The organism is Streptomyces shenzhenensis, from assembly GCF_021462265.1.
GTDB lineage: Bacteria > Actinomycetota > Actinomycetes > Streptomycetales > Streptomycetaceae > Streptomyces > Streptomyces shenzhenensis.
This window is the reverse complement of record NZ_JAJONF010000002.1, coordinates 171,266-227,454: the sequence shown is the minus strand read 5'-3', so window position 1 is coordinate 227,454 and position 56,189 is coordinate 171,266. Positions and strand designations below refer to the sequence as shown.

Here is a 56,189-nt window from a genome sequence, read left to right as displayed (position 1 = left end):
CCTGACCGGCGAGGTAGATACCCTGCCTGCCGCCGGAGTCGAGCTTCCCGGTGTCGGCCAGCCACTGGGCGCGGGTCTTCGGCGGGGTGCTGATCCCGGCCTTCCTGAACAGGTCCTTGCGGTAGATGACGACCCTGTTGGCGGCATACCAGGGGATGCCGTACTGGCGGGAGTCGTCCCGGCCGGGCTCGGCGAGGCCGGGCAGCCAGTGCTCCTTGCCCCAGTCGCGCATCGACTCCAGGGTGAGATCGGTGAGCCGGCCGTCCTCGACGTACTGCGGTACCTGGGTGTTGCCGACCTCGATGACGTCGGGCGCGTCGCCGGCGTCGCTCTTCAGCGCCGCCCGCACCTTGTCCACGATGCCGGTCCAGTCCTGGATGCGGATGTCCAGCCGGATGTCCTCGTGGGTGCGCTCGAAGTCCGCGGTGAACCGGCGCAGGAAGTCCGCCGAGGCGCTGTTCCGCATCAGCCACACCGTGACCGTGTGCCGCCCGCCGCCCTGACCCGGCAGCACTCCACAGGCGCTCAGCAGGGCGGCGGACACACAGACGAGAGCGAGCGGTCGGCGAAGTCTCACGGCGGTTCCTGTTCTGTCTGGCGGACAGGCGAAGGGGCCCGGCGTGGGGGAACGAACACGGCGGCTCGTACGGGTGTACGGGATTTTGGTATGGACCAATGCGAGGGTCAAGGGCTGCGGGCCGTCCGGAACCGACGCCTCGCGCTCCGCTTGAGGATGCGGCACGGTGGGGTGACGACGAGAGGAGCTTCCCGATGACGAACCACACCTACCGGGTCACCGAGATCGTCGGCACCTCGCACGAGGGCATCGACCAGGCCATCCGCAACGGTGTCGCACGCGCCGCCCAGACCCTGCGCAACCTCGACTGGTTCGAGGTGACCCAGGTCAGGGGGCAGATCGAGAACGGGCAGATCGAGCACTACCAAGTAGGCCTGAAGGTGGGATTCCGCATCGAGGACGAGGGCTGAGGGCTCTGCCGTCAGGACCGCCCCTCCCCCTCCTGGGCCTGCTCCAGCACCGCCGAGCGGTCGGCCCAGCGGGCCCGTACGACGGTGAATCCGGCCCGTTCGGCGGCGTCGCACACCATGTCGTCGTCATCGACCAGGACACGGACCTCGCGCCGCTCGGCGAGCCGGCCGAGGACCTCCAGCTTGGTGTGCCGGGCGGGCCTGCGGTCGGCGTTGCGCCGCATGTGCAGGCGTCCCTCGGGCAGCCCATGGGCGGCGAGCCAGTCCAGGGTGTCGCGCCGGCAGCGCTCGGGCCGCCCGGTGAGGTAGACGACCTCGCTCTCCTCGGCGGCCGCGACGGCCAGCGCGATCCCCTCGGCGATCGGCGGATCGTGCGGCGCGGCCGCGAAGAACGCGTCCCAGTCCCTCGGAGCGCGCTCCAGGAACCGCTGCCGGTGCGCGGTGCCGGCGAGGGTGTTGTCGATGTCGAACACGGCGATCGGCCGTCTGCTGCGCTCTGTCACCCGGACACCCTAGAACGGCGCCCCCGGGCCGGCCGTGCGGACGTCGGCGCCTTCGCGACGCGTACGGCGACCGCCCCGGCGGGAATCCTGTGGCCGCGGGGCTGTTGAACTCTCTGTGAACGCACTGATCGCCCGGACCCGGTTCTCCGTCCTCGACCGCTCCCGCACCCGGGAGGAGCACGCGCCCGCTGAGGCGCTGCGGGACACCGTGGCGCTGGCGCGGGAGGTGGAGGCGCTCGGCTACCACCGCTTCTGGGTGTCGGAGCACCACGGGGTGCCGGGGGTGGCCGGTTCGGCACCGACCGTGCTGGCCGCCGCCGTGGCCGGCGCGACCAGGACCATCCGGGTGGGCACCGGCGGCGTGATGCTGCCGAACCACCAGCCCCTGGTCGTGGCCGAACAGTTCGGCGTTCTGGAGTCGCTGTACCCGGGGCGGATCGACATGGGCCTCGGCCGGTCGGTGGGCTTCACCGACGGCGTGCGCCGGGCGCTGGGCCGCGACAAGGGCGACGCCGACGACTTCGCGGCGCAGCTCGGCGAGCTGCTCGGCTGGTTCGAGGGGACCTCGCCGACCGGGGTGCGGGCCCGCCCCGCGGACGGGCTGCGGGTGCCGCCGTTCGTACTGGCCATGGGTGAGGGCGCGGACATCGCGGCCCGGGCCGGGCTGCCCCTGGTCATCGGCGATCTGCGCGGCCGCGAGAAGATGCGGCGCGGGATCGAGCGCTACCGCGACCGCTTCCGCCCCTCCCCCTGGGCCGCCGAGCCCTACGTCGTGATCTCCGGGACGATCGCCGTCGCCGGCACCCCCGAGGCGGCGCGCCGGCTGCTCGTCCCGGAGGCCTGGTCGATGGCTTGCTCCCGCACCCGCGGCACGTTCCCGCCGCTGCCCCCGGCCGAGGCCGTCGAGGGCCGGACGATGACCCCGAAGGAGCGCGGCTTCTACGAGTCCGGGCTCACCGGGCACATCGCGGGCACCGAGGACCAGGTCGCGCACGAACTGGAGACGGTCCTCAAGGAGACCGGCGCCGACGAGGTGCTGGTCACCACGAGCACCTACGACCGCACGGCGCTGCTGGAGTCGTACCGGCGGCTGGCCGCCCTCGTGAACGGCGTCTGATCAGCTCACCTCGGCCGGCTTGTCGGACCTGATCACGATCTCGCCGTCCGCGGCGTCCGCCACCGCGCGGTCGCCGGCCACGAGCTGGCCGGACAGCAGCAGGTCGGCGAGGCGGTCGTCGACCTCGCGCTGGATGGTGCGGCGCAGCGGGCGGGCGCCGAAGTCGGGCTCGTGGCCGAGGTTGGCGAGCAGTTCGGCGGCCGCGTCGGTGACTTCGAGAGTGACCTCCTGGGCGTGCAGCCGGCGCCGGGTGTGTTCCAGCAACAGGTCGACGATCTGACGCAGTTGGGACCGGTCCAGGCCGCGGAAGACGATGATCTCGTCGATGCGGTTGAGGAACTCGGGCCGGAAGTGCTGCTGGAGGGCCGACATGACCGCCTCGCGGACCTTGGCGTAGTCCTCGGTGCCGGCGGCCAGGATGCGGTCGGCGCCGATGTTCGACGTCATGATGACGACGGTGTTCTTGAAGTCGACGGTACGGCCCTGGGAGTCGGTGAGGCGGCCGTCGTCCAGCAGCTGGAGCAGGGTGTTGAAGACGTCCGGGTGCGCCTTCTCCACCTCGTCCAGGAGCAGCACGGCGTACGGCTGCCTGCGCACCGCCTCGGTGAGCTGCCCGGCCTCCTCGTGGCCGACGTATCCGGGCGGGGCGCCGACCAGCCGGGAGACCGTGTGGCGTTCCTGGAACTCGCTCATGTCGAGGCGGATCATGCGGGTCTCGTCGCCGAACAGGGCGGCGGCCAGGGCGCGGGCCAGTTCGGTCTTGCCGACGCCCGTCGGGCCGAGGAAGAGGAAGCTGCCGACCGGGCGGTTCGGGTCGCTCATGCCGGCCCGGGCACGGCGGACCGCGCGGGCGACGGCGGTGATCGCCTCGTCCTGGCCGACGACCCGCTCGTGCAGGTGCTCCTCCAGCTTCATCAGCCGTTCCCGTTCCTCCTCGGTGAGCTGGGCGACCGGGATGCCGGTGGTGCGGGAGACGACCTCGGCGATGTCCTCGGCGGTGACCCTGGGCGCGTGTTCCTCCGCGGTGCCGGCCTGCTCCAGTTCGGCCTCGGTCGCCCTGATCCGGTCGCGGAGTTCCCTGGCTCGCTCGTACTCCTCGTCGGCGACCGCCTGGTCCTTCTCCCGGTTCAGGGCGGCGATCCGGTGCTCGATGTCCCGGGTGTCGGTGGGCGGGGTCTTCGAACGCAGCCGGACCCGGGCCGCCGCCTGGTCCATCAGGTCGATCGCCTTGTCGGGCAGGAACCGGGAGGTGATGTACCGGTCGGACAGTTCGGCCGCGGCGACCACCGCCTCGTCGGTGATGCGGACCTGGTGGTGGGCCTCGTAGCGGTCGCGCAGGCCGCGCAGGATCTCGATGGTGTCGTCGACGGTCGGCTCGCCGACCAGGATGGGCGCGAACCGCCGTTCCAGGGCCGCGTCCTTCTCGACGTGCCTGCGGTACTCGTCCACCGTGGTCGCGCCGATCAGGTGCAACTCCCCGCGGGCCAGGGCGGGTTTGAGGATGTTGCCCGCGTCGAGGGCGCCTTCGCCGCCGCCCCCGGCTCCCACCACGGTGTGCAACTCGTCCAGGAACAGGACGAGTTCGTCGCCGTGCTCACGGACCTCGTCGAGCAGCTTCTTCAGCCGTTCCTCGAACTCGCCCCGGTACTTGGTGCCGGCCACCATCCCGGCCAGGTCGAGGGAGACCAGCCGCTTGCCCTCCAGGGTCTTGGGCACGTCGCCGGCGACGATCCGCTGTGCGATGCCCTCCACGATGGCGGTCTTGCCGACACCGGGGTCACCGATCAGCACCGGGTTGTTCTTGCTGCGCCGGGAGAGCACCTCGATGGTCTGCTCGACCTCGTCGTCCCGCCCGATCACCGGGTCCAGGCGCCCGGCCCGGGCGTCCTCGGTGAGATCACGGCCGTACTCGTCGACGGTTGGCGTGGTGCTGGGCTTCCTGCGCTCCGCCGAGCCCTCGGCCGGCATCCGGGTCGGCTCCCAGCCGCTGTCGCCGAGCGCCCGACCGGCCATGGACTCCGGGTTCGCGGCGAGTGCCCGCACCAGGTGCTGGGGGCCGATGTAGGAGGCGCCCTCGGCGCGCGAGATCTGGTAGGCGTCCAGCAGTGCGCGTTTGGCGGCCGGGGTGAGGATGGTGGGCTCGGTCTTCTGACCGCCGCCGTGCCCGGCGGTGAGCCGTTCGCGGAGGCGGTCGGGGTCGGCGCCCGCCTCGGTGAGCAGCCGCCGGGTGGAGTCGTGTGTGGTGGCGGCGGCCAGCAGATGCCGGGCGTCCAGTTCCTCGCTGCCCTCGACGGCGGCGAGTTCACGGGCCTCGGCGACCAGCTCCCGGGCCCGCTCGGACAGCAGACTGCCGATGTCGACGCGCTGCGGACGGTGGGCCGGTGCGCCGGGTCCGGATCCGCCGAAGAAGCGGGACATCAGCTCGTCGAACTCCTCGAAGGGACTGCGTCCGAATCCGAAACCGGAAGTGCTCATGGGGCCGGGCCTTTCTGCGGACGGCTGTGCGGGGGGGCTGGGGGCGGCTGCGCGGAAGCCGGTACGGGGGCTGCGGGCGGCCTGCGCGGACGGCGGAAATCCGCGTCTCCAAGCTCGCACAGGCGCGCCGGGCCCGCACGGGGACGCCGCCGAGATGCGGACGGCGCCGCGGCCGGTGAGGCTGGAGGTGGAAGCCGCAACCGGCGAGGAGGGCTGCCATGTCCATGCTGGACAAGCTCAAGGGGATGCTCAAGGGCCACGAGGACCAGGCCAGACAGGGCGTCCAAAAGGGCGGCGACATGATCGACCAGCGGACCGGAGACAAGTACCGGTCCCAGGTCGACATGGCCCAGAAGCAGGCCGACGACTACATCGAGCGGGAGCGGAGGCAGGGCAACCCTCCGCAGTAGCGAGCCGCCCCGGGCAAGGGCCTGTTCCTCGGATCGGCCCGGCCTGGACGCCCGGCGCCTTGCCGGCCGACCCGAGCGGGGCGCCGGGGGTGTCCCCGCGCGAGCGTGCGGGTGCGGGGCGGAGGTGGGGCACCTGGGGGACGCCGACGGCCGACGACCCGACGTCGGCGTGATCCAGACGGCGGGCCCCACGCCCAGGCCCAGGGCTCGCGGGGTGTGTCCCTGCCCCGCGAGCCGCTGTCACGCCCTACGGGGTGGACTTGGTCAGGCGCCACGTGGAGACCGGCCACTGAGCGGCCCGCCCGGGGCCCACCAGGGCCGCGTGCGTCCAGGCCGGCTCATGGGTCACCGGCTGCGCGGCGCGGGCGAGGGTGCGACGGTCCGGGTGACTGCCGGCCGGTATCAGCGGACGTATGTCCACCTCGGCCACCAGGCCGCGGGTCGTCACCACGCGCCAGAGGGAGGCCAGCAGCGTGTCCTCGCCGACGTAGGCGGGCACGGTGCTGGCCGCTCCCGCCGCCAGCCGGTAGCGCAGCCGCACCGGCTGCACGGGCGCACCGGCGTCCAGCGCGGCCTGGAACACGGCCCGCCGGAACCGCCCCTGGGCCCGGCCGCACCAGGTGCTGCCCTCCGGGAAGGCGACCACCGCGGCCCCCTCCCGAAGCGCTCCGGCGATCCGGCCGACCGTGTCCGGCAGTGCGCGCAGCCGGTCCCGGTCGATGAACAGCGCCCCGGCCCCGGCCACCAGCGCGCCGGCCACCGGCCACTCGCGGATCTCCTTCTTGGCGAGCATCCGCGCCGGCCGTACGGCGGCCAGCAGCGGGATGTCCAGCCAGGAGATGTGGTTGGCGACCAGCAGCACCCCACCGCTGCCCGGGGCACTGCCGGTGATCCGGATCCGGACCCCGGCGGCCCGGACGAGCGTGCGGGAGAACCGCCGCACCCATGCGGCGGGGATCCTGCCGCCGAGCGGCAGCAGCGCGACGGCGACGAGCATCAGGGCCACGACCGCGGCGAACCGCAGCACGGCCCGGGGCAGGGCCGTCAGCGACCCCGCGCGCTCCACACACGCGCCCGGAGTGCAGGGCGCGCTGGGCAGCCAGACGCTCATCAGGCCGGGACGAGCGAGAGGAAGTGCCGCAGATAGCGCGCGTTGACCCGGCTCATCGACAGCAGCACGTACATGTCGGCGACCCCGAAGTCCGGGTCGTGCGCGGGCTCCCCGCACACCCAGGCGCCGAGGCGGAGGTAGCCGCGCAGCAGGGCGGGCAGCTCGGTGCGGGCCGCCTCGGGGGCCGGACCGGTGGGCACCCAGGGCCGCAGCGGCCGTACCCGGAACTCCTCCGGTGCGAGGTGCTTGGCCTGGACCCGGTCCCAGGTGGCGGCGGCGAGGGCACCGCCGTCGGCGAGCGGGACGGAGCAGCAGCCGGCCAGCCACTCGTGGCCGCGGTCCACCATGTACCGGGCTATGCCGGCCCAGATCAGACCGATGACGGCGCCGTCGCGGTGGGCGGGGTGCACACAGGAGCGGCCGACCTCGACGAGGCCGGACCGGATGCCGGCCAGCGGGCCCAGGTCGAACTCGCCCTCGGAGTACAGGCGGCCGGCGACCGCGGCACGCTCCGGCGGCAGCAGCCGGTAGGTGCCGACGACCTCGCCGGTGAGGGCCTCGCGGATGAGGAGGTGGTCGCAGTACGCGTCGAAGGCGTCCACGTCCAGACCCGGCTCCGGCCCGTCGAGCCGGGCGCCCATCTCTCCGGCGAACACCTGGTGGCGCAGCCGCTGCGCGGCCCGGACGTCGTCCTCGTCACGGGCGAGCTGGACCAGGTAGCCGGAGTCCCCGGGCGGGGCGGCGAGGGCGGGGGGTGAGGCGGGCATGGCGGTCATAGGGAGGTCTCCTGCGCCGAGCGGAAGCTGAGGAAAACTGCACCTGCTTTCTTCCGTGGCAGGCTGGACTCGGCGTGACGTACGCGGGACCCGTGGATGTGGGACTGCTGAATGCCGGGGGTCGGGGCCCGTCCGGTCACTCACGGAGGCGCCGGGGTGACGCTATCGTGCCCCCACGGCCACCCGGAAACGCGAGACGGGGCCGGAGAGCACCAGCCCCGGCCCCGCCCGTCCGCACCTTTCGGCGAACGTCACTCACTTTTCAGCGCCCCGCACAGCGGCGCCCCGTCACCGGCGCCGGGCCTCGCGACGGCGCTACCGCTTGCCCGCCTTCCGCGTGGCTCGCAGCCACTCCCTGTTCATGCTCGTGATGGACATCAGGGGAATCCCCTTCGGACAGGCCGTCGCGCACTCCCCCGTCAGCGTGCACCCCCCGAAGCCCTCCTCGTCCATCTGCGCCACCATGTCCAGCACCCGCGTCTCCCGCTCGGGCGCCCCCTGCGGCAGCACGTTCAGGTGGTTCACCTTGGCGGACGTGAACAGCATCGCCGCGCCGTTCGGGCAGGCGGCGACACACGCCCCGCACCCGATGCACTCGGCGTGCTCGAACGCGAAGTCGGCGTCGGCCTTCGGCACCGCCGTGGCGTGGGCCTCCGGCGCGGCCCCGGTCGGCGCGGTGACGTACCCGCCGGCCTGGATGATCCGGTCGAACGCCGACCGGTCCACCACCAGGTCCTTGATCACCGGGAACGCGGACGCCCGCCACGGCTCGATGTCGATCGTGTCGCCGTCCTTGAAGGACCGCATGTGCAGCTGGCAGGTGGTGGTGCGCTCCGGCCCGTGCGCGTCCCCGTTGATCACCAGGGAACACGCGCCGCAGATTCCCTCGCGGCAGTCGTGATCGAAGGCGACCGGGTCCTCGCCGCGCAGGATGAGCTCCTCGTTGAGGGTGTCGAGCATTTCGAGGAACGACATGTCCGACGAGATGCCGTCCACCTCGTACGTGGACATCGCGCCGTCGGCGTCGGCGTTGCGCTGCCGCCAGACGCGCAGGGTGAGCTTCATGCGTAGCTCCGCTGGGTGGGGTGGACGTACTCGAAGACCAGGTCTTCCTTGTGCAGGACCGGGGCGTCCCCGGTGCCGGTGAACTCCCAGGCGGCCGCGTACGCGAACTCGTCGTCCCGGCGGGCGGCCTCGCCGTCCGGCGTCTGGGACTCCTCCCGGAAGTGGCCGCCGCAGGACTCGGCGCGGTGCAGCGCGTCGAGGCACATCAGCTCGGCGAGCTCCAGGTAGTCGACGACGCGGTTGGCCTTCTCCAGGGACTGGTTGAACTCCTCGCCGGTCCCGGGCACCTTGATCCGCCGCCAGAACTCCTCGCGGATCTGCGGGATGCGCTCAAGTGCCTTGCGCAGCCCGGCGTCCGTGCGGGCCATGCCGCAGAACTCCCACATCAGTTCGCCGAGTTCCCGGTGGAAGGAGTCGGGGGTGCGGTCGCCGTCGACGGACAGCAGCAGGTTCAGCCGGTCCTCCGTCTCGGTCAGCACCTCCTGGACCACGGGGTGTCCGGCCGTCACCGCCTCCTGGTGGGGGTTGCGGGCCAGGTAGTCGTTGATGGTGGCCGGGAGGACGAAGTACCCGTCGGCCAGGCCCTGCATCAGCGCCGAGGCGCCGAGCCGGTTGGCCCCGTGGTCGGAGAAGTTGGCCTCGCCGATCGCGAACAGGCCGGGGACGGTGGTCTGGAGGTCGTAGTCGACCCACAGGCCGCCCATCGTGTAGTGCACGGCGGGATAGATCCGCATCGGCACCTCGTACGGGTCCTCGTCCGTGATCCGCTGGTACATGTCGAAGAGGTTGCCGTACTTGGCCTCGACGGCCTTGCGCCCCATCCGCTTGACGGCGTCGGCGAAGTCCAGATAGACGCCCTGCCCGCCGGGGCCGACACCCCGCCCCTCGTCGCAGACGTTCTTGGCGGCGCGGGAGGCGATGTCGCGCGGGACCAGGTTGCCGAAGGACGGGTAGATGCGCTCCAGGTAGTAGTCGCGCTCGTCCTCGGGGATCCGGTCGGCGGGCCGGGTGTCGCCCTTGGCCTTGGGCACCCAGATCCGGCCGTCGTTGCGCAGCGACTCGCTCATCAGCGTGAGCTTGGACTGGTGGTCGCCGGTGCGCGGGATGCACGTGGGGTGGATCTGCGTGAAGCAGGGGTTGGCGAAGTAGGCACCGCGCCGGTGGGCCCGCCACACGGCGGTGGCGTTGGAGTTCATGGCGTTCGTCGACAGGTAGAAGACGTTGCCGTAGCCGCCGCTCGCGAGGACGACGGCGTCCGCGAAGTACGTGTCGACGCGACCGGTGATCAGGTCCCGGGCGACGATCCCCCGCGCCCGCCCGTCGATCACGATCAGGTCGAGCATCTCGGTGCGCGGATGCATGTCCACGTTCCCGGCGGCGATCTGCCGGCTCAGTGCCTGGTACGCGCCGAGCAGCAGCTGCTGGCCCGTCTGCCCGCGGGCGTAGAAGGTCCGGGACACCTGCACGCCGCCGAACGACCGGGTGTCGAGCAGACCGCCGTATTCCCGGGCGAACGGCACGCCCTGTGCCACGCACTGGTCGATGATCTCCACGGAGATCTGGGCGAGGCGGTGGACGTTGGACTCGCGGGCCCGGAAGTCGCCGCCCTTGACGGTGTCGTAGAAGAGCCGGTGGACGGAGTCGCCGTCGTTGCGGTAGTTCTTCGCCGCGTTGATACCGCCCTGCGCGGCGATCGAGTGAGCGCGGCGCGGGGAGTCCTGGTAGCAGAACTGGACGACGTGGTAGCCCTGTTCGGCGAGGGTGGCCCCGGCGGAGCCGCCGGCGAGGCCGGTGCCGACGACGATCACGGTGTGCTTGCGCCGGTTGGCGGGGTTGACCAGCTTGGCCTCGAAACGGCGCTTGTCCCAGCGCTCGTTGATCGGGCCGTCGGGGGCCTTTACGTCGGTGACCGGCGCGCCGGTCGAGTAGTTCACGTAGTCGGTCATGTCAGCTCACCACTCCGGTCATGACGCCCACGGGTACGGCGATGAAACCGGCCGTGAGCAGCAGCGCGAGAACGTTGGCGACGATCTTGAGACCGCGGTCGCGGGTGCGGCTGCCGGCGCCGAGGGTCTGGGCGGCGCTCCAGAAGCCGTGCCGGATGTGCAGGCCGAGCGCGAGCATCGCGACGATGTAGATCACGTCGCCGTACCAGGTGGAGAAGGTGTCCACGACGTTCTGGTACGGGTGGCCCTCCTGGAAGCCGCCGGAGTGCACGGTGCCGGTGGTCAGGTCGAGGATGTGCCAGACGATGAACAGGCCGAGGATGATCCCGCCCCAGCGCATGGTGCGGGTCGCGTAGCTGGCCCGGGGCCTGCCGTGCACGTACTTGGTGGGGCGCGCCCTGATGTCCCGGCGGCTGAGCTGGTAGGCGGACGTGGCGTGGGCGACCACGGCGACGACCAGGACGATCCTGATGAGCCACAGCGTCCACTCGTAGTGCATGAACGGTTCGCCTACGGTGCGCAGCCAGTGGGCGTAGTGGTTGAACTCGCCCGCCCCGAAGTAGATCTTCAGGTTCCCGATCATGTGCGCGACCAGGTAGAGCAGCATGATCAGGCCGCTGACGGCCATCACGGTCTTCTTGCCGACGGAGCTGTCCCACATCGTGCGTGTCATGGACGGCCGTCGATCCGTCCGCGTTGCCAGAGCCATGTTCAGGACGGTAGGGCCGAACGGCCCCATCGGTCCAAGACATGGTCCAGCTTGATTCGATAGCCAGAAGCTATCGTGTACCCATGCAGTTCCAGCAGCTTCAGTACTTCGTCGCCGTGGCCGAGACCCGGCACTTCACGCGCGCCGCCGAGCTGGTCCATGTCGCCCAGCCGTCGCTGTCCCAGCAGATCAAGGCGCTGGAACGGGAGCTGGGGGCGGATCTGTTCCTGCGGGCCCGGGGCAACATCACCCTCACCGACGCGGGCGAGGCGCTGCTGCCGCTGGCCCGGCGGATCCTCGCGGACGCCGACACCGCGCGGCACGAGGTGCAGGAGCTGGTGCAGCTGCGCAGCGGGCGGGTGCGGCTCGGGGCGACGCCGAGCCTGTGCACCGGGCTGCTGCCGGACGTGCTGCGGGCGTACCACGACCGGTATCCGGGGATCCAGCTGCTCATCGAGGAGAGCGGGTCCCATGACCTGGTACGGGAGCTGGCGCGCGGGGCGCTGGACCTGGCGCTGATCGTGCTGCCCCTGCCGCCGGCGTCGCCCGCGCTGACCGCCGTGGAGCTGCTGCGGGAGGACCTGGTGGTGGTGTCCTCCCCCGAGGCGCCGGCGCCCGGGCGGGCGCCGGGCGGGGTGCGGATCGCGGATCTGGAGGGGGAGCGGCTGGTCATGTTCCGGCACGGGTACGACCTGCGGGAGCTGACGGTCGCCGCGTGCCGCTCCGCGGGGTTCGAGCCGGGGTTCGCCGTCGAGGGAGGTGAGATGGACGCGGTGCTGGGGTTCGTACGGGCGGGGCTCGGGGTGGCGGTGGTTCCCCGGATGGTCGCCACCCGTTCGGGGCGGGGGTTGCGGGTCACTCCGCTGGCCCGGCCGGGGTTGCACCGGACGATCGCGCTGGCGCACCGCAGTGATGTGGCGCCGCCTCGGGCCGCCCGGGAGCTGCAGAGGATGCTGCTGGAGCGCTGAGCGGCCGCACTCGTCCCCTGCGCGGGTCGCACCGACGGCCCGGCCCGAACCGTCCTGGTACCGACATCGCCACCTCCCGATTCGATGGCCATCGATCGGACACGGAGCGGGAGGTACCGCCGCGGTCGCCGCCCTGTACCGGCGCTGCGTCCCGAAGCGGCACGGCGGGTGTACACGCCCGCTTCGAAGCCTCCCGAACCGGCGCGGCCCGAGCCGAGGACGGCGGAGTGGCCTTGTCCGGTGTGCGGACCAGGGGCCGGCGGAGCCGGGCACCACGCACCGTGCGACGCCTCGGAGTGCCCGGTGCGGCAGGCCCCCGGCGTGGGCGCGGCCGGCCTCCGTCCCGGCTGGGCGCCCCGGTGTGCCCGCTTCGACGCGCCGGGCGCTCAGCCCGTCGCGTCCACCAGTGCCAGGTCGTGGAGACGCTCGGGTGGGCCCGGACGGGCGTAGTACCAGCCCTGGGCGGTGTCGCAGCCGAGTATGCGCAGTTGTTCGGCCTGAGCTCCGGTCTCCACTCCCTCCACCGTGACGGCGAGGTCCAGGCCGTGGGCCAGGGCCACGATGCCCTCCACGATCTTGAGGTCGACCGGGTCCGCCGGGAACTGCTGCATGCTCTGGGTGAAGGAGCGGTCCAGTTTGAGGATGCTCACCGGGAGACGGCGGAGGTTGGCGAGGTTCGAGTAGCCGGTGCCGAAGTCGTCCAGGGCGATGTCCACACCCATCTCGGCGAGGCGCCGCAGGGGTTTGAGGAGGTCGTCGTCGGCGCCGATGAGCGCGGACTCGGTGACCTCCAGGCAGAGGGCGTCCGGGGCCACTCCGGTCCGCTCCAGGATGTCCACCGTGTCCTGGACCAGGCCGGGGTGGCTGAGCTGGCACGGGGAGAGGTTGACGTTGATCCGCAGGGGGCCCACGCCGTCGTGCTCGCCGTAGCGCTCCCGCCATTCGCGGGCCTGGCGGATCGACTCCTCCAGCACCCAGCGGCCCAACGGCACGATGAGACCCGTGTGTTCGGCGAGCGGGATGAACCGGTCGGGGCCGAGGACGCCGTGCTGCGGGTGCAGCCAGCGGACCAGGGCCTCGGCGCCGCGCACACTCCCGTCACCGAGGTGGACCAGCGGCTGGTACTCGATGAAGAACTCGCCCCGGTCCAGGGCGGCGGGCAGCGCGGTGGTCAGGCCGTGCCGGGTGATCGCGCGGGCGTCCGCCTCCGGGTCGGCCAGCTCGAAGCGGTTGCCGCCCGCGGACTTGGCCCGGTACATCGTGATGTCGGCGCTGCGCAGCACCTCGGCCGGGGTGCGCTCGCCCGCCGGGCCCTCGACGATGCCGATGGATCCGCGGACCATGAGTTCGCGGCCGTCGATGCTGATCGGGGTGATCAGGGCGTTCATGATGCGGTCGGCCAGGTCGTCGACCTCGCGCTGGGTGGCCGGGCCGGTGGTCAGCGCCACGAACTCGTCGCCGCCGAGCCGGGCGACCATCTCGCCGGGCGCGGTCGCGCAGGACTGCAGCCGGTCGGCGACCTCCACGAGGAGCCGGTCGCCGGCCGAGTGGCCGAGGCTGTCGTTGATGGTCTTGAAGCCGTCCAGGTCGAGGTAGCACAGGCCGAAGCGCTGGTCCTCGCCGGCCGACAGGGCCTTCTCCAGGCGCTCGAAGAACAGCGTGCGGTTGGGCAGGCCGGTGAGCGCGTCGTGGGTGGCCTCGTAGCGCAGCCGGAGGTTGAGCAGGCGGCGCTCGGTGGTGTCCTCCATGAGGGCCAGCTGGTACTGCGGCTCCCCGTCCGCGTCCCGGAGCAGGGAGACGGTCAGGTTGGTCCACAGGACCGTCCCGTCCGAGCGGTTGAACGCCTTCTCGACGTGGTAGTGCTCGCGTTCGCCGCGCACCAGCTCCTCGTAGAGCCGCCAGGTCTGCGGCGCGTCCTCGGGATGCGCCCACTCCATGACCTTGCGGCCGCGCAGGATCTGCTCGGACCCGCCGAACATGCGCAACAGGGCGCCGTTGACCTGGAGGACGTTGCCTTCGAGGTCGGCGATGCCGATTCCTATCGCCGCGCCCTCGAAGACGGCGCGGAAGCGGGCCTCGCTCGCGTGCAGCGCCTGGGCGACCACGCCCTGGGCGCGCAACGCGGCCTGGGCGATGGCCTCCTGTTCGGCCAGCGTGCGCTCACGCAGCGCCTGGGCGAACCCGGCCGCCATCGCGTGCTGGATCCGCGAGGAACGCATCCGCAGCTCGTCCTGGGGGCCGTCCTCGCCGCAGTACAGGACCAGGTACGCGTCGACGCAGTCGAGGGAGCGGGTCAGCGCCTCGGGGTCGGTGCAGTGCGCGTCGATCAGCGCGGCGCCCACCTGCCGGGCCTCGTCGGCGTCGAAGCCGTGCGCCAGCAGGATCTCGCTCAGCCGGCGGGCCAGCGGCAGCAGTTGTTCCTCGAACTCGGGGCGGGTCATGGACGTGGAGGTGACCGGGAACACCGCCCGGCTCCAGATCGTCGCGTACCTGCGCAGTCTGTCCTCCGGGCCGCCCGGCTCCGCGGTCACGCCGCGATCCCCACGCCGGCGAATCCGGCGAAGGCATAAGGATCCTCGTCCTCCGGCGCCGACTCCGGCCGCCAGTGCGGCATCGGCACCAGTCCGGGCTCCACCATGTCGTACCCCTCGAAGAACCGCGCGATCTCGTCGCGCGAGCGCATGATCAGCGGGTTGCGAATGTCCTTGTATACGTCCACCGCGCCCTCGGCCCGCTCGGGCGGCAACGGGATTCCCTCGTACGAGGCATGCGTGAGAACAAGCAGGCTGCCGGGCGCGAGTGCGTCGCGCAGCTGTGCCACTGCCCCGTACGGGTCGTCCGTGTCTTCCACGAAGTGCAGTATGGCAACGAGGAGCAGGGCCACTGGCCGATTCAGGTCGATGAGGCGCTCCACCTGGGGGCTCGACAGGATCTCCTGGGGCTTGCGGAGGTCCGCGGCGAGCACGTCGGCGTCCTCGGCGCCCTCAAGGACCGCGACGCTGTGCGCCACGGCGACCGGGTCGTGGTCGACGTACACCACGCGGGAGCCGGGGTGCGCCGCCTGCGCGACCTCGTGGACGTTTCCGAAGGTGGGGATGCCCGAGCCGATGTCCAGGAACTGGTCGATGCCGGTGCCCACGGCGTAGCGGACGGCGCGGCGCATGAAGGCGCGGTTGGCCTGCATGATCTTCGGCAGGCCGGGCAGGTGCGTCATCGCCTTGCGGGCCGCTTCCCGGTCGACCTCGAAATTGTGCGAACCGCCCAGGTAGTAGTCGTAGATACGCGAAACGCTCGGCACCGAGATGTCGATGCTCCGTGGGGCCCAGGCGGGACGCTCCATGTATCTCTCCAAGGCTGAGGCGATCCGGTGTTCGAGCTGAGGCTACTGATCGCCTGCGAACAGGGGTAGCCGAACCGGAAATTGACCGTCCGTTCCTGGTCACTGCCTGGGAATTCGGTGAGCGCTTTGGGGGTGTTCGGGTACTCCGTCGGGTGCGGGTGCGTTGCGGCTGCCCGCGCCCGCGCGGCAAAGCCGCATATCGGCACGGACCCGCGCCCCTGAAGGGGCGCTCCATCGGGGGCGCGTCAAGAGGCACCGCCGGGACGCCAAGAAGCCCGCCCCCTCCGTGCGGTGCGGAGGGGGCGGGCGGGCGTGCGCCAAGCGTTCAGCCCTGGGGACGTGGTCCCTAGTTGCTCGGCGCGCCGACCAGTTTCCCTTCGGGCGAGACGGCGAACCACGTGCCGCCGACGCCCTGGCCGTTGGTGTCCCCGGCCTTCGCGTCACCGGAGAAGGTGTAGATCGGCCAGCAGTTGACCGTCTGCTGCTTCTGGCCGTTGTCGGGCCGGGTGAAGCCCATCAGGCCCTTCTTCACGATGCCCTTGGTGTCGCTCGACGCGACCTCCGCGACGGCCGGCCACTTGGCCAGGCAGTCACCGGTGCAGTTCGAGACGACCTTGGGCCACGCCTTGTCCTTGATGAAGCGGTAGACCGTCATGCCGTTCTTGTCGACGATGATGTCGCCGAGCTTGGCGTCCTTGCGGACGGACAGGCCGGGCAGGTCGGCCAGCGTCGCCTTCTTGCCGTTGGGGGCCGCCGCGAACCACTTGCCGCCCACGCCCTGGCCGTTGACGTCACCGGCGTTGACGTCCTTGGCGTAGCGGTACACCGGCCAGCCGGCGACGGTCAGCTGCTTGGTGCCGTCGGAGCGGGTGACCTCGCCGAGCAGCGACTTTTCGATGCCCGCACCGGCGGTGGCGTCGTCGGCGGGCACCGGCGGCCAGGTGGTGGCGCAGGCGCCGTCACAGGTCGACTTGGGGGGATTGGCGGTGTCGGCGTCGAAACGGTAGAGGGTGAGGCCGCTGCCGTCGGTCAGCACCTTGCCCAGATCCGGGTTGCTGGCAACGCTCAGCTGGCCGGCGGGCGCGACCGCGGCCGGGGAGCTGGAGGCCTGGTTGCCGTCGGCGCCGTAGCCGTTGCCCGCGCCGGTGGAGGCGGAGGGGTTGGTGATGCTGCCGATGCCGGCCGGTGCCGTGGCACCGACGTTCTGGGCCGCCGAGGACGGAGTGGTCGTGTTGTCCTGACCGCACGCCGTCGCGAACACCATCACCCCCGCGGCCGTGGCCACCAGCGAGGCGCTCCTCCACGAGGTCTTCATCGTCAACTCCCCATAATCGCCTGTTTATTGCAGCGCCTCTGCGCCGCCGCACGACATCAGGTACGGATGCCGGGGGCCGAAGTGTTCAACGGGCGCACGAATTTCTTTCCGGACGCTGTGGCCGCGGACCGCGTCCCGCACGGCCGTACGCTTCGAGCCATTCGCGAGGCGGTGTGATTCAAACCGGTTTACGCCACATGTCCCCCGTTCGGATCAATCACCCGGCACTCCGGCGTGCGACGGCCCCCGACGCCCCATGATCTTCGTCGTGCATGCACCCGAAGCGACCAGACTCGCGCCCGTCCCAAGGGCGTTGGCCCTGCTGACGCTGACGTGGGCCCTGGTGGGCTGTCCGGTCGGCGCGGCGTCGGCCGACGCCTGCGCCTACGCCTCGACGGGCCCCGACGGCATCCACGCGGTGGCCGTCGCCGGCGGCTCCTGGCCCACTCCCCCGCCGTGCCCGGCCCCCACCCCGCCGCCCTGCCCCACACCCACTCCGACGCCCACGCCCACCCCGACACCCACGCCCACCCCGACGCCCGAACCGCCGCGCACCACCCCGCCGGCGCCGCGCCCGGCCCCACCGCCGCCACCCCGGCCGGTCCGCAGGCCCACGCCGGCCCCGACCCCGCCACCGGCTCCCCGGCCCAGGCCGAGGCCGACCCCCACCCCGACGCCCAGCCCGACCCCGACCCCGAAGCCCACCCCGGTGACCTACCCGCCGTACCGCGTCCAGTCGACCGGCGCGCCGGCCCCGAAGCGCACCTCCCCGGTCACCTACGTCCTGCTCATCGCCGTACCCGCGATCATCGCCGTCGCCGCGTTCCGCGCGCGCTGACGGCCGGCCCACCGATTCCTGGAGGCTTCCGTTGCCGGATTGGCTTGTTCTCGTCCTCGCGATGCTCGCGGCCGTCGCCGTGGTCGTCGTCATCACCCTCGTCCGCGACAAGAGAGCGACGGAGGACGAGGATCCCTCCGAGACGCCGGACGTGATCGAGTACATGACCATGTGGATCGGCGTCATCTACGCCATCGTCCTCGGCCTTGCGGTGGCCGGCGTGTGGGAGGCCCGCAGCGCCGCCCAGGACCATGTGCAGGCGGAGGCGCAGGCGCTGCACGAGATCTACGAACGGGTGCGGGTGTATCCGCCCGACACCCGCGACCGGATCCGGGCCGACGTCGACGCCTACGTCACCCAGGTCGTCGACAAGGAGTGGAAGGAGATGGCCGACCACGGCCGGCTCTCCCAGCACGGTGCCGGGCTGCTCGCGCGGATCCGTCAGGACGTCACCGACTACCAACCGAAGACCGACTTCCAGGCGCAGGCCTACCAGCCGCTGGTGGACCAGGTGGCCGCTCTCGACCAGGCGCGCAGCGCCAGGGCCGACTCGACGGGGGCGACCATGCCGAGCGTGGTGTGGATCGGGCTGCTGACCGGAGCCGCGGTCACCATCGGCATGGTCTTCGCGCTGCAGATCAGGCGCACCCGGCGCGAGCTGATCCTCGCCGGCCTGTTCTCCGCGACGATCGCCTTCATGCTGTTCCTGATCTGGGACTTCGACGAACCGTACAGCCGGGGCATCACGGCGACGGCACAGCCGTTCCTGAACCTCTTCCCGCACATCAGGGGGTAGGGGCACTCCCGGGGACACCGCGCGGCGCCGCGCCACGCCGCCGGTACCCCCGGGACGGCCCACGCGTCCCCCGTCCGATCCCCGGGAGACCGGCCCCGGCGCCGCTGGTGGCGGGCCCGGTCGGTACGGCGTACCGGCGCTCGCACGGGCGCGCCGGCGGGGACGGCGCCTGATCCCGGCGCGGCCGGCGGAGCTGCGCCCCGGCCCGCCGGGGGACGGGGGCACAGGCCCGCTGCATCAGATCCGGTTCTCGTGCCGGCGGCGCAGCCAGAACCCGCAGCCGGCGAGCACGGCCGCGCCCACCAGGCCGCCGCCGATCGCCATGTCGGTCGGCGTCGCCCCGCTGGAGATGCTGCCGCCCAGCCCGGCCTGCACTCCGCCGAGCTTGGGGGTGGACTGCCACCCGTCGGACCCGGGGTCCTGATCCCATCCGTCGGAGTCGTCGGAGTGTTCCGGCCCGTTCAGCGCGGGCCCCCGGTCGAGCACGGTGAAGGCGGACTGCCGGGTCATGAAGTGGTCGTCGCAGCTGACGGTGATGTCGTACGGTCCCGTGTGGGCGTTCTGGCGGATGGTGGCGACACCGCGCGCCATGTCCCCGCCGAACGGGGACAGCCGCTGCGTCCCGAAGGCGGCGGACCTCATGTCGCCGCGGTGGCAGCCGTTGACGGTGACGGTGAGCTGCTCCCCTCTGCGGACCGTGCGGGGCTGGACGGAGATGTTGCGCCCCCCGTCGCCCCGGCCGCCGAGTTCGTCGAACTCGTGGCCGCGTCCGCGCTGGCCTTCGCCACGCTCGCCGTAGCCGCCCACGCCGAACCCGGGGACCAGTACTCCGGGGACGGCGGCGACTCCGGGAGCCACTCCCACCCCTCCGACACCGGGAGCCACTCCCCCCACGCCGGGAGCGACACCGGTGCCGGGGGCGACGCCCGTCCCCCCGACGACCGGGGCCTGGGTGTTGGCCGGGCCGCCGCCGTTTCCAATGCCGTCCGCGACGGCCATGGGGGCGGCGGCTCCGAGAACGGCGACCACTGTGCACGCGGCCGCCAGGGCACGTGAGTTTCGCATCTCTTCCTCCGCGGAAGGCGCCCCGGGAACCGTCCCCGGTGGATCGGCGAGAAAGCACCTCCCGAATAGACCCTCAGATGCCCTGAACACGCCCGCATTTCGAGAATGGTCCGTCCTGGTGAGGGGACACGCCGCACGAAAAGCGCACAATCGGATATTGCCGCAGGTCACGGACCGTCAGAAAAATCCTGAGAACGGCAACTCGGATGGCGCACCGGAATACCCGCGGGCCACCCGTTCGCCCGTCGCCCCGTCGCCGCACGCGCGCGGGGGACTTAGCTTTTTCCCATGCGCGATACGGACCTGAAGGCGGCCGCGTCGAGAGGGGATGGCGAATGTCTGCGTCCGAACTTTCCGAGGTGGCAGAAGAGGAGGAGCGGCGGCGGAAGCGTGCCCCCTGGGGCGTGATAGCGCTCGTCCTGCTGACCGGTCTGGCACTCATTCGGAACGGTTCGGGAGAGTTCGACGTCGGCCCGCCGCAGCCGGCCTCGGCCGCCGCCCCGGACAGCCGTACCACGGTCCCGGGCATCTTGGCCACGGCGCCCGCCCCGCTGCCGTTCGCCGCGGCGGACCGGATCCGGATCCCGGCGATCCGGGTCGACGCGCCGGTGATGCCGGTGGGGCTGGACACGGCCGGCTGGATCGCGGCGCCGCCGCCGGACGACCCCAACCTCGCGGGTTGGTTCACCGGCGGTGTCTCACCGGGGGAAAAGGGCACCTCCGTCGTCGTCGGTCATGTGGACAACACGAAGGGGCCGGCGGTTTTCTACGGGCTCGGTTCCCTGAAGAAGGGAAACCGGATCGAGGTCGACCGCCAGGACGGCCGGACGGCCGTCTTCGAGATCTACGGAATCGAGGTCTTCGCGAAGGCCGGCTTCCCGGGCGACCGGGTCTACGGTTCCAAGGGCACTCCGGAGCTGCGGGTCATCACCTGCGGCGGCGGTTTCTCGAAGCAGAACGGCTACGACGGGAACGTCGTGGTCTTCGCCCGCCTGGTCGAGGCCCGCTGAGGCCACCACCGGGCGGGCGCGGGCCCGTTCACGTACGGCGGCGCGGCACGGTCAGGTGGTAGCCGTTGTCCAGCAGATAGGGCAGGTACTCGCGCAGGGCCTGGACGCTCTGTGAGCGGTCGCCCCCGGCGTCGTGGGAGAGGACCACGACACCGGGGGCGGCGCCGTTCTCGATCGTGTCGACGATGGTGCGGGTGCCCGGGACGGTCCAGTCGGTGCTGTCCACGGTCCACGCCATCGGCTCCATGCCCATTTCGGCGCCGAGTTGGAAGGCCGCGCGGTTCCAGGCACCGTAGGGGGCACGGAACCACTGCGGGCGTTCGCCGTAGGTGTCCTCGATGGCGTCGCTGGTGCTCGTCATCTCGTCGCGGATCTCCCGGCGGTTCAGGGTGGTCAGCAGCGGATGCGTCCAGGTGTGGTTGCCCACGACATGGCCCGCGTCGGCCATCCGCGCGACCAGCTCCCGGTTCTCGACGATGCACTCCCCGCACAGGAAGAACATCGCCCGCACGTCGTACTTGGCGAGGGTGTCCAGGATGTGCGGGGTGTAGTTCGGGTTGGGTCCGTCGTCGAAGGTGAGCATCATGCGCCTGCCGCTGCGGGAGATCTCCGTGATCGGCTCCTTGCGCACCTTCAGCTTGCGCGGCGCGGTGGGCGGCGGGCCGTATCCGGTGAGCGGCTGGAGCCGGAAGGCGGAGGGCTTGAGGGCCGGGCGAGCCTGCGCTCCCGCGGCCGGCGCGACCCCGCCGGCCGCCTCCTCGGCGCTGCTCGCCAGCACGATGCCCGCGGTACCGGCGGCTCCCAGAGCGGCGCCGCCGGCGAGCAGCAGCCGGCGTCGGGTGAACAACTGATCCTTCTGCATGACTCATCAGTCGCCCGGCAGGGCACCGCCGCACCACTTCGACACCGGTGCGGCGGCGGGAAAGCACCCGCACGGACCAGCAGGAGGAGGTTTCGGTAAGAAAAGACCAAAAAGATCAGCGGCGGCGGACCAACGGGAAGGGCAGCGTCTCGCGGATGGTCAGGCCGGTGAGGAACATGACCAGCCGGTCGACGCCGATGCCGAGCCCGCCGGTGGGCGGCATCGCGTATTCGAGGGCGTCGAGGAAGTCCTCGTCGAGCTCCATCGCCTCGGGGTCGCCGCCGGCGGCGAGCAGCGACTGGGCGGTGAGCCGGCGGCGCTGTTCCAGGGGGTCGGTCAGTTCGGAGTAGGCGGTGCCGAGTTCGATGCCGAAGGCGACCAGGTCCCAGCGCTCGGCGAGCCTCGGGTCGGTGCGGTGCTGCCGGGCGAGCGGCGAGACGTCGGCCGGGAAGTCCTTGTAGAAGGTGGGCATCCGGGTCCGCTCCTCCACCAGGCGTTCGTACATCTCCAGCACCACGTCACCGGGCCCGTCGTCGGCGGTGTACGGCACCCCGGTGCGGTCGCAGTGCCGGTGCAGCCGCAGCAGTTCGGTGCCGGGGCCGATCTCCTCCCCGAGCGCCTCGGAGACCGCCCCGTACACGGTCTTGACCGGCCAGGTGCCCGAGAGGTCGTACTCGCGTCCGTCCCCGCGGGCCACGGGTGCGCCGAGGGCGGCGGTCGCCGCGTCCTGGATCAGTTCACGGGCGAGGTCCAGCATCACCTCGTAGTCGGCGTACGCCTGGTAGGCCTCCAGCATGGTGAACTCGGGGTTGTGCCGGTGGGAGACGCCCTCGTTGCGGAAGTTCCGGCCGAGTTCGAAGACTTTCTCCAGACCGCCGACGCAGAGCCGCTTGAGGTACAGCTCGGGGGCGATGCGCAGGTGGAGGTCGAGGTCGTAGGCGTTGCTGTGGGTGGTGAAGGGGCGGGCGTTGGCGCCGCCGTGGATCTGCTGGAGCACCGGGGTCTCGACCTCCAGGTAGCCACGGTCCAGGAGACCCTGGCGCAGCGCCTGTACGGCGGCGCAACGGGCGCGGAGCACGGCGCGGGCGGCGGGGCTGGTGGCGAGGTCCAGGTAGCGGCGGCGGACCCTGGCCTCGGGGTCGGCGAGACCGCGGTGCTTGTCGGGCAGCGGGCGCAGGCACTTGGCGGTGAGCTGCCAGTCGGTGACGAAGAGGGTCGGTTCGCCCTGGTCGCTGACGCCCATGCGGCCGGTGGCGGCGATCTGGTCGCCGATGTCGGTGTCGGCGGTGAACCGGTGGAGGGCGGTTCCCGACCCGTCGCGGGTGAGGGCGAGTTGGCGGTCGCCGGACCAGTCGCGCAGCGTCACGAAGACGATGCCGCCGAAGTCGCGGACCAGCATGATCCGCCCGGCGACGGTGGCCGTCTCGCCGTCGCGCAGGTCGGCGAGGGCACGGGTGGGCCGTACGGTCGCCACCGGGTAGGGGTCGACGCCCGCCGCCCGCAGCCGGTCCAGCCTGTGGCGCCGGACCCGGAACTGGTCCGGCAGCCCGGCGTCCGGGGCGCCGGTCCCGGTTCCGTCCCCGCTGCCGAGGCCGGGCACCGGCGCGGACGGCGCCACGCCGACGGGCCGCGGTCCGGTCCGCGGGTGCCCCTTGCCCCAGAGTTTGCGCAGGGACGGTACGGAGACGAACCCTTCGGCGATTCCGGAGGCGAGGCCGATCCGGGCGAGGGAGCCGGCGTCGCCGTAGCAGAGGAAGCGCGGGTACCACTCGGGGCGGTACTTGGCGTTGGAGCGGTAGAGGGCCTCCAGCTGCCACCAGCGGGAGAGGAAGAGCAGCAGCCCGCGCCACAGCCGCAGCACCGGTCCGGCGCCGATGCGGGCGCCCTCCTCGAAGACCGAGCGGAAGACGGCGAAGTTCATGGAGATCCGGCGCACCCCCAGTCTGGGGGCGGCCGCGCACAGGTCGGCGACCATGAACTCCACGACCCCGTTCGGTGCGGTGCGGTCCCGGCGCATCAGGTCGAGGGAGATGCCGTCGTCGCCCCAGGGCACGAAGGAGAGCAGGGCGAGCAGCCGGCCGTCCTCGGCCATGGCCTCGACGAGCAGGCAGTCGCCGTCGGCGGGGTCGCCGAGCCGGTCCAGGGCCATGGAGAAGCCGCGCTCGGTCTCGGTGTCGCGCCAGGCGTCGGCCCGGTCGACGATCTCCTCCATCTCCGTCTCGGTGAGGGTGGCGTGGCGGCGGATCCGGCAGCCGGCGCCGGTGCGCCGGACCCGGTTGACGGCCTGCCGGGTGACCCGCATCTCGCGGCCGCCCAGGTCGAAGTCGGCGACGTGCAGGATCGCCTCGTCGCCGAGTTGCAGGGCGCCGAGCCCGGCGCGGACGTAGCTTCTGGCGCCGTCCTCGGAGGCGCCCATCACCGCGGGCGCCCAGGCGTGCCGGCGGGCCGCGTCCAGCCAGGCGGCGACGGCGTGCGGCCAGGCCTCCGGGTCGCCGACGGGGTCGCCGCTGGCCAGGCAGACGCCCACCTCGACCCGGTAGGTGACGGCGGCCTTGCCGCTGGGCGAGAAGATGACGGCCTTGTCCCGGCGGGTGGCGAAGTAGCCGAGGGAGTCGCGGTCGCCGTAGGCCCTGAGGAGGGCGCGGATGCGGGCCTCCTCGTCGCCGTGCAGGGCGGCTTCCAGGCGCTGTGAACGGAAGAGGGTGGCGGCGGCGTTGAGCAGGGCGAGGGCGCCGAACAGGCCGAGGAGGAAGGAGACGAAGCGGGGCGGCCGGCCGGCGTAGGTGCGGACGGAGACCAGGCCGCCGCAGACCCGGTCGGCCGCCCAGGCGAGGTGCTGCCCGTGCGGGAGCGAGCCGGGGAAGAGGGAGACCAGGCCCCAGCCGGCCAGGATCGCCACCACCAGGCCGACCAGCAGGACGGCGAGGGCCTGGCGTACGGCGGCCCGGCGGGAGGCCGCGTAGAACTCGCGGCGGGCCACGATCAGCAGGGCCAGGGCGAGTCCGCAGACCACCAGTGAGCTGAACGAGTACCAGTCGAAGCCGAGGGCGACGGCCACGACGTCGGCCAGCACCAGCAGGCCCAGGTAGATCACCACCAGCCACCAGGCGACCTTCTTGCGGGCGGCGGTGGCGCCGGCGAGCAGGAACAGGAAGACCGCGTAGGCCAGGTTGGGGCTGACGGGCACCACGACGGCGTTGAGGAAGTGCACGGCCGGGCGGAGCAGCACGCGCAGCGGGGCGATGAAGGAGAGCAGGGCGCACAGCAGGCCGAGGGCGCCGAAGAACGTCCCGAAGGCCTCCGGCACCCAGGTCAGCCGCCCGCCGCCGGGCGGCCGTGTCCGGCCCGCCGTCTCCCTGCCGGTGGCGGGCTCCACGGCGGCACTCATGTCTCCGACTGTAGGAAGGCCCCGCCCGGCCCGCCCGTCGAGCAGCCCGAGCCCGACGGGCGGCTGCGGGCCGGTGGGGGCTGGTCGCGCCCACGCGGTGGAGCCGCGTATCGGTACAGCCCCGCGCCCCTTTCAGGGGCGCCGGGTGCGCGCCCCCTCAAAGGGGCGCGGGGAACTGCGCGAGCAACCACCCACAGCCCGCGCCCGCACCGCGCGGCCGGGACCGGCAGAACCCGGCGGGCCGCCCCCGGGCGCCCACCGGACCTGCGGATTCCGATAGCCTCGGAACGTGGCGGAACAACACCAGTTCGAGCGGGGCACGGACGGCCCCAAGGTCATCGTGGCCGGCATGGACGGCTCGGACTCCTCGTGGCGCGCGACCTCCTACGCCGCCGGTCTGGCCCGGCGGCAGCACGCGCTGCTGGCCGTCGTGTACGTCCAGCCGGTGCTGGCCGCCGGGGCGGCGCTCGGGGCGCCGGTGGCGGAGACCACCGACGAGATCGCGGAGGACCTGGTGACGCAGATCCGGGACGCGGCCGAGCGGCTCCGGGGGGTGTTCGAGGTGCGCTGGGAGTTCCACACCTTCCGCGGCGACGCCTACAGCGGGCTGGTGAAGGCGGCCGACGAGCTGAAGGCCGACGCTGTCGTGGTGGGCGCCTCCGAGCAGGCCGGCCACCGCTTCATCGGCTCGGTCGCGATCCGTCTGGTGAAGGCGGGACGGTGGCCGGTGACGGTCGTGCCGTAGCGGTCTCCCGCAGGAGCAGCAGCGGGGTCGCCAGGAGCAGGACCCCGGCGAGGGCGATCGCGGTGCGCGGGCCGGTGAGGCCGGCCAGCAGCCCCCACAGGGCGGTCATGGCGGCCGTGCTGGCCTTGCCGGTGATCGACCAGGCGGACAGGGTGCGGGCGACCCGGCCGTCCGGGGTGTGCTCCAGCCGGCGGGTGGCGGACACCGGGCTGTAGACGCCCGAGCAGGTGATCACCCCGAACTCCAGGACCATCACCAGCAGCAGTCCCGGCACCCCGGGCCCGACGAAGGCCAGCCCGACGGGCCAGACGGCGCGCAGGACGCTCGCGGTGCGCAGCACCCGCCACTGCCCGTACCTGGCGACCAGCGGCCGGGCGATCCGGGCGCCCAGGAGGCCGCCGAGGCAGGGCACCGCGAAGGCGAGACCGTACTGCCAGGGGGCGAAGCCGAGCGGGCCGAGCATGAGGACGGCCAGCGGCGGTACCGCGACCATGATCAGGGCGTTGCCCGCGAGGCTGTTGAGGAAGAGGGGCCGCAGGGCGGGGCTGGACAGGATGTGCCGCCAGCCGTCGAGCAGGTCGGCGGCGCGCAGCCGCGGTACGTCCTGGGGTGCGGGGCGGGGCTCCCCGCCGCCGACGGCCCGGATGCCGAGCGCCGACAGCAGGAAGCTGACCGCGTTCGCCGCGACGGTCGTCGCCGGGCCGAACAGGCCGATCGCGGCGCCGCCGAGGGGCGGCCCGAGGACCAGCGCGGTCCAGTTGGCGGACTCGAACCGGGTGTTCGCCGTGAGCAGCCGGCCGGCCGGGACGAGGGCCTTCAGGAAGGCGCCGGAGGCCGCGTTGAAGGTGATGTCGGCGGCCGCGACGATCACCGAGACCAGCAGCAGCTGGCCGAGGCCGAGGGCACCGAGCGCGTAGGCGGCCGGGACGGTGAGCAGCGCCGCGAACCGGATCAGGTCCATCGCCATCATCACCGGCCGCTTGCGCCGGAACTCCACCCACGGCCCGAGCGGCACCGCCGCGACCGCGCCCACGGCGGGCCCGGTGGCCGCGAGCAGGGCCACCTCGGCGGACCCGGCGTGCAGCGCGATGACGGCGATCACCGAGAACGCGTCGAAGGCGAGATACGTGCCGAGCGCACTCACCGAGTACGCGGCCCACAGCCACCCGAACCGCCGCCCCATGCACAACCTCCCGTTGACCGGGTCCATGAAAACGTGCAGGTGGCCGCCGGATCAAACAACCTCCGGGCCCGCCGCCACAACCATCGGTTGTACGGTGTGGCGGTGGATCTCACCGCCGTGCGCACCTTCGTCACCGTGGCCGACTACGGGCAGTTCCAGGAGGCCGCGGCCGTCCTGGCGGTCACCCAGCAGGCCGTGTCCAAGCGGATCGCGGCGCTGGAGAGGGAGCTGGGGGTACGCCTGTTCACCCGGACCGCCCGGGGTGCCGAGCCGACCGTCGACGGCCGGGCCTTCCTGCCGTACGCCCGCGAGCTGCTGCTGGCCGAGGAGCGGGCGGCCGCTTCGGTACGGCGGGGCCGGCGCCCCCTGCGGGTCGACGTGGTCGGTGCCCGGCTGGCCCCGGCGGCGCTGCTGCGCGGCTTCCACGAGGCGCACCCGGACCTCGCCCTGGACGTCGTCACCCTCTTCGACGTGGACTCGGCGCTGACCGCCCTGCGCTCGGGCGCGATCGACGCGTCCTTCCGGGCCGTGGCCATGCCCGGCCGGCCGCTGCCCCGGGGTGTCGAGGCCGCCCGGGTGTACGACGAGCCGGTCCAGCTGCTCACCGGCCCGGGGCACGCCCTGGCCGGCCGGACCTCGGTCGCGCCCGGGGAGCTGGCCGGGCACCGGATCTGGATACCGGGGATCGTGGAGGGCACCGAGTGGGCCGCGTACTACGCCTCGCTCGCCACCGAGTTCGGGCTCACCATCGACTCCTCGGGCCCCAACTTCTCCGGGGCGCTGCAGGACGCGCTCGCGGGCTCCGACACCCTGGCGACCCTGGTCAGCGAGCGGACCGGGCTGGCCTGGCCGGACGGCCACGATCTGCGCCGGATTCCGCTGCTCGGCCCGACGCCCCTCTACCCGCACTCGCTCCTGTGGGCCGCCGCCAACCCGCACCCGGCGCTGACCGCCCTGCGCACCCATCTCGCCGGCGCCCGCCCGCCGCGCGGCGCCGCCCGCACCTGGACGCCCGGCTGGGCCGAGACCGTGCGTGGTGTCTTCCGTCCTTGACGCCCCTGAGCCATCATGATCGGCCGTCAGCCGTTCGCGACCGGCGAAGAGGTGAGGCGCATGACCAAGCTCCGCATGGGTGAAGGAATTCTCCGTCGCAAACCCATCGAACACATCGAGGAGACGGAGGCCACCACGGGCCCCCGGCTCGACAGATCGCTCGGGCTGGTGCAGCTGACCGCGATCGGCGTGGGCGGCATCATCGGCGCGGGCATCTTCACCCTCGCCGGCACGGTGGCCAACGAGACGGCCGGGCCCGCCGTCCTGGTCTCGTTCCTCATCGCCGGCGTGGCGAGCGCCTGCGCCGCGCTGTCGTACGCCGAGTTCGCCGGGCTCATCCCGAAGGCGGGGTCGGCGTACACGTACGGCTACGCGGTGCTCGGCGAGTTCGCGGGCTGGTTCATCGGCTGGGACCTGCTGCTGGAGTACACGGCGATCGTGGCGGTGGTCGCGATCGGCATCTCCGGGTACTTCAGCTTCCTGGTCGAGGAGATGGGCGCGAACCTGCCGCACTGGATGCTGGGCGCCCCCGGCACCGGGTCCGGGCACCGGGTCGACCTGTTCGCCGCCGTGCTCTGTCTCCTCATCGCCGGCCTCCTCAACCTCGGCATCCGCAGCGCGGCCCGCTTCGAGACCTTCGTGGTGGTGCTCAAGGTGCTGGTGGTCCTGCTGGTGATCGGCGTCGGCGTCTTCCACGTCGACTCGGCGAACTACCACCCCTTCTTCCCGTTCGGCATCAGCGGCGCGTTCACCGGAGCGGCGACCGTGTTCTTCGCGGTCTTCGGGTACGACGCGATGTCGACGGCGGCCGAGGAGTCGAGGGACGCGCAGCGGCACATGCCGAAGGCGATCATGTACTCGCTGGCGATCTCGATGGTGCTGTACGTGGCGGCCTGCCTGGTCCTGACGGGTATGCAGGACTACAAGGGCATCGACCCGGAGAGCGGCTTCTCGACGGCGTTCAAGTCGGTGGGGCTGAGCGGGCTGGCGGACGTGATCGCGGTGGGCGCGATCATCGGCATCCTGACCGTCATGTTCACGTTCATGCTGGGCGTGACCCGCGTCTGGTTCTCCATGTCGAGGGACGGGCTGCTGCCCGGCTGGTTCGCGAGGACGCACCCGACGCGGCACGTGCCGACGAGGGTGACCTGGATCGTCGGGGCGGCCTCGGCGCTCCTCGCCGGGTTCGTGCCGATCGGCGAGGCGGCCGAACTCACCAACATCGGCATCCTGCTGGCGTTCGTGGTGGTGTGCGCGGCGGTGATCGTGCTGCGTTACCGGCAGCCGGAGCTGCCGCGCACCTTCCGTACCCCGGGGATGCCGTTCGTGCCGGCGCTGGGTGTCGTCTTCTCGGTCTGGCTGATCACGTTCCTGAAGTGGCAGACCTGGGTGCGGTTCGCGGTCTGGTTCGTGATCGGGTGCGTGATCTACTTCGGCTACTCCTACAAGAGGTCGCGTCTGGCCGGGTCCTAGAGGCCGCGGAGGAAGCCGAGCAGGAGGGCGTTGAACTCCGCCGGCCGCTCCAGGTTCGGGTAGTGGCCGGTGCCCTCGATGATCTCCGACCGGCCGTTCGCCACCGCACGGGCCAGGCGGTCGGCGGCGGCGAGCAGGTCGGCGGGCTCCAGACCGCCGTTGACCGTGAGCACCGGGACGTCGGTCTTCGGCACCCGGGACCAGGAGTCGGTCACGCGCACCAGACGGTCGGGCTCGTCGGGTGTGTGCTTGGAGATCGAGTGCAGGGCCATCTCCCGCAGCCGTCGCGGGATCTCCGGGTCGACCGCGTCCAGGGTGCGGTGCTCGCCCGCCACCACCCGCACGAAGGCGTCGAGCCAGCCTTCGATGTCACCGGCGCCCAGCGTGCGGGCGTACTCGGCCTGGAGCTCGGTGTGCCAGGGGTCCGTGTACCGGAAGTCGCCCGTCGCCGCCCCGCAGGTGACCACCGCGCGGACCAGTTCGGGGTGTTCCAGCACGGTGTCGGTGGCGATGACCCCGCCCATGGAGACGCCGACGACGACGGCGGGCCCGGCGTCGAGGTGGCACAGGAGCTCCGCGAGGTCGTCGGCCCAGCGGAACGGCCTGGTCGCGTTGGCGGAGAGGCCGTGGCCGCGGACGTCCGGGGCGATCACCCGGTACCCGGCGGCGAGCGCGGGCAGCTGCCGGTACCAGAAGCGGTGGTCGACGTAGCCGGCGTGGAGCAGGACCACCGGGTCGCCGGAGCCGGTGTCGAGGTAGGCGAGGTCGCCGTCGGAGGAGGGGAAGAAGCGGATGTCCGCAGCACCATTCATGACAACCAAGGTGTCATCATCGCGGGATTTTGACAACTGAGTTGTCATCTCGACGAGGGTGCATGATGGCCGGGTGGACGACATCGACAAGCCCCTCGCCCCCGACGAGCTGGGCGAGCGCATCACCGAGGTGTTCGATCTGATCGGCCCGCTCTACCGGCGCGCCTTCCGCAAGGTCGAGCAGGGTGAGCAGATCGAGGGGGCGTCGGTCGGGGTGCGCTCGGTGCTGGACCTGCTGCGCCGGTACGAGCCCATGACGGTGCCGCAGATGGGCCGGATCATGGCGCTGAGCCGGCAGTTCGTGCAGCGCATGGTGAACGACGCGGTGGCGCGCGGCTGGGCCGAGGTCACCCCCAACCCGGCGCACCAGCGCTCCTCCCTGATCCGGCTCACGGACGAGGGCCGGGCGACCATCACCGCGGTCCTCGCCCGCGAGCACGCCCTGAACCGGCAGGTCGGCGGCGATCTGACCGACGCCGAGATCACGGCGTGCGTACGGGTGCTCAAGCAGTTGCTGGCGGCCTTCGACCACGTCGAGGTGGACTGACCGCCGCTACTCCCCCATGATCAGCCCGTCCTTGGCGGCCCCGCGGCTGAGCACGACGTCGCGGATGGCGTCCCGGGCCGCCGTGTAGTCGGCGCCCTGGGCGATGGCCGCGTTGAGGTCGACCACCCGGCCGGCGTCCAGGTCGTACAGCTGCGGGACGAACTCGGCCCTGGCGACCTCCCAGCGGCCGCCCGGCCGGGCGGGCGGGGCGAAGGTGAACCGGGCGAGGGTGGACTCGTTGCCGCGCGGGTCCTGGTGGCCCTGGCCGTTGTACATCTCGCCGGCCAGCTGGTCGCCGAGGCTGTAGACCACCCAGGTGCCGTTGACCTTCTCGTACGCCTGCGGGATGTGGGCATGGGTGCCGAGGAGCAGGTCGATGTCGGGGCGGCCGCCGGTGCGCGCGGCGGTGAGGGTCCTGGCGAGGGCGAGCTGCTGCTGGTCGGGGGCGTCGGTTCCTTCGGTGCCCCAGTGCACGGAGACGACGACCACGTCGGCGCCGGCCTGCCGGGCGGCGCGGGCGTCGGCGAGGATGCGGTTCTCGTCGAGGAGGCTGACCGCCCAGGGCCGGCCGGGCGGCAGGGCGTTGCCGTTGACGTCGTAGGTGTAGGAGAGCTGGGCGACTTTGGCGCGGCCCGCGTTCATCAGGTTGAGGGTGCCGGCCTCGGCTTCGCTGCGGGCGGTGCCGGTGTGCCTGAGGCCCACTTGGTCCAGGGCGGCGAGGGTGCGCTGGATGCCCGCGGCACCGTCGTCCAGGGCCCGGTCGGAGGCGGTGGAGCAGCCGTCGTAGCCGGTGGCGGCGAGGGCCTCGGCGAGCTGCGGCGGGGAGGTGAGGCCGGTGGGGCCGCCGTCCGTGCCGGTGACGGTCGCCAGGTGACAGAGCGCCAGATCGGCCCGCGCGACGACGGGTTCGACGCCGGCGAGCATCGGGCGGAAGTCGTAGCCGTTGCCGCCCGCCTCGAAGTTCGCGTGGTCGGTCGCGGACTTCTGCGGCATCACGTCACCGGAGGCGACGAGGGTGAAGCCGGTCGCGGGCGCGGCGGGCGCCGGGTGCGGGGGCGGGGCGGCGCCCTCCTCCCGCAGGTGGTTCTGACAGGCGGCCGCGGCGGCGAGGAGGGCGGTCAGGGCCAGGGCCGCCCGGCGTCTGCGATTGATCATCAGGAGCACCCCAGAGTCGCAAGCCTTGTCCGATTTACAGATCAATGGGTACGAAGGTCGGGGCGACCGCAAACAACTCAGGCGCCCCGATTGACCCATCCGGGTCGGGTACGCCGCGTGACGGACCGTTCGTCGCACCGTTCACCGACACGATCGACCGTCCGCCGCACATCCCTGTGCGCCCCCTGTCCCCCGGCCGGACCCTGCGATGCCATACGGCCATGACGGCCGGAACCACCCTTCCCCACGGGACGACGACCGCCGAGCACGAGCTCGTCGCGCTCCAGCGCGAACACGGCCGACCGCTCTTCGCGCTGCTGCTGCGGCTCAGCGACGGCGACCGGCAGCGGGCCGAGGACCTCGTCCAGGAGACCCTCGTACGCGCCTGGCAGCACCCGGAGGCGCTGCGCGCCGACGCCTTCGACTCCGTGCTGCCCTGGCTGCTGACCGTCGGCCGGCGGCTCGCCATCGACGCGCGCCGGGCCCGGCAGGCGCGCCCCGCCGAGGTGCCGGACGCCGTGCTGGAGAACACCCGGGCGGTCGGCGACCACGCCGACCGCGCCGCCGCGACGCTCGACGTCCGCGAGGCTGTGAAGACTCTCACCCCCGAACACCGTGAAGTCCTGGTGCTGGTGTACTTCCAGGGGGCGAGTGTGGCGGAAGCCGCCGAGACCCTCGGGATTCCACCCGGTACCGTGAAGTCGCGCGCTTACTACGCGCTGCGCGCCCTGCGCCGGGTTCTGCCCGGTTACGCACCCGGCCTGCGATGAAACCGCGAGCAGAGCAAAGCCTTCGCAAAGCGCCTTGCTGAGGACCAGGTTTGAGCAATCTGCTGTCTTCATCCGTGTTCCGCACCGGGAGAGGAACGGACCCGGGGTCGGGGCCACGCGCGCACCGGAGGAAGGCAGGACGGGATGCTGCACAGAGGTCAAGAGAGCACGGACGGGGCCGGAAGCGGGGAACTGGCGGTCCCGATGGCCTGGCTGTACGCCGAGTACATCGCCGACGAGCTGCTGCGCACGGGCGATCTCATGCCGCCGACGTCCTTCGAGTTCCGGGCCGGCCGTGACGCGCTGGCGCTGACCGTCTTCCTCTCCGACGCGGACGGCGAACTGTCGGGCATCCGGGTCGTGTCCCAGTTGGAGACCTGGCTTTCGCTGACGGCGTACGACCAGCCGTGGCAGGAGTGGGTGAGGGAACGTATGGCCGGGCTGGCCGCCGAGTCGCACGGGCCGTCGCCGGACCTGGATCTGGCCGTGGCGGCCTGGCGCTGGCTGGAGGAGACCGAGCTGCTGGCGCCCGATCTGGACGCGGTGCCGGGCGGCGGTTCGGTGTTCGGCGAGGACGACGGACCGAAGGTGTGGACCCCCGCCTGGCGGCTCGGTCTGCCCCTCGGGCACCTGGCGATCCATCTTTTTTGATTCAGGACCAATCCGCGGGCCCGGCCGCTCCGAATCCGTTGATTACGATTCTGTACGTGGCTTGAGTGAAACGGCTGCCGACTGCGTACGGGTGGGAGCAAGGAACAACGCGTAACCCCCACCCGCACCTTCGGCACGAGGATTCGTCATGAGGTCCCTGGAAAGGCATCGCGACGTCGGCGCGTACGCGCTCGGCGTGCTGGACGAGGCGGAGGCCTTCCGCTTCGAGGACCACCTCATGGAGTGCCCTCAGTGCGCGGCACACGTGACCGAGTTCGGCCCCGCGGCACGGCAGTTGATGCTGTACCGCAGGGCCACGCCGCGCTTCGTGCACCCCATGGCGCAGCCCGGTCCCCGGCTGCTGGACCGGCTGCTCGCCGAGGTCGCGATCCGGCACCGGGCCAAGCGCCGCAGGCTGCTGTACGGCCTGGCCGCCTCGGTGGTCTTCGCGGTCGCCGGCCCCGGCATCGCGGCCTATGCCGGTCACGACACCACGCCGGCCGTGCAGGTCACCGCGGCCACCGGCGCGCAGTCGGGCATCTGGGCGCAGGTGAAGTCCCAGGACACGGACTCGGGCAGCACCATCGAACTCCAGGTGAAGGACCCCGGCGGGCCGCGCTCCTGCCGCCTGGTCGCGGTCGGCGACGACGGCTCCGAGCAGATCGTGACCACCTGGGCGGAGCGGGACCACGACGACCGGGTGAGCACCATGACGGGCGGCTCCTCGATGCACCAGGACGAGATCGACCGCTACGAGGTGCGCAACGCGGACGGGCAGCTCCTGGTCGCCCTGGACCCCGGGTGAGCCCCGGCTACTTGAGCAGCCGGGACAACCGGCGGTCCGCGAGCGGCTTGCCGCCGGTCTGGCAGGTCGGGCAGTACTGCAGCGAGGAGTCGCTGAAGGAGACCTCGCGGACGGTGTCGCCGCAGACCGGGCAGGGCTCGCCGGTCCGGCCGTGGACCCGCAGCCCGCTCTTCTTCTCGGCCTTGAGCCGCCCCGCCGCCAGGCCGTGGGAGCGCTCCACTGCCTCGGTGAGGGTGGTGCGCAGCGCCTGGTACAGCCGGTGCGTCTCCTCGGGGGTCAGGGACGCGGCCAGCTTGAACGGGGACATCCTCGCCGCGTGCAGGATCTCGTCGCTGTAGGCGTTGCCCACCCCGGCGATCAGGCTCTGGTCGCGCAGGGCGCCCTTGAGCTGCCGTCGCTCGTCGGCCAGCAGCGCCGTCAGGCGGGCCTCGTCGAAGTCCGCGGCGAGCGGGTCGGGGCCGAGCCGGGCGATGCCGGGGACGTCCCGCGGGTCGCGGACGACGTACACGGCCAGTTTCTTCTGGGTGCCGGCCTCGGTGAGGTCGAAGCCCGCCCCGGTCTCCAGAGCCGCCCGCAGGGCCAGGGGACCCTTTCCGGGCCGGGGCGGACCGTCGGGCAGCCGGTCCTTCCACTGGAGCCAGCCCGCGCGGGCCAGATGGGTGACGAACCGCAGTCCGCGGTCGCCCTCGACGTCCAGGAACTTGCCGTGCCGGTGGACGGCGACGACCTCGCTGCCCTCGAAGGCGCCGACCGGCGGGTCGTACGTCTTCAGGACGCTGACGGCGACCGGCAGCACGCGCACCACCTGGTGGCCGACCAGGTTCTCGGTCAGGAAGTCCCTGAGCGCTTCGACCTCGGGCAGTTCGGGCATGCGTCCAGAGTGCCACCGGGCGCCCCGGTGGTGTCAGGTCCCGCCGGTCCTCTCCGGCATCCGGAACTCGCACCAGACCGCCTTGCCGCTGCCGCGGGCCTCCACGCCCCACCCGTCGGCGAGCCGGTCGACGAGCAGCAGCCCCCGCCCGGAGACCCCGTCCGCGCCGGCCTCGCGGCGGCGCGGCAGGGCGCTGGAGGGGTCCTCGACCTCGACGCGCAGCCGGCGGTCGCTGCCGCCGAGGACCCTGAGGGTGACGATCGCGCAGCCCTCGGTGTGCATGAGGGCGTTGGTGATCAGCTCGTCGGCGACCAGCTCGATCTCGTCGGCGCGGTCCCCGGCGCCCCAGGCGCGGACGGCGGCACGGACCATGCGCCGGGCCAGGGCGAGCGCCTCGGGGTCGCCGGAGGCCACGTGCTGCTGGAGGCGGCCGACGGCCCGCGCGGTGTCGGAGCCGCGGCGGCGCAGCAGGAGCAGGGCCACGTCGTCGTCACCGGCCCGCTCCTCGGCGATCTCGATCAGCCGGTCGGCGAGGGCGCGCACGTCCTCGGGCCCCTCGGTGACCTGCTCGGCCAGGGCCCGCATGCCGTCCCCGAGGTCGGCGCCGGGCTGCTCGACGAGCCCGTCGGTGCACAGCAGCAGCATCTCGCCGGGGTCGAGCTCCAGGGTGGACACCGGGTACTCCAGGCTCTGGAACTCGGCGGACAGGCCGAGCGGCAGCCCGCCCTCGACGGGCACCCGGCGGCAGCCCCCGTCGGCGGCGCGGACCAGTGGGTCGATGTGCCCGGCGCGGACCACCTGGACCACCCCGGTGGCCAGGTCGGCCTCGGCGTACAGGCAGGTGGCGAAGCGGTCGGTGTCGAGCTCGTCCAGGAAGACGGAGGCGCGGGCCATCACGGTGGCCGGGGCGTGGCCCTCGGCGGCGTAGGCGCGCAGCACGATACGCAGCTGGCCCATGACGGCCGCCGCGTGCGTGTCGTGGCCCTGGACGTCACCGATGACCGCGCCGACCCGGCCGCCGGGCAACGGGATCAGGTCGTACCAGTCGCCGCCGATGTCCCGGCCCAGGGGGCCGCCGGCGCTCGCCGAGCGGTAGCGGACGGCGACGTCGGCGCCGCGCACGCTGGGGATGGTGCGCGGCAGCATCGCCTGCTGGAGGCCCTGGGCGAGGTCCTTCTCCTGCTCGAAGAGCATGGCCCGCTGCAGGCTCTGCGCGATGCTGCTGCCGAGGGCGACCAGGACGGCGCGTTCCTCGGTGGAGAAGCCGAGCCGGTCGTTGTAGAGCAGGCCCATGGCGCCGATCGGGCGGGCCTGGGCGATCAGGGGCAGATAGGCGGCCGAGGTGATGCGGAGGCCGGTGATGTGCGGCCACAGGACCGGGTAGCCCTCGGCGAACTCCTGAGGTGACTCGATGAAGCGCGGGCTGAGGGTCCGCACCACCTCGCCCATCGGGTACGGCTCCTCTATCCGGGTGATCCGGGTGCCCGGCACGAAGCTGCCGGCCGGTCCCTCGGCGACCAGCCGGATCCGGCCCGCCTCGACCAGGCCCATCACCAGGCTGGCCGCGCCCAGGTTGGGGATGCCGCGGGTGCCCTTGAGGACGTCGATGACCTCCTGGACACTGCTGGCGTGGGCGAGCGCGGCGGTGACCGCCTGGACGACGCCGGTCTGCCGGCGCAGCGCCTGTCCCTGGGCGTCCCGCAGGTCGCGGGCCTCGCTGTCCTCCAGTTCCTGGGTGGCGTCCCGGACGATGCCGACGACCCGGCGCGGGCGGCCCGTCTCGTCGCGCCGGATGTAGCCCTGGGTGTGGGTCCAGCGCGGGGTGCCGTCGCGGCGCCGGATGCGGAAGTACGCCCCGTAGTTCTCGCTGCCGTCCTTGATGGCCCGGGACACCACCTCGTCCAGTCTGCTGGACTCGGCCGCGGGTACCCGGGCGGCGAGGGTCTCGGGGCGGCCGTCGTACTCCTCCGGGGTCAGGTCGAACACCTCGTACGCCTGGGCGTCCATGTGGAACAGGCCGGCGTCGAGGTCCCAGTCGAAGGTGCCCATGCGGTTGAGCGCCAGGATCGGGTGGTCCGGATGGGCGGGCCAGTCGTCCGGGAGTGACGGAGCGCTCGCTCCCCGATCAGCCATGGGGCCACCATGCCAGGGGAACCCCCGACGGGCAATTCCTCCCTATTTGTCTTCTTCACTCGCGCGGGTTACGCAACCGGGCAGGCGCGGTACACAGGGTGACAGGCCCCGCCGATCCGGGGCCGCACCATGGAGAGAGTCAGGAGCGCACGGCCGTGGACTGGTTCACCGCACCCGGTTACTGGTTGAGCCGGCTGGTCTTCCAGCGGGCTCTGGCCGGCGTGTATCTCGTCGCGTTCCTGACGGCGGCGCTGCAGTTCCGGGCCCTGCTGGGCGAGCGCGGGATGCTGCCGATCCCGAGGTTCGTCGCCCGGGCACCGTTCCGCCGGGCGCCGAGCCTGTTCCATCTGCACTACTCGGACCGCTTCTTCGCGGGCTGCGCCTGGGCCGGCTGCGCGGTGTCGGCGGCACTGCTGGCGGGGGCGGACGCCCGACTCCCGCTGTGGGCGGGGATGGTCCTGTGGCTGATCCCCTGGGCGCTGTATCTCTCGATCGTCAACGTCGGTCAGACGTGGTACGCGTTCGGCTGGGAGTCCCTGCTCCTGGAGACCGGCTTCCTGGCCGTCTTCCTGGGCAACGACGAGGTCGCCCCGCCGGTCCTCGTCCTCTTCCTGCTGCGCTGGATCCTGTTCCGGGTGGAGTTCGGGGCGGGCCTGATCAAGATGCGCGGGGACGCCTGCTGGCGCAAGCTGACCTGCCTGCACTACCACCACGAGACCCAGCCGATGCCGGGTCCGCTGAGCTGGTTCTTCCACCATCTGCCGGGGCCGGTGCACAAGGCGGAGGTGGCCGCGAACCACCTCACCCAGCTGGTGGTCCCCGTCCTGCTGTTCGCCCCGCAGCCGGTCGCGACGGCGGCCGCGTCCCTGATGATCCTCACCCAGCTGTGGCTGGTGGTCTCCGGCAACTTCTCCTGGCTGAACTGGATCACCATCGTGCTCGCCCTGTCCGCCCTCCGGCTGCCCACGGACCACACCAGCGCGCCGCCCGCCCCGCTCTGGTACGAGGCGGTCGTCCTCGCCGTGACCGCGCTGCTCCTCTTCCTGAGCTACCACCCGGTGGTGAACATGGTCTCCCGCCGCCAGGTCATGAACCGCTCCTTCGACCCGCTCCACCTGGTCAACACCTACGGCGCCTTCGGCAGCGTCAGCCGGGTGCGCTACGAGGTGGTGGTCGAGGGCACGCGGGACGGCACACCGCGCGAGGACTCGGACTGGCGGGAGTACGAGTTCAGGGGCAAGCCGGGCGATCCCCGGCACTGGCCGCGCCAGTTCGCGCCCTACCACCTCCGCCTGGACTGGCTGATGTGGTTCGCCGCCCTCTCCCCCGCGTACGCCGGCGACTGGTTCGGCGGCCTGGTGGAACGCCTCCTGGAGAACGACCGCGACACGCTGCGGCTGCTGCGCCGCTCCCCCTTCCCGCCCGACGAGCCCCCGCGCTTCGTCCGCGCCCGCCTCTTCCGCTACCGCTACACCAGCTGGCGCGAGCTTCGGGAGACGGGCGCGTGCTGGGAACGGACGTATGTGCGGGAGTACCTGCCGCCGACGCGGCTGGCGGGGACGACGTCTCAGAGGCCGTAGACGCGGGCGGCGGTGGTCTCGAAGACGCGGGTGCGTGCGTCGGGGCCGGTCAGCCGGGCGGCCGCGTCCAGGATCTCACCGTAGGTCCCGGCCAGGGTGCACACCGGCCAGTCCGAGCCGAACATCAGGCGGTCCGGGCCGAAGGCGTCCAGGACCGTCTCGGCGTACGGGCGCAGGTCGTCCACGGTCCAGGAGGCGGGGTCGGCCTCGGTGACCATCCCGGAGAGCTTGCAGACGGTGTTGGGCAGGGCGGCGAGGGCGCGTACCGCGGTGGCCCAGGGTTCGAGGGTTCCGGCGGCGATGGGCGGCTTGCCCAGGTGGTCCAGTACGAAGGTCAGCCGGGGGTGGTTCGCGGCGGCCTTGACGGCGGCCGGGAGCTGGTGGGCCTGGACGACGAGGTCGTAGACCAGGCCCGCGTCCGCGAGCGCGGCCAGGCCCCGGCCGACGTCCGGGCGCAGCAGCCACTCGGGGTCGGGTTCGCCCTGGACCTGGTGGCGGATGCCCTTCAGGTAGGAGCCGCCGGGGAGTTCGCGCAGGCGGGCGAGTTCGCCGGCGACGTCCGGGCGGGTCAGGTCGGTCCAGCCGACGACTCCGGCGATCAGTTGGTGGGTGTCGGCGAGGGCGAGGAACTCGGGGGTCTCCTCGGGGACGGTGACCGTCTGGACGAGGACCGTGCGGGTGACTCCCGCCGCCCGTGCCTCGGGGGCGAGGTCGGCGACCGTGAAGTCCCGCCTGAGCGGGCTGTCCCCGGGGATCCAGTCCTGGTCCCGCACCGCGAGGTCCCAGACGTGGTGGTGGGCGTCGATCGTCATGGCAGCTCCCGTACGACGGGCGAGCCGGCCTGCGAACCCGCCTCGCAGTGGTCGTGGACGACGTCGAGGAGTCCGGCCGTCCGGGCCCGCCGGACCGCGTCGGCCTCGGTGTGCGGGGCGGCTGTCATGACGGGTCCTCCGTGGGCACGGGAGCGTCGGCGGGCAGCAGTCCGGTGGCGCGCAGCTCCTGCCAGAAGGCGGCGGGGACGTGCGTGGCGAACTGCCGTGCCCCGTCCTCGATCTCGGCCGCCGAACGGGCCCCGACCAGGACGCTCGCCACGGCCGGGTGGGCCGCGCAGAAGGCGAGGGCGGCGGCGCGCAGGGTGGTGCCGTGCTGTTCCGCGAGCGCCCTGAGGCGCAGGGCACGGGACAGCAGTTCGCCGGGCGCCCGGGTGTAGTCGTAGGTCGCGTCCGGTCTCGGGTCGGCCAGCAGGCCGGAGTTGAAGGCCCCGCCGATCACCACCGAGGTGCCGCGTGCCGCGGCGGCCGGGAGCAGGTCGGTGAGGGCGCTCTGGTCGAGGAGGGTGTAGCGGCCGGCGCACAGCACCACGTCGACGTCGGTGTCCCGGACGAACCGGGTGAGCATGGCGGTCTGGTTCATGCCGGCGCCGATCGCGCCCACGACGCCCTCGGCGCGCAGCTTCTCCAGGGCCGGGTAGCCCTCGCGGAAGGCCTGTTCGGCGTGGTCGTCGGGGTCGTGCAGGTAGACGACGTCGACCCGGTCGAGGCCGAGCCGCTCCAGGCTCGCCTCCAGGGTGCGGCGGATGCCGTCGGCGGTGAAGTCCCAGACCCGGCGGCGGGTGTCGGGCACGGCGAAGCCGTTGGCGAGGTCGTCGCCGTCGCCGGGCCCCGGCTCCAGCCTGCGGCCGACCTTGGTGGAGAGGGTGTACGTGTCCCGGGCGTACGGCCGCAGGGCCTCGCCCAGCCGCTGTTCCGACAGGCCCAGGCCGTAGTGCGGGGCGGTGTCGAAGTAGCGGACGCCCTGCCGCCAGGCGGCGGAGACCGTGTCGTACGCCTGCTGGTCGGGGAGTTCGGTGTAGAGGTTGCCGATCACGGCGGCGCCCAGGCCCAGGGGGCTGACCCGGACGCCGCTGCGGCCGAGGGCGTTCACTGGTCCACCGGCCGCAGCCTGAGGCCCTGCATGCCGCCGTCGACGGCGAGCGAGGTGCCGGTGGTGGCACCGGACAGCGGGCTCGCCAGGTAGGCGACGGCACCGGCGACCTCGGCGGCGGAGGCCAGGCGTCCGGAGGGCTGGCGGGCTTCCAGGGCGGCGCGTTCGGCGGCCGGGTCGGGGGCCTTGTCCAGCAGGCGGCCGATCCACGGGGTGTCGGCCGTACCGGGGTTGACGCAGTTGACGCGGATGCCCTCGCGGACGTGGTCGGCGGCCATGGCCAAGGTGAGGGAGTACACGGCGCCCTTGGTGGCGCTGTACAGGGCGCGCTGGGGCAGTCCGGCGGTGGCGGCGATGGAGCAGGTGTTGACGATCGCCGCGTGCGCGGAGCGGCGCAGGTGCGGCAGGGCGGCGCGGGCGGCGCGGACCATCCCGAGGACGTTGACGTCGAAGACGTGGCGCCATTCGTCGTCGTCGTTGTCCTCGACGGTGCCCTGGGCGCCGATGCCCGCGTTGTTGACCAGGACGTCGAGGCCGCCGAGCGCGTCCACCGCGCTCCGCACCGCCGCCCGCACGGAGGCGTCGTCGGTGACGTCGGCCCGGAAACCGAGCAGCGGCTTCTCGACCGGGGCCGGGTCGAGGTCGAGGACGGCGACCTGGGCGCCGCGCTCGGCGAGGAGTTCCGCGGTGGCCCGCCCGATCCCGGAGGCGCCTCCGGTGACCAGGGCCCTCAGGCCCTCGAAGTCGGTCATGCCGCCTGTCCCTTCTGCGTGTCGGGGTCGGCGGCCCAGAAGGTGCCGCCGGGGTAGGTGTACTCCGCGAGGGACTCCGGTCGCATGGCGGCCGAGAAGCCCGGCGCGGTGGGTGCCGTGTAACGACCTTCGCGGATCACCACCGGATCGAGGAAGTGTTCGTGCAGATGATCGACGTACTCGATGACCCGGTCCTCGGTGGTGCCGGAGACAGCCAGGTAGTCGAACATCGCCAGGTGCTGGACGAGTTCGCACAGTCCGACGCCGCCCGCGTGCGGGCAGACCGGGACGCCGAACTTCGCGGCCAGCAGCAGGATGGCGAGGTTCTCGTTGACGCCGGCGACCCGGGCCGCGTCGATCTGGACGATGTCGAGGGCAGCGGCCTGGAGCAACTGCTTGAAGACGATCCGGTTCTGGACGTGTTCGCCGGTGGCGACCTTGACCGGGGCGACCGCCCGGCGGATCGCCGCGTGGCCGAGGATGTCGTCGGGGCTGGTGGGCTCCTCGATCCAGTAGGGGGCGAACTCGGCGAGGGCCCTGGTCCAGCGGATCGCCTCGTCGACGTTCCAGCGCTGGTTGGCGTCGATGGCCATGCGGATGTCCGGCCCGACGACCGCTCGGGCCACCCGGCAGCGCCGGATGTCGTCCGCCAGGTCGGCGCCCACCTTCAGCTTGATCTGCGTGAAGCCGTCGGCGACCGCCTGGGCGGCGAGCCGGGTGAGCTTCTCGTCGTCGTAGCCGAGCCAGCCGGCGGAGGTGGTGTACGCGGGGTAGCCGCGCTCCAGCAGCCCGGCCCGGCGCTCCGCGGCGCCCTCACGGCCCCGGCGCAGGATGGCGAGGGCCTCCTCGGGGGTGAGGGCGTCGGTGAGGTAGCGGAAGTCGATCTGGCGGACGATCCACTCGGGTTCGGCGTCGGCGAGCAGCTGCCACAGCGGCTTTCCGGCGCGGCGGGCGGCGAGGTCCCAGACGGCGTTGGTCACCGCGCCGATCGCCATGTGCATCACGCCCTTCTCGGGGCCGAGCCAGCGCAGCTGGCTGTCGCCGATCAGGACCTGGAAGAGGGATCCGGGGTCGTCGCAGATCTCGTCGACCGGGCGGCCGAGCACATGGCCGCGCAGCGCGTCGATCGCGGCGACCTGGACGTCGTTGCCCCGCCCGATGGTGAACGTGAACCCGTGCCCCTCGTGCCCGTCGGCCGCGTCGGTGCGCAGCACGACATAGGCCGCCGAGTAGTCGGGGTCCGGGTTCATCGCGTCGGAGCCGTCCAGCTCGCGCGAGGTGGGGAAGCGGATGTCGTAGGTGTCGACGGCGGTCACGCGGGCCGGGCTCGGGGACACTGATTTCCTTTCCGTCAGGGGGAGTTCGGGACGCGGGCCGGTCAGTCCTGGGCCCGTCCCGTGGTGACACGGGCGATCATGAGGGCGACGAGGATGATGCCGCCGTAGATGGCCTGGATCCAGAACGACGGCACCTGCGCCAGGGTGAGCAGGTTCTGCACGACGCCCAGCAGGAGTACGCCGGTCAGGGCGCCGAACATGGTGCCCCTGCCGCCGTCCAGGCTGATGCCGCCGATCACCGCCGCCGCGAACACCGTGAAGATCATGTTGTTGCCCTGGTTGGCGCTGATCGCGCCCACGTACCCGGTCTGCATGATCCCGCCGACCGAGGCGAGGACCCCGGCCACCACGAACACCCCGAGCATCACGCGGTCGACACGGATGCCGGCGGCGCGGGCGGCGTCGGCGTTGCCGCCGATGGCGTACAGGGCGCGGCCGACCCGGTGGTACTTCAGCACCAGCCCGGTGAGCGCGAAGGCGGCCGCCGCGAGCCACACCGAGAGCGGGACGTCGAGAAAGGTGGTGGTGGCCAGGGTGAAGAAGCCGTCGGGCATCCCGAACAGGGTCTTGCCCTGGGTGGCGCCGACCAGCACACCACGCAGCACGATCAGCATCGCCAGCGTCACGATGAAGGCGTTGAGCTTGAACTTCACGACCAGGATGCCGTTGAAGGCGCCGACCGCCGCGCCGACGGCCAGGATGGCGACCATGGCGAGGGCGGCGGGGAACCCGGTGCCCCAGCCGGACTCGGCCGACGGCAGGACGAGCAGCGCGCCGACGGCGGGCGCGATCCCGACGACCGACTCCAGCGACAGGTCGAACTTGCCGGTGATCAGGACCAGCGACTCGGCGAGCACCACCATCGCGAGGGCGGCGGAGGCACCGAGGATGGAGATCAGGTTGCGCTCGGTGAGGAACGAGTCGTTGACCACCGCACCGAGCGCCATGAGCAGCACCAGGGCCGGGACGAGGGCGAGTTCACGGGCCCGGCGCAGGATGACGGTACGGGCCGGACGGGTGTCCGGGGAGCGCACCGGGGTGAGCGGCGGGGCCTTGGTCTCAGCCATGGTCCACTCCTTCGGGCATGGAGTCCACTCCTTCTATGGAGGCGATCAGCTCGTGGTCGTGCCAGCCGGCCGGGTGTTCGGCGACGATCCGGCCGTGGAAGAGGACGAGGACGCGGTCGCAGCGGCGCAGGTCGTCGAGTTCGTCGGAGACGACCAGCACGGCGGTGCCGTCCTCACGGGCGCTGTCGACCCGGGCCAGCAGGGACTCCTTGGACTTCACGTCGACGCCCGCGGTGGGGTTGACGAGGACGAGCAGCCGGGGGTCGGAGGCGAGGGCACGGGCCATGACGACCTTCTGCGCGTTGCCGCCGGACAGGTCGGAGACGGGCTGCCCGGGGCCCTCGGCGTGGATGTCGAGGCGTTCGATCAGGCGGGCGGCGAAGCGGCGCTTGCGGTCGGTGCCGACGAACCCGCCGCGGCCCAGCCGGTCCAGTACGGTCATGGTGGCGTTGTCGCCGATGCTCAGGCCGGCCACCAGGCCCTGCTCGTGCCGGTCGCGGGGCACGAAGCCGACGCCCGCCTCGAGCACGGCCCGCACGTCACCGAACGGCAGTTGCCTCTCCCGCAGTCGTGCGGTTCCGCCGGCCGGGGTGCGCAACCCGGCGATGGTCTCGGCGAGTTCCACCTTGCCGCTGCCGCTGGTCCCGGCGAGGCCGACGACCTCGCCACTGCGGACGGTGAGGTCGATGCCGTCGTACTGCTCGGAGGTGAGCCCGCTGACGGTGAGGACGACGGGTGCCTCGGCGGCCACCGCGTCCCGTGCCGTCTGCTCCTGCCGGGTGACGGCCTCCCCCGCCATCGCCTCCACCAGGGCGGTCCTGGGCAGGTCGGCGACGGGGGCGGTGGTGATCCAGCGGGCGTCACGCAGCACGGTCACGGTCTGGCAGACCTCGTAGACCTCCTGGAGGTGGTGCGAGATGAACAGGAAGGTCACGCCCGAGTCCTGGAGCGCCCGCATCCGGCCGAACAGCCGCTCGATCTCGCGGTTGTCGAGCTGGGCGGTCGGTTCGTCGAGGACGATGAACCGGGCGCCGAAGCTCAACGCCCGGGCGATCTCGACCATCTGCCGGTCCTCGACCTTGAGGTCGGCGGTGCGCGCCTCGGGGTCGACATGGACGTCCCAGGTGTCGAGGAGGGCCGCCGCCTCGCCGCGCAGTCGCCGCCAGCTGATGAGACCGCGGTGCAGCGGCTGCCGGTTGATGAACAGGTTCTCGGCGACCGTCAGCTCCGGTACGACGGTGGGCTTCTGGTAGACGCAGGCGACCTTGCGCCGCCAGGCGTCCCGGTCGGCGAGCGGGGGCGCGGGCTCGCCGTCGAAACGGACCGTGCCCTCGTCCGGGGCCTGGAGGCCGGTGAGGACGTTGACCAGGGTGGACTTGCCGGCGCCGTTGCGGCCGACGAGGGCATGGGACTCGCCGGGCAGCACGGTGAGCCGGCCGTCGGCGAGGGCGACGGTGGGGCCGTACCGCTTGACGATGTCCCGGGCCTCAACGAGTGGCGTGCTCATTTGACCGTGTTGCCCCAGAGCTTGGGGTCGTCGACGTTGTCCTTGGTGACCAGGGGTGCGGGCAGCTGGTCCTCCAGGATGCCGCTGGGCAGCCTGACGATGGTGGAGTCGTGGTCGGTCGGACCCGGCTCGAACGTCTTCCCCTCCATCGCCGCCTTGATGTAGTACATCCCGTACTTGGCGTAGGCGTCGGCGGGCTGGGAGACGGTCGCGTCGATCTGGCCCTTGCGGATGGCGTCGAACTCCTGCGGGATGCCGTCGTTGGAGACGATCACTATGTGCCCGCTCCGGCCGGCCGTCCTGAGCATGCCCTTGGACTTCAGGGTCTGCAGGGTCGGCGCGAGGTAGACACCGCCGGCCTGCAGGTAGATGCCCTTGATGTCGGGGTTGGCGTTGAGGAGGGTGCCCAGCTGGGCAGCGGCCGTGTCGGACTCCCACTTGGCGGGGATCTCCAGGACCTTGAGCTTCGGGTACCTCTTCTTCACGCAGGAGCGGAACGCCTCGGAGCGGTCCCGGCCGTTGACCGAGGCCAGGTCGCCCATGATCTGCACGACCTTGCCGGAGGTGACGTGCCGGCCGAGGTAGTCGCAGGCCTTGGTGCCGTAGGCGACGTTGTCGGCGCGCACCACCATGGCGACCTTGCCCTTGTCCGGCGCCACGTCCACGGCGACGACCGGCACGCCCTTGCGTTCGGCCTGGTCCAGGCCCGCCTCGATGGCCGCGCTGTCCAGCGGAGCCACGACCAGGCCCTTGACGCCCTGGTTGAGCTCGTTGTTGATGTCGGTGATCTGCTGCGAGGGGTCGCTGTTCGAGTTGACCGTCTTCAGCGCGTCCACGCCTTCGGACTTCGCCGTCTTGGGCACGTAGTCGTTGTACGACTGCCAGAACGGCGAGGTCAGCAGGGGCAGGATCACTCCGACCTGGCCCGTACCACCACCGCCCGCGGTGGCGCTGCCGGTGTCCTTCGTGCTGCCGCAGGCGGCGAGCGCGAGCGAGGCTCCGACGGCCACGGCCGTCGCGCCGATGATCCGGGACCTGTTCCGCTTCCTCAGTGTTCTGCCGGGCATCTGGGCGGCTCCTCATCGAGCGTGTTCGAGCAGATGCCCGCATACTTATCAGACCACTCGGCGAATCCAACACCCCGCAGACGCCATTTTCCCGTCGATGAGGCGTCGAACGGGTGGTAGTGGTCCGACCACCTTGCTGATTAGACTGCGGCGCACCGGCGACAGGAGAGCGGTGTGGACGAGACGGCGCCCCAGAAGGGCACGGTGACGCAGCGCGCCATCGAGCGCATCAAGGCGATGATCGCGGAGGGCCGTCTGGAGCCCGGCCAGCGGCTGCCGACGGAACGGGATCTCGCCGCCCAGCTGGGCATGTCCCGCAGCTCCATGCGCGAGGCGATCCGCGCGCTGACGGTCCTGGGCGTCCTGGAGGCCCGGCACGGCTCCGGTATCTACGTCACCCAGTTGGAAGCGGGCGACCTGCTGGAGACGTTCGGCGTGGTCGCCGACCTGTCCCGCGGGCCGCAGCTGGTGGAGCTGCTGGAGGTGCGGCGGGTACTGGAGTCGACGGCGACGGCACTGGCCGCGGCGCGGATCACGGCCGATCAGCTGGCCGAGGTGGAGAAACACCTGGCGGCGATGAACGCGACGGACGATCCCGAGGAGATCCTGGCGCACGATCTCGCCTTCCACCGGGTGATCGCGGGTGCCGCGGGGAACGACACGATGGCCGCGATCCTGGAGGGACTGTCGTCGCGGACGTTCCGGGCCCGGGTGTGGCGGGGGTACGAGGAGGAGGGGGCGTTCGCGAGGACGCGTCGGGAGCACGCCGCGATCCACCGGGCCCTCGTCGCCCGGGACCCGGAGGCGGCGAGGGCGGCGGCGGCCGCGCATGTGGGTGAGGTGGAGGAGTGGCTGCGCGCACAGCTCGGTGCCTAGTGCAGAGGGGCGACCACGGGGGCGTGGGGGCTGGTCGCGCCCACACGGCGGAGCCGCGGACGAATACCGCCCCGCGCCCCTGACGGGGCGCTCAGGCTCGCCGGAGTCGCAAAGTCACCAGCTCGAACGGGCGCAGGCGCAGTCCGACACTGTTGCCGGCGTGCTCAGGCGCGTCGGGGAGCGGGCGCTCCAGGAGGTCCGTCGCCGTGACATCCGCGATCTCGAAGCCCGCGGTCAACGAGGCACGAGCCCTGCCCCCATGAGCCTCGTGGAAGCGGACCACCACGTCGCCGCTGCCGTCGTCCGCCAGCTTCACGGCCGTGATCACCACCGCGTCGTTGTCGACCGTCACCAGCGGGGCCACCTCCCGTGCTCCGGTCACCCGGCGCTCCGGCAGGTTGATCCGCCACCCCTCCCGGACCGCGTCCGCGATTCCCGCGCCCGGTACCAGTGCGTGGCGGAAGCGGTGGACGCCCTGGTCGGTCTCGGGGTCGGGGAAGCGCGGAGCGCGCAGGAGTGAGACCCGGACCGTGGTCGTCGTCCCCTTGTCGCCGTCCGTGCGGACGCTGCGCGTCACGTCGTGGCCGTAGGTCGAGTCGTTGACAACGGCCACGCCCCAGCCCGGTTCGTCCAGGTGGATGAAGCGGTGGTTGCAGGCCTCGAACTTCGCGGCCTCCCACGAGGTGTTGGTGTGGGTCGGGCGGTGGAAGTGCCCGAACTGGGTCTCGGACGCGTACCGTTCGGCGTGCAGATCGAGCGGGAACGCCAGCTTCAGGAACTTCTCCGTCTCGTGCCAGTCCACCTCCGTGTCGATCAGCAGACGGCGCTCCCCCGGCGCGAGGGACAGCACCTGGGTGACCCGGGACGAGCCGAAGGACCGCACGATCCTGACGCCCTCCTCGCCGGCCGTCAGCTCGTCGGTCCGCACCAGGTCCGTGACCGCGTTGCGGTAGAAGGCGTCCACGTCCCAGGCGTCCCACATGTTGGGGAAGTCCGGGTGGAGTTGGAGCAGGTTGGCGGCCGTGCCGGGGGCGACGGTCTCGCGGTCGGCGTCGAGGTCGTACGCCGACACGACCAGACCGCGGGCGTCGATCTCCACCCGCAGCAGGCCGTTGGAGAGCACGTACCCGCCCGCGGGCCGCTTCGACACCGTCACACCGCCGGCCGGCTGTCCCGGGGCCGCGCCCCCGGCGGCCACACCGTTCCTCGTGTGCGGCGCCGCGTTGAACACCAGTGGCCGGTCCCCCTCGCCCGCCAGCGCGCGCTGGGCCCCGTCGATGATCTCGTTCAGTTCGGCGGCGATCCGCTGATACGTCGCCCTGGCCTCCCGGTGCACCCACGCGATCGACGAGCCCGGCAGGATGTCGTGGAACTGGTGGAGCAGGACCGTCTTCCAGATGCGGTCCAAGTCCTCGTAGGGGTAGCGGAATCCGGTGCGCACGGCGGCCGTCGCCGCCCACAGCTCGGCTTCCCTCAGGAGGTGTTCGCTGTGCCGGTTGCCCTGCTTGGTCTTCGCCTGGCTGGTGAGGGTGGCGCGGTGGAGTTCGAGGTAGAGCTCGCCGACCCAGACGGGCGGATCCGGGTATTCGGCCTCGGCCTTGGCGAAGAAGTCAGCGGGGGTCTCCCAGACGACCGTCGGCGAGCCTTCCAGGTCCCGTACCCGGGCCGCCTTGGCGACCATCTCGCGGGTCGTGCCGCCGCCCCCGTCGCCCCAGCCGGTGGGGGCGAGGGAGTGCCGGGCGCGGCCCTTGTCCTTGAAGTTGCGGGCGGCGTGGGCGAGTTCGCTGCCCTTCATGGAGCAGTTGTAGGTGTCGACGGGCGGGAAGTGGGTGAAGACACGGGTGCCGTCGATGCCCTCCCACTGGAAGGTGTGGTGCGGAAACCTGTTCGTCTGGGACCAGGAGATCTTCTGGGTGAGCAGGCGGGTCGATCCCGCCGCCCTGATGATCTGCGGGAGGCCGGCCGCGAAGCCGAAGGTGTCGGGCAGCCAGGCCTCGTCGTTCTCGATGCCGAACTCGTCCAGGAAGAACCGCTTGCCGTGCACGAACTGACGGGCCATCGCCTCGGATCCCGGCATGTTGGTGTCCGACTCCACCCACATCCCGCCGGCCGGCACGAACCGGCCCTCGGCGACCGCCTTCTTCACCCGTGCCCAGACCTCGGGCCGGTGCTCCTTGACCCAGGCCCACTGCTGGGCCTGGGACATGGCGAACACGAAGTCCGGCTCGTCCTCGATGAGGGCGGTCATGTTTGCCGTGGTGCGGGCCACCTTGCGGACCGTCTCGCGCAGCGGCCACAGCCACGCCGAGTCGATGTGTGCGTGCCCGACCGCGCTGATCCGGTGGGCGGAGGGTACGGCGGGGGCGGACAGGACCCCGGCGAGACGTGAACGGGCCCCGGCCGCCGTGCCGTTCACGTCCTGGAGGTCGATGGCGTCCAGTGCCCGCTCGACCGCGCGCAGGATCTCGTACCGGCGCTGCGCGTCGGCCGGCAGCTCCGCCATCAGCTCGCCGAGCACCTCCAGGTCGACGACGAGCTGCCACACGGTCTCGTCGAAGACGGCGAGGTCCATCCGGGTGAGCGTGTACTGCGGCTGGTTCCCGGCGGTGTCCTTGTCGCCGAGCCAGGTGGGCCGGAAGGGGTGGTAGTCGAGAATGACGGGGTTCGAGGCGGCCTCGATGTGGAGCCGTACCTCCTCGCCGCCCGCCACCGGGGTGCCGACGCGGACCCACTGGTTGCGGGGGTTGAGGCCCTTCACCGGGCTGCCGTCGGGCCGGTAGACCAGGCCCTCGCACTGGAAGCCGGGCATGTTCTCGTCGAACCCGAGGTCGAGCAGTGCCTCCACGGTCCGTCCGGCCCACTCCTCGGGCACGGTCCCGGTCACCCGGAACCAGCTGGTGCCCCACGGAGCACCCCACCGGACGCCCACCGCGATCGGTTCGGGCTCGGCGGCGAGCCCCTCGGCGACCGGCACGGGCTCGCCGGGCGCGTGCCACACCGCCACGTCGAGCGGCACGGACTCGGGGTACACGGCGGGACGGATGCGCTCGTCGAGGACGCGCTTGAGGCGGGCTTCGACCAGGCTGCGGTCGTCATGCATGTGGGGTGCTCCGTTTGTTGGGTACCGGTTACCAGGTGTGCGTGACGGTCACGGGGTCCGACGTGGTGTACAGCTCCCCTACGGCCCGCACTTCGAACCGCGCCGCGGTCTCCTGCTGCTCCGGCCGCAGGCCGGTCAGGAAAAAGGCCCGCTGGGCGGTGGCGCCGAGGAAGCGCCGGGTGCCGTCGTTCAGGAGGCGGTGCAGGGTGTAGTGCCGCACGGCACCGGGCGCCGCGTCCCAGGCCAGGCGGAGGCTGCCGCCGTCGGCCGCGGTGATCCGCGGGCCGGCCGGGGCGGCGGGCGTGCTCACCGCCTCCCGTACGGCGATGCCGCCGAGCCGCCAGCGCACGGGCCCGGCGGTCGCGGTGAGGCGGACGCCGAGGGCGTGGACGCTGCCGGAGAGGCCGGTCAGCGGGACGGTCACGGTGGTCCAGCCGTCGCCCGGGGCGGTCACCGGCAGATAGGTGTACGGCGGTGCCGCGCCGGCGGCGGCCGGCTCCGCGGTGGCGACGGCGAGCTCGACGGCCACGCCGCCGGCGTCGGTCCGGTACGTCAGCTCGGCGACCGTCTGTGCCGTGACCGGGAGCCGCGTCGCGTAGAGGTCCAGTACCGTGGGCCGGTCCAGCGCGCCGTCGACCAGCACGCTGCTGCCGCCCCGCCAGGCGTCCGCGAAGTCGAAGGTCACGGTGGGTCTGGTACCCGCCGTCCGGACCGCCCACCGCCGGGACGGCAGCCGGTCCTGCAGGCCGAGGTGGTTCCAGGGCGTGTCGGAGGCGACCTCGCCGTCCTCGTACCAGCGCAGCCCGTGCCCGGTGTTGAACACGCTCGCGAACGGCACCGCCGAGACCGTGGACCGGTCCGCCACCGACACGGCCGGCGCCCGCCAGGGATCCGTGCCGTCGGGCCGGGACGGGTCCAGTGACCGACCGGTCCAGAACCGGTCGTCGGCGGCGTGGAAGTCGCCGGGGGTGCGGGTCGCGGGCAGGTGGTTGCGGGTCCACTCGGGCCGGTAGAAGCCGATGGACGTGACGTGCGCCGAGCCGCCGGGCACGATCGCGTCCCAGTTCACGAAGGTGTCGGACCCGCCCGACTCGACGTCGATCCCGGCCCACAACTCGTAGCGGCTGCGGCCGAGCCGGTCCGCCTTGGTGCCCGAGGAGGCGAGGGTGGAGGCGCTCCAGCGGAAGTCGACGAACATGTCGTCGGCGGCCTGGAAGAAGGGCTGGTTCTGGCTGTCGAGCGCGCCCTGCCAGCTGACCGTGCCACTGACGGTCATCGCGTCGTACCAGGTGATCCGCTGTCCCTGCGCGGCCGCGAGGGATGTGAGCTCCTTGAGGAAGCCGAGCACGGCGGTGCCGAGGGCGGTGTCGCCGCCGCCGGTCTCGGCGTTCACGAACCAGCCGTCGAAGCCGTGGGCGGCGGCCACCGCGACGAGCTGGGCGGCGAGCGGGTAGTGTCCGCCGGCGTCCCTCTGGACCAGGTCGCGGGTCCACTGGAGCTGGCCGCCGTAGGCGGTGGGCGGCAGGAAGACGTTGCCGAGGACGGGCACGCCGTGCCGGTGGGCCGCGTCCACGATCGGCGCGTTCGGGGCGAGGATCAGCCCCTCTCCCGCCGAACCGCCCCAGAAGACCAGCTCGTCGAGGTACGCCCAGTGGGTGAGGGCGTAGTAGTCGGCGGTGGCCGAGCCCTGGGAGGGGTTGCTCGAGGTGGGGCCGAAGGACACCAGTGCCTGGACGCGGGCCTGGCCGGAGCGGGCGGTGGTGTTGGCGGGGGTCGGGGTGAAGCGGGCGGCGAGCGGCACGGAGGCGGCGTTGAAGGCGAGGTCGGGGTCGCCGGCCGCCGTCCAGGTCTTCAGACTGCGCCAGGTGATCCCGCTGCCCGGACTGCCGGAGGGGAACGAGTCCGGATACCAGTACGAGGCGTACGGCGGGGTGGCCGCCGCCGCTGCCTTCGGGGTGCCGGCAGCGGCGGCCGGGGCGGGCAGGAAGGCCGCCGCGGTGGCGGCGACGAGGACGGTGCGTCTGCTGGGGTTCACGAGCGGGTGCCTCCTTGTGGGGTGGGGAGTACCTGATCGGGCGTGACGACTTCGGTGATGCCGCGCGCGGCGAGATGCGCCCGGTCGGCCGCGCGGGTGTCGAGGACGGTTGTGGGGCGGGCGCCGTCGGCGGCGAGCCGGAACCAGGCGTCGAAGACGGGCCCGCCGGGTGCGCACCGGGAGCGCACGGCCGGGTCGGAGGGCACGACGAGCGCGGTGCCGCGCGTCCTCGCCCCCCTGGGCTCGGCCGCCGCGAGGGCGTGGGCGATGTCCTTGGGTTTGCGGTCGTTGGTCATCAGGCCGAGCCCGTATTCGAGTTCGGGGAAGTCGGCGAGGCTACGGCTGACGTCGTGGGAGCACCACCAGGTGACGCCCCACAGGTCGGGGCAGTCCAGTACGGCGGTGATCGTCGCCTCGGCGAAGGCGGCCGCGTGCTCGGCGGGGATCAGCGGCGCGGGCGCGCCCACCTCCTGGAGCCAGACGGGCCGGTGCGCCTCCTCGGCCCAGGCCTTGCTCAACTCGACCAGATACGCGGCGTGTTGCTCGGTCTGGAGGGCGGTCCGGCCGTGCCGCTGGGCGGTGCCGTTGAACACCCAGGAGTGCACGGCGGTGATCTCGCCGAGGCGGGCCGAGTGGGCGGGGGTGAAAGGCTGGTCGTCCTGGTACCAGGCGGCGTCGTAGGAGGCGTGCAGGTGCGGCCGGCCGGGGGCGCCGTCGGCGCAGGCGTCCAGCAGCCGGACCAGCCATGCCTCCGCCTGCGCGGCGCTGATCCGGTCCGGGTCCGGGTGCGGGCCCGCGGCGAACTGGTTGACCTCGTTGCCGATCGTCATCCCGATGAAGTTGGGCCGGTCCGCGAGGGCCGCGGCGAGGGTGCGCAGGTAGGCGGCCTCGCCCTCGACGACGTCGGGGTCGGTGAAGAGGTTGCGCCGGTGCCAGGTGCGGGTCCAGGCAGGCAGGAAGTCGAAGCTGCTCAGGTGCCCTTGGAGGCCGTCGACGTTGACGTCCAGGCCGCGCTCGGCGGCCGCGTCGGCGAGGGCGAGGAGCTGCTCGACGGCGCGGGGCCGGATCAGGGTGCGGTCGGGCTGGAAGTAGGGCCACAGCGGGAAGACCCGGATGTGGTCCAGGCCGAGTGCGGCGATCGAGTCGAGGTCGGCGCGCACGGAGTCCGGGTCGAAGTCGAGCCAGTGGTGGAACCACCCTTCGCTGGGGGTGTAGTTGACGCCGAAGCGCACGGCAGGAGGCATGCGGTCTCCTCGTGGGAACGGGGCGTTCAGCCTTTGACGGCGCCTTCGCCGACCCCGCGGAAGAAGTACCGCTGGAGGCAGGCGAACAGGGCGATGAGCGGGGCCACGGCGATCACGGTGCCGGCGGCGACGAGGCGTTCGTCGTTGGCGAAGGTGCCGTGCAGGTAGTTGAGGCCGATGGTGAGGGTGAACTTGGAGGGGTCGCTGAGCACGATGAGGGGCCACAGGAAGTCGTCCCAGGCACCCATGAAGGCGAAGATCGCGACGACGGCGAGGGTGCCCCTGACCGACGGCAGGGCGATCCGCAGGAACCGCTGCCACGCGTTGGCGCCGTCGACGTAGGCGGCCTCCTCGATCTCGTACGGCAGGTTGAGGAAGGCGTTGCGCATCAGCAGCACGTTCATGGCGCCGACGCAGCCGGGCAGGACGACGCCGATCAGGGTGTTGTTGAGGCCGAGTTCGCGCATGGTGGTGAACTGGGCGATGATGATGCCCTCCACCGGCACGAGCATCGCGAGGACGAAGACGAGGGTGGCGATCCCGCGGCCGCGGTAGCGCAGCCGGGCCAGGGCGTAGCCGGCGAGTGCCGATCCGACGCAGTTGGTGACCACGCTCGCGCCGGCGACCTTCAGGGAGTTGAGGGCGTAGTCCCAGACGGGGATGGTGTCTGCGACCCGCTGGTAGTTGTGCAGCGTGGGGTGTTCCGGCAGGAAGCCGGGCGGCGAGCCGAAGATGTCCTCGGTCGGGCCCTTGAGCGAGGTGGACAGCTGCCACAGGAACGGGCCGACGGTCACGGCCAGGACGAGCAGCAGCAGGGCGTAGCGCAGGACCAGTTCGCCGATCCGGATGCGGCGGCCGTGTTCGTCGGTGACGCGCGCCTCCTTCGCCGGGGGCACGGTCCGCACGCGTTCCTCGGTGACGGTCATGTCCGCTCCCTCCGGTCTGCGCGCAGCACGAGGAGCATCAGCGCCACCGTCACCACGAAGACGACGACGGAGAGCGCGGAGGCGTAGCCGACCCGGCCGGTCAGTCCGGTGCCGGTCTGCTGGACGAGCATCACGAGGGTGGTGTCCTCGCCGGCCGGACCGCCGTCCGGGCCTGCCAGCAGGTAGACCTCGGAGAACGTCTTGAAGGCGGCGACCGAGGAGAGCGCTGCGACCAGCACCATGGTGGAGCGGACGGCGGGCACGGTGACGGTGAGGAAGCGCCGGACCGCGCCGGCGCCGTCCACGGCGGCGGCCTCGTGCAGTTCGCGCGGCACGTTGGCGAGCGCCGCGAGATAGATGATCATGTAGTAGCCGAGGCCCTTCCAGACCGTGACCGCCATCGCGCTGAGCAGGAGCAGCCACTGGTCGCTGAGGAAGCCGATCCGGCCGATCCCGACGGTCTCAAGGAGCGAGTTGACCAGGCCGCGTTCGTCGAGCAGCCACACCCAGATGAGCCCGACCACGACGATCGAGGCGACGACCGGGGTGTAGAAGGCGGAGCGGAAGAAGGTGATGCCGGGGATGTTCTTCTGCACCAGCAGGGCGAGCAGCAGCGGCAGGACGACGAGGGCGGGGACCACCCCGGCGATGTACAGGGTGCTGTTGCGCAGGCCGGTCCAGAACATGTCGTCGTGGATCAGCTCACGGAAGTTGGCGAGCCCGACGAAGTGCCCCGGGATCAGGGTGCGGCGGTCCGTGAAGGAGTTGACCACCGTCGAGACGAACGGGTAGAGCACGAAGGCGCCGACGACCAGCAGCCCGGGGGCGGCGAACAGCCAGGGGCTGGTGGGGAGTTGGCGCCGCACGCGGGTCACGTCGGCCATCGGGTCCTCAGCCCTCCTGCTGGAGCAGCCGGTCGCAGGCCTTGACAGCGTTGTCGAGGGCCGTCTTGGGGCTCTCCTTGCCCTGCAGCGTCTTGGCGACCTCGTTGCGCAGCGCGGTCTTCATCTGGTCGCTGAACAGGACCGGTGTGTAGTTGACCGCGTTCTTCAGCGACTTGGCGGCGGCGATGCGCACCCGGGTCTCGTCGGTGCCGTCCTCCTTGGTGAAGTACGGGTCGTCGAGGGAGCCGGCGGTGCTGGGGAAGATGGCGACCTTCTTGGCGAAGGACATCTGGTTCTGCGCGTCGGTCACGAAGTGCGCGAAGGCGACGGCGGCGGCGGTGTGCTTGGTCCGGGAGTTGACCATCACGCCCATCACGTACATGTTGACGTGGCCGGTGCTGGTGATCTGGTCGGTGATGCCGATGTTCTTGTACAGGCTCGGCGCCTGCTTCTTGAAGTTGTCGAGGTCTAGGGCGCTGCCGGGGTTCATGGCGACGGCCCCGGTGAGGAACTTCTTGCCGGTGGACTCGGGGGTCGCGGTCAGCGCCTGCGGGTCGAGCGCCTTGGCGTCGTACAACTCCTTGTACCTGGTGAGCAGTTCGACCCCCTTGGCGTCGTTGAAGGCGAACCCGGTGCCCGCCTTGTTCATCAGCTGCGAGCCGTAGCGTCCGAAGTCCTCGATCGTCGGCACGTTCGCGAGGGTGGCGACCTTGCCGTCGCTCTGCTGGGCCATCTTCAGGGCGTCGGCGAAGAGTTCGTCGTACGTCTTGGGCGGCTGCTCCGGGTCGAGTCCGGCCTGTTTGAACAGCGTCTTGTTGTAGAAGAGCGGGCCGGTGTTCAGGTACCAGGGGAAGGCGTACGTGCCGCTCGTCCCCGGTATCCGGTGGCTGGCCCAGGCGCCCGCCAGATACTCGGACTTGTACTTGGCCGCCGCCTTGTCGAGGTCGAGTGCGAGGCCCGCCTTGGCGAGCGGGGCGACCAGGTCCGGGGAGACGTTGACGACGTCGGGGAG

General features: G+C 72.1%; 50 protein-coding genes (2 of these 50 running past the window's edge). 16 read left to right on the top strand and 34 right to left on the bottom strand.

Annotated features, from left to right (window positions below; genetic code table 11):
• Positions 1-577 carry the 5' portion of an extracellular solute-binding protein gene (locus LQ326_RS03530; protein WP_234532254.1) on the bottom strand. The gene continues 686 nt to the left of window position 1, outside the view, so only the first 577 of its 1,263 coding nucleotides appear in the window; its start codon is at positions 575-577; its stop codon lies off the left edge, out of view.
• Between the two features lie 194 nt (positions 578-771).
• Here LQ326_RS03530 and LQ326_RS03525 point away from each other — a divergent pair, with 194 nt between their 5' ends.
• Positions 772-987 carry a dodecin gene (locus LQ326_RS03525; protein ID WP_234532253.1) on the top strand — a complete coding sequence of 72 codons (216 nt, stop codon included), beginning with the start codon at positions 772-774 and terminating at the stop codon, positions 985-987.
• An 11-nt stretch (positions 988-998) separates the two neighbouring features.
• Here the strand turns inward: LQ326_RS03525 and LQ326_RS03520 are convergent, their stop codons facing one another.
• Positions 999-1,490, bottom strand: coding sequence for a phosphatase domain-containing protein (locus tag LQ326_RS03520; RefSeq protein WP_234532252.1), 492 nt, complete (start codon positions 1,488-1,490; stop codon positions 999-1,001).
• A gap of 115 nt (positions 1,491-1,605) precedes the next feature.
• On the opposite strand from LQ326_RS03520, the gene LQ326_RS03515 reads away from it, so the two are divergent.
• Positions 1,606-2,607 (top strand): LLM class flavin-dependent oxidoreductase, encoded by a 1,002-nt coding sequence (locus LQ326_RS03515; RefSeq protein ID WP_234532250.1) that lies wholly within the window; start codon positions 1,606-1,608, stop codon positions 2,605-2,607.
• On the opposite strand, the gene LQ326_RS03510 is transcribed toward LQ326_RS03515, so the two are convergent.
• Entirely contained in the window at positions 2,608-5,082 is a 2,475-nt protein-coding gene (locus tag LQ326_RS03510; RefSeq protein WP_234532248.1) for an ATP-dependent Clp protease ATP-binding subunit, read from the bottom strand.
• Positions 5,083-5,300: 218 nt separating this feature from the next.
• Here LQ326_RS03510 and LQ326_RS03505 point away from each other — a divergent pair, with 218 nt between their 5' ends.
• Positions 5,301-5,492: an antitoxin gene (locus LQ326_RS03505; RefSeq protein WP_234532246.1), complete on the top strand. Its 192-nt coding sequence runs from the start codon at positions 5,301-5,303 to the stop codon at positions 5,490-5,492.
• Positions 5,493-5,739: 247 nt separating this feature from the next.
• Here LQ326_RS03505 and LQ326_RS03500 read toward each other — a convergent pair whose 3' ends face one another.
• The 5 genes from LQ326_RS03500 to LQ326_RS03480 all read right to left on the bottom strand — a co-directional run bounded on the left by LQ326_RS03500 (position 5,740) and on the right by LQ326_RS03480 (position 11,063).
• Positions 5,740-6,603 (bottom strand): lysophospholipid acyltransferase family protein, encoded by an 864-nt coding sequence (locus LQ326_RS03500; protein WP_234532244.1) that lies wholly within the window; start codon positions 6,601-6,603, stop codon positions 5,740-5,742.
• On the bottom strand, positions 6,603-7,370 hold the full coding sequence (locus tag LQ326_RS03495) for a GNAT family N-acetyltransferase (protein ID WP_234532832.1): 768 nt from the start codon (positions 7,368-7,370) through the stop codon (positions 6,603-6,605). The genes LQ326_RS03500 and LQ326_RS03495 overlap by 1 nt, the downstream gene beginning before the upstream one ends.
• Positions 7,371-7,694: 324 nt before the next feature.
• A complete protein-coding gene (locus tag LQ326_RS03490) occupies positions 7,695-8,444 on the bottom strand; it encodes a succinate dehydrogenase/fumarate reductase iron-sulfur subunit (protein ID WP_234532225.1) in 750 nt (249 codons plus the stop codon).
• Positions 8,441-10,390 (bottom strand): fumarate reductase/succinate dehydrogenase flavoprotein subunit, encoded by a 1,950-nt coding sequence (locus tag LQ326_RS03485; RefSeq protein ID WP_234532224.1) that lies wholly within the window; start codon positions 10,388-10,390, stop codon positions 8,441-8,443. The genes LQ326_RS03490 and LQ326_RS03485 overlap by 4 nt, the downstream gene beginning before the upstream one ends.
• A 1-nt stretch (position 10,391) precedes the next feature.
• Positions 10,392-11,063, bottom strand: a complete 672-nt coding sequence (locus LQ326_RS03480; protein WP_234532222.1) for a succinate dehydrogenase — start codon at positions 11,061-11,063, stop codon at positions 10,392-10,394.
• 119 nt (positions 11,064-11,182) lie between these two features.
• Here LQ326_RS03480 and LQ326_RS03475 point away from each other — a divergent pair, with 119 nt between their 5' ends.
• On the top strand, positions 11,183-12,067 hold the full coding sequence (locus LQ326_RS03475) for a LysR family transcriptional regulator (RefSeq protein ID WP_234532220.1): 885 nt from the start codon (positions 11,183-11,185) through the stop codon (positions 12,065-12,067).
• 386 nt (positions 12,068-12,453) lie between these two features.
• Here LQ326_RS03475 and LQ326_RS03470 read toward each other — a convergent pair whose 3' ends face one another.
• The 4 genes from LQ326_RS03470 to LQ326_RS03455 form a co-directional block, all read right to left on the bottom strand.
• Positions 12,454-14,598 carry a putative bifunctional diguanylate cyclase/phosphodiesterase gene (locus LQ326_RS03470; RefSeq protein ID WP_234532217.1) on the bottom strand — a complete coding sequence of 715 codons (2,145 nt, stop codon included), beginning with the start codon at positions 14,596-14,598 and terminating at the stop codon, positions 12,454-12,456.
• Complete coding sequence (locus LQ326_RS03465) at positions 14,595-15,407, bottom strand: SAM-dependent methyltransferase (protein ID WP_234532216.1); 813 nt, start codon at positions 15,405-15,407, stop codon at positions 14,595-14,597. The genes LQ326_RS03470 and LQ326_RS03465 overlap by 4 nt, the downstream gene beginning before the upstream one ends.
• A gap of 346 nt (positions 15,408-15,753) precedes the next feature.
• Positions 15,754-16,722 (bottom strand): SCO0930 family lipoprotein, encoded by a 969-nt coding sequence (locus LQ326_RS03460; protein ID WP_234532214.1) that lies wholly within the window; start codon positions 16,720-16,722, stop codon positions 15,754-15,756.
• A gap of 384 nt (positions 16,723-17,106) precedes the next feature.
• Positions 17,107-17,427 (bottom strand): hypothetical protein, encoded by a 321-nt coding sequence (locus LQ326_RS03455; RefSeq protein ID WP_234532213.1) that lies wholly within the window; start codon positions 17,425-17,427, stop codon positions 17,107-17,109.
• A gap of 4 nt (positions 17,428-17,431) precedes the next feature.
• On the opposite strand from LQ326_RS03455, the gene LQ326_RS47765 reads away from it, so the two are divergent.
• Both LQ326_RS47765 and LQ326_RS03450 read left to right on the top strand, forming a co-directional pair.
• Complete coding sequence (locus tag LQ326_RS47765) at positions 17,432-17,560, top strand: hypothetical protein (RefSeq protein ID WP_268206601.1); 129 nt, start codon at positions 17,432-17,434, stop codon at positions 17,558-17,560.
• 31 nt (positions 17,561-17,591) lie between these two features.
• Positions 17,592-18,356 carry a bestrophin-like domain gene (locus tag LQ326_RS03450; protein WP_234532203.1) on the top strand — a complete coding sequence of 255 codons (765 nt, stop codon included), beginning with the start codon at positions 17,592-17,594 and terminating at the stop codon, positions 18,354-18,356.
• Between the two features lie 237 nt (positions 18,357-18,593).
• Here the strand turns inward: LQ326_RS03450 and LQ326_RS03445 are convergent, their stop codons facing one another.
• A complete protein-coding gene (locus LQ326_RS03445; RefSeq protein WP_234532201.1) occupies positions 18,594-19,421 on the bottom strand; it encodes a hypothetical protein in 828 nt (275 codons plus the stop codon).
• A 335-nt stretch (positions 19,422-19,756) separates the two neighbouring features.
• Here LQ326_RS03445 and LQ326_RS03440 point away from each other — a divergent pair, with 335 nt between their 5' ends.
• Positions 19,757-20,431, top strand: a complete 675-nt coding sequence (locus LQ326_RS03440) for a class F sortase (protein WP_234532199.1) — start codon at positions 19,757-19,759, stop codon at positions 20,429-20,431.
• A 28-nt stretch (positions 20,432-20,459) separates the two neighbouring features.
• Here the strand turns inward: LQ326_RS03440 and LQ326_RS03435 are convergent, their stop codons facing one another.
• Both LQ326_RS03435 and lysX read right to left on the bottom strand, forming a co-directional pair.
• The gene (locus LQ326_RS03435; RefSeq protein ID WP_234532197.1) at positions 20,460-21,293 is read right to left on the bottom strand and encodes a polysaccharide deacetylase family protein; all 834 of its coding nucleotides are present in this window, start codon (positions 21,291-21,293) and stop codon (positions 20,460-20,462) included.
• Positions 21,294-21,408: 115 nt separating this feature from the next.
• A complete protein-coding gene (lysX, locus tag LQ326_RS03430) occupies positions 21,409-24,681 on the bottom strand; it encodes a bifunctional lysylphosphatidylglycerol synthetase/lysine--tRNA ligase LysX (RefSeq protein ID WP_234532195.1) in 3,273 nt (1,090 codons plus the stop codon).
• A 289-nt stretch (positions 24,682-24,970) separates the two neighbouring features.
• On the opposite strand from lysX, the gene LQ326_RS03425 reads away from it, so the two are divergent.
• Positions 24,971-25,426, top strand: a complete 456-nt coding sequence (locus LQ326_RS03425) for a universal stress protein (RefSeq protein ID WP_234532192.1) — start codon at positions 24,971-24,973, stop codon at positions 25,424-25,426.
• Here the strand turns inward: LQ326_RS03425 and LQ326_RS03420 are convergent.
• A complete protein-coding gene (locus tag LQ326_RS03420; RefSeq protein WP_234532191.1) occupies positions 25,362-26,609 on the bottom strand; it encodes an MFS transporter in 1,248 nt (415 codons plus the stop codon). The genes LQ326_RS03425 and LQ326_RS03420 overlap by 65 nt on opposite strands.
• 102 nt (positions 26,610-26,711) lie before the next feature.
• Here LQ326_RS03420 and LQ326_RS03415 point away from each other — a divergent pair, with 102 nt between their 5' ends.
• Together LQ326_RS03415 and LQ326_RS03410 are read left to right on the top strand one after the other, a co-directional pair.
• Positions 26,712-27,662: a LysR family transcriptional regulator gene (locus tag LQ326_RS03415; RefSeq protein ID WP_234532189.1), complete on the top strand. Its 951-nt coding sequence runs from the start codon at positions 26,712-26,714 to the stop codon at positions 27,660-27,662.
• A 60-nt stretch (positions 27,663-27,722) separates the two neighbouring features.
• Positions 27,723-29,135: an amino acid permease gene (locus LQ326_RS03410; RefSeq protein ID WP_234532187.1), complete on the top strand. Its 1,413-nt coding sequence runs from the start codon at positions 27,723-27,725 to the stop codon at positions 29,133-29,135.
• Here LQ326_RS03410 and LQ326_RS03405 read toward each other — a convergent pair.
• A complete protein-coding gene (locus tag LQ326_RS03405; RefSeq protein WP_234532185.1) occupies positions 29,132-29,947 on the bottom strand; it encodes an alpha/beta fold hydrolase in 816 nt (271 codons plus the stop codon). The genes LQ326_RS03410 and LQ326_RS03405 overlap by 4 nt on opposite strands.
• A gap of 73 nt (positions 29,948-30,020) precedes the next feature.
• Between LQ326_RS03405 and LQ326_RS03400 the strand changes: the two genes are divergently transcribed.
• Complete coding sequence (locus LQ326_RS03400) at positions 30,021-30,494, top strand: MarR family winged helix-turn-helix transcriptional regulator (RefSeq protein WP_234532183.1); 474 nt, start codon at positions 30,021-30,023, stop codon at positions 30,492-30,494.
• Positions 30,495-30,500: 6 nt separating this feature from the next.
• On the opposite strand, the gene LQ326_RS03395 is transcribed toward LQ326_RS03400, so the two are convergent.
• Complete coding sequence (locus LQ326_RS03395) at positions 30,501-31,649, bottom strand: CapA family protein (protein WP_234532181.1); 1,149 nt, start codon at positions 31,647-31,649, stop codon at positions 30,501-30,503.
• A 221-nt stretch (positions 31,650-31,870) separates the two neighbouring features.
• Between LQ326_RS03395 and LQ326_RS03390 the strand changes: the two genes are divergently transcribed.
• The 3 genes from LQ326_RS03390 to LQ326_RS03380 all read left to right on the top strand — a co-directional run bounded on the left by LQ326_RS03390 (position 31,871) and on the right by LQ326_RS03380 (position 33,875).
• Entirely contained in the window at positions 31,871-32,419 is a 549-nt protein-coding gene (locus LQ326_RS03390) for a sigma-70 family RNA polymerase sigma factor (RefSeq protein ID WP_234532170.1), read from the top strand.
• A gap of 144 nt (positions 32,420-32,563) precedes the next feature.
• Complete coding sequence (locus LQ326_RS03385) at positions 32,564-33,070, top strand: hypothetical protein (RefSeq protein ID WP_234532160.1); 507 nt, start codon at positions 32,564-32,566, stop codon at positions 33,068-33,070.
• Positions 33,071-33,218: 148 nt separating this feature from the next.
• Positions 33,219-33,875 carry a zf-HC2 domain-containing protein gene (locus LQ326_RS03380; RefSeq protein WP_234532158.1) on the top strand — a complete coding sequence of 219 codons (657 nt, stop codon included), beginning with the start codon at positions 33,219-33,221 and terminating at the stop codon, positions 33,873-33,875.
• Between the two features lie 7 nt (positions 33,876-33,882).
• On the opposite strand, the gene LQ326_RS03375 is transcribed toward LQ326_RS03380, so the two are convergent.
• Together LQ326_RS03375 and LQ326_RS03370 are read right to left on the bottom strand one after the other, a co-directional pair.
• The gene (locus tag LQ326_RS03375; protein ID WP_234532156.1) at positions 33,883-34,746 is read right to left on the bottom strand and encodes an Fpg/Nei family DNA glycosylase; all 864 of its coding nucleotides are present in this window, start codon (positions 34,744-34,746) and stop codon (positions 33,883-33,885) included.
• 33 nt (positions 34,747-34,779) lie between these two features.
• Positions 34,780-36,879, bottom strand: coding sequence for a SpoIIE family protein phosphatase (locus LQ326_RS03370; RefSeq protein WP_234532154.1), 2,100 nt, complete (start codon positions 36,877-36,879; stop codon positions 34,780-34,782).
• 155 nt (positions 36,880-37,034) lie between these two features.
• On the opposite strand from LQ326_RS03370, the gene LQ326_RS03365 reads away from it, so the two are divergent.
• Positions 37,035-38,459 (top strand): lipase maturation factor family protein, encoded by a 1,425-nt coding sequence (locus LQ326_RS03365; protein ID WP_234532152.1) that lies wholly within the window; start codon positions 37,035-37,037, stop codon positions 38,457-38,459.
• Here LQ326_RS03365 and LQ326_RS03360 read toward each other — a convergent pair.
• From LQ326_RS03360 to LQ326_RS03330, 8 genes are read right to left on the bottom strand one after another with little or no spacing between them, the layout of a single operon-like run.
• Positions 38,447-39,271 (bottom strand): amidohydrolase family protein, encoded by an 825-nt coding sequence (locus tag LQ326_RS03360; protein ID WP_234532150.1) that lies wholly within the window; start codon positions 39,269-39,271, stop codon positions 38,447-38,449. The two genes, LQ326_RS03365 and LQ326_RS03360, sit on opposite strands and share 13 nt — an antisense overlap.
• A complete protein-coding gene (locus LQ326_RS47760; RefSeq protein WP_268206600.1) occupies positions 39,268-39,399 on the bottom strand; it encodes a hypothetical protein in 132 nt (43 codons plus the stop codon). Before LQ326_RS47760 ends, LQ326_RS03360 begins: the two co-directional genes overlap by 4 nt.
• Complete coding sequence (locus LQ326_RS03355; RefSeq protein WP_234532147.1) at positions 39,396-40,382, bottom strand: aldo/keto reductase; 987 nt, start codon at positions 40,380-40,382, stop codon at positions 39,396-39,398. The genes LQ326_RS47760 and LQ326_RS03355 overlap by 4 nt, the downstream gene beginning before the upstream one ends.
• The gene (locus tag LQ326_RS03350; protein ID WP_234532145.1) at positions 40,379-41,134 is read right to left on the bottom strand and encodes an SDR family NAD(P)-dependent oxidoreductase; all 756 of its coding nucleotides are present in this window, start codon (positions 41,132-41,134) and stop codon (positions 40,379-40,381) included. The genes LQ326_RS03355 and LQ326_RS03350 overlap by 4 nt, the downstream gene beginning before the upstream one ends.
• Entirely contained in the window at positions 41,131-42,471 is a 1,341-nt protein-coding gene (locus tag LQ326_RS03345) for an L-fuconate dehydratase (protein ID WP_234532143.1), read from the bottom strand. Before LQ326_RS03345 ends, LQ326_RS03350 begins: the two co-directional genes overlap by 4 nt.
• 41 nt (positions 42,472-42,512) lie before the next feature.
• On the bottom strand, positions 42,513-43,538 hold the full coding sequence (locus tag LQ326_RS03340; protein WP_234532141.1) for an ABC transporter permease: 1,026 nt from the start codon (positions 43,536-43,538) through the stop codon (positions 42,513-42,515).
• Entirely contained in the window at positions 43,531-45,045 is a 1,515-nt protein-coding gene (locus tag LQ326_RS03335) for a sugar ABC transporter ATP-binding protein (RefSeq protein ID WP_234532131.1), read from the bottom strand. Before LQ326_RS03335 ends, LQ326_RS03340 begins: the two co-directional genes overlap by 8 nt.
• Complete coding sequence (locus tag LQ326_RS03330; protein ID WP_234532129.1) at positions 45,042-46,112, bottom strand: sugar ABC transporter substrate-binding protein; 1,071 nt, start codon at positions 46,110-46,112, stop codon at positions 45,042-45,044. The genes LQ326_RS03335 and LQ326_RS03330 overlap by 4 nt, the downstream gene beginning before the upstream one ends.
• Before the next feature lie 174 nt (positions 46,113-46,286).
• Here LQ326_RS03330 and LQ326_RS03325 point away from each other — a divergent pair, with 174 nt between their 5' ends.
• Positions 46,287-46,988 carry a FadR/GntR family transcriptional regulator gene (locus LQ326_RS03325; RefSeq protein ID WP_234532128.1) on the top strand — a complete coding sequence of 234 codons (702 nt, stop codon included), beginning with the start codon at positions 46,287-46,289 and terminating at the stop codon, positions 46,986-46,988.
• A 91-nt stretch (positions 46,989-47,079) separates the two neighbouring features.
• On the opposite strand, the gene LQ326_RS03320 is transcribed toward LQ326_RS03325, so the two are convergent.
• The 6 genes in view from LQ326_RS03320 to LQ326_RS03295 are tightly spaced (at most 28 nt apart) and all read right to left on the bottom strand, a layout consistent with a single transcriptional unit that may run on beyond the window.
• Positions 47,080-50,088, bottom strand: a complete 3,009-nt coding sequence (locus LQ326_RS03320; protein WP_234532127.1) for an alpha-mannosidase — start codon at positions 50,086-50,088, stop codon at positions 47,080-47,082.
• A 28-nt stretch (positions 50,089-50,116) separates the two neighbouring features.
• Entirely contained in the window at positions 50,117-52,123 is a 2,007-nt protein-coding gene (locus LQ326_RS03315; protein ID WP_234532126.1) for an endo-beta-N-acetylglucosaminidase, read from the bottom strand.
• The gene (locus tag LQ326_RS03310; protein WP_234532125.1) at positions 52,120-53,367 is read right to left on the bottom strand and encodes a glycoside hydrolase 5 family protein; all 1,248 of its coding nucleotides are present in this window, start codon (positions 53,365-53,367) and stop codon (positions 52,120-52,122) included. The genes LQ326_RS03315 and LQ326_RS03310 overlap by 4 nt, the downstream gene beginning before the upstream one ends.
• Before the next feature lie 26 nt (positions 53,368-53,393).
• Positions 53,394-54,293, bottom strand: coding sequence for a carbohydrate ABC transporter permease (locus LQ326_RS03305; protein WP_234532124.1), 900 nt, complete (start codon positions 54,291-54,293; stop codon positions 53,394-53,396).
• The gene (locus LQ326_RS03300) at positions 54,290-55,177 is read right to left on the bottom strand and encodes a carbohydrate ABC transporter permease (protein WP_234532123.1); all 888 of its coding nucleotides are present in this window, start codon (positions 55,175-55,177) and stop codon (positions 54,290-54,292) included. Before LQ326_RS03300 ends, LQ326_RS03305 begins: the two co-directional genes overlap by 4 nt.
• A 7-nt stretch (positions 55,178-55,184) precedes the next feature.
• Positions 55,185-56,189, bottom strand: the 3' portion of a protein-coding gene (locus tag LQ326_RS03295) for an ABC transporter substrate-binding protein (RefSeq protein WP_234532122.1). Its footprint extends 288 nt past the window's final position; the window shows 1,005 of its 1,293 coding nt (coding positions 289-1,293); the start codon falls outside the window, past its right edge; the stop codon is at positions 55,185-55,187.

Excerpts from the sequence above, each read along its gene's own strand:
- LQ326_RS03465 (WP_234532216.1), bottom strand. The coding sequence starts at position 15,407 with ATGGAGCGTCCCGCCTGGGCCCCACGGAGCATCGACATCTCGGTGCCG.
- LQ326_RS03410 (WP_234532187.1), top strand. The coding sequence starts at position 27,723 with ATGACCAAGCTCCGCATGGGTGAAGGAATTCTCCGTCGCAAACCCATC.
- LQ326_RS03370 (WP_234532154.1), bottom strand. The coding sequence starts at position 36,879 with ATGGCTGATCGGGGAGCGAGCGCTCCGTCACTCCCGGACGACTGGCCC.
- LQ326_RS03500 (WP_234532244.1), bottom strand. The coding sequence starts at position 6,603 with ATGAGCGTCTGGCTGCCCAGCGCGCCCTGCACTCCGGGCGCGTGTGTG.
- LQ326_RS03440 (WP_234532199.1), top strand. The coding sequence starts at position 19,757 with ATGTCTGCGTCCGAACTTTCCGAGGTGGCAGAAGAGGAGGAGCGGCGG.
- LQ326_RS03330 (WP_234532129.1), bottom strand. The coding sequence starts at position 46,112 with ATGCCCGGCAGAACACTGAGGAAGCGGAACAGGTCCCGGATCATCGGC.
- LQ326_RS03395 (WP_234532181.1), bottom strand. The coding sequence starts at position 31,649 with ATGATCAATCGCAGACGCCGGGCGGCCCTGGCCCTGACCGCCCTCCTC.
- LQ326_RS03480 (WP_234532222.1), bottom strand. The coding sequence starts at position 11,063 with ATGACACGCACGATGTGGGACAGCTCCGTCGGCAAGAAGACCGTGATG.
- LQ326_RS03505 (WP_234532246.1), top strand. The coding sequence starts at position 5,301 with ATGTCCATGCTGGACAAGCTCAAGGGGATGCTCAAGGGCCACGAGGAC.
- LQ326_RS03475 (WP_234532220.1), top strand. The coding sequence starts at position 11,183 with ATGCAGTTCCAGCAGCTTCAGTACTTCGTCGCCGTGGCCGAGACCCGG.
- LQ326_RS03305 (WP_234532124.1), bottom strand. The coding sequence starts at position 54,293 with ATGACCGTCACCGAGGAACGCGTGCGGACCGTGCCCCCGGCGAAGGAG.
- LQ326_RS47760 (WP_268206600.1), bottom strand. The coding sequence starts at position 39,399 with ATGACAGCCGCCCCGCACACCGAGGCCGACGCGGTCCGGCGGGCCCGG.
- LQ326_RS03340 (WP_234532141.1), bottom strand. The coding sequence starts at position 43,538 with ATGGCTGAGACCAAGGCCCCGCCGCTCACCCCGGTGCGCTCCCCGGAC.
- LQ326_RS03390 (WP_234532170.1), top strand. The coding sequence starts at position 31,871 with ATGACGGCCGGAACCACCCTTCCCCACGGGACGACGACCGCCGAGCAC.
- LQ326_RS03335 (WP_234532131.1), bottom strand. The coding sequence starts at position 45,045 with ATGAGCACGCCACTCGTTGAGGCCCGGGACATCGTCAAGCGGTACGGC.
- LQ326_RS03350 (WP_234532145.1), bottom strand. The coding sequence starts at position 41,134 with ATGACCGACTTCGAGGGCCTGAGGGCCCTGGTCACCGGAGGCGCCTCC.
- LQ326_RS03420 (WP_234532191.1), bottom strand. The coding sequence starts at position 26,609 with ATGGGGCGGCGGTTCGGGTGGCTGTGGGCCGCGTACTCGGTGAGTGCG.
- LQ326_RS03435 (WP_234532197.1), bottom strand. The coding sequence starts at position 21,293 with ATGCAGAAGGATCAGTTGTTCACCCGACGCCGGCTGCTGCTCGCCGGC.
- LQ326_RS03405 (WP_234532185.1), bottom strand. The coding sequence starts at position 29,947 with ATGAATGGTGCTGCGGACATCCGCTTCTTCCCCTCCTCCGACGGCGAC.
- lysX (WP_234532195.1), bottom strand. The coding sequence starts at position 24,681 with ATGAGTGCCGCCGTGGAGCCCGCCACCGGCAGGGAGACGGCGGGCCGG.
- LQ326_RS03300 (WP_234532123.1), bottom strand. The coding sequence starts at position 55,177 with ATGGCCGACGTGACCCGCGTGCGGCGCCAACTCCCCACCAGCCCCTGG.
- LQ326_RS03525 (WP_234532253.1), top strand. The coding sequence starts at position 772 with ATGACGAACCACACCTACCGGGTCACCGAGATCGTCGGCACCTCGCAC.
- LQ326_RS03490 (WP_234532225.1), bottom strand. The coding sequence starts at position 8,444 with ATGAAGCTCACCCTGCGCGTCTGGCGGCAGCGCAACGCCGACGCCGAC.
- LQ326_RS03495 (WP_234532832.1), bottom strand. The coding sequence starts at position 7,370 with ATGCCCGCCTCACCCCCCGCCCTCGCCGCCCCGCCCGGGGACTCCGGC.
- LQ326_RS03445 (WP_234532201.1), bottom strand. The coding sequence starts at position 19,421 with ATGCGAAACTCACGTGCCCTGGCGGCCGCGTGCACAGTGGTCGCCGTT.
- LQ326_RS03485 (WP_234532224.1), bottom strand. The coding sequence starts at position 10,390 with ATGACCGACTACGTGAACTACTCGACCGGCGCGCCGGTCACCGACGTA.
- LQ326_RS03385 (WP_234532160.1), top strand. The coding sequence starts at position 32,564 with ATGCTGCACAGAGGTCAAGAGAGCACGGACGGGGCCGGAAGCGGGGAA.
- LQ326_RS03460 (WP_234532214.1), bottom strand. The coding sequence starts at position 16,722 with ATGAAGACCTCGTGGAGGAGCGCCTCGCTGGTGGCCACGGCCGCGGGG.
- LQ326_RS03380 (WP_234532158.1), top strand. The coding sequence starts at position 33,219 with ATGAGGTCCCTGGAAAGGCATCGCGACGTCGGCGCGTACGCGCTCGGC.
- LQ326_RS03375 (WP_234532156.1), bottom strand. The coding sequence starts at position 34,746 with ATGCCCGAACTGCCCGAGGTCGAAGCGCTCAGGGACTTCCTGACCGAG.
- LQ326_RS03310 (WP_234532125.1), bottom strand. The coding sequence starts at position 53,367 with ATGCCTCCTGCCGTGCGCTTCGGCGTCAACTACACCCCCAGCGAAGGG.
- LQ326_RS03320 (WP_234532127.1), bottom strand. The coding sequence starts at position 50,088 with ATGCATGACGACCGCAGCCTGGTCGAAGCCCGCCTCAAGCGCGTCCTC.
- LQ326_RS03360 (WP_234532150.1), bottom strand. The coding sequence starts at position 39,271 with ATGACGATCGACGCCCACCACCACGTCTGGGACCTCGCGGTGCGGGAC.
- LQ326_RS03510 (WP_234532248.1), bottom strand. The coding sequence starts at position 5,082 with ATGAGCACTTCCGGTTTCGGATTCGGACGCAGTCCCTTCGAGGAGTTC.